Raw genomic sequence first — 57,671 nt, 5'->3', positions numbered from 1 at the left:
AAAACCGGCGTCGCTTTCGTGTCACTGACGTTCACAATACGCTCACCCTTGCCGGAGCCAGTCAAAGCGAGCCGTCTGGCCCCTTCAACTGGAAGCCGAACCGCGCGCAAGCCAAACTGGAAAAAGGCGCCAACACCGCACCGCTTGATCTGTCAGCCTGGCATGATGGCTATGAAAAACGCTTTGGCGTCATACATCATCGCGCCCTTGTTGAAACCACCACCGGTTTTGACATTATCGACCGGCTGACGGGAAAAACACCTGAGAGCGAAGTGGAAATTGCTTTCCTGCTGGCACCTGATCTTGAGGCCAGCATTGAACATGATGCTGTGCGTGTCACCCGCGCTGGCCAGCCGGAAATGATGATCATGGCCCCGAAAGGTGCGGCCATTAAAATCATCCAGGGCGATGCAGCATCCGGGCGCGGCTTTCATTCGCCGGGTTTTGGCATTTTGCAACAGGCCACGACCATAGTGTTTCAAACAAATGCCAACAGGGAAAACTGGAAAAGTTCAATTGTTCTTGGGCCGTAACCCGGCCTTTACCTGTCGGCATTAGACCCTTCTTCCAATATGGCGATACAAGACAAAGCGGCGAGATAAACATGAAAATATCCATCTTTGGCCTGGGATATGTCGGCACAGTTTGCGCCGCCTGCATGGCAGATCGCGGCCATGAGGTGATTGGCTGCGATGTCAGTGAGGCAAAGACCGCCCTCATCAATGCCGGGCAAAGCCCGATCATCGAAAAAGACATTGGTGAACTGGTTGCGGCAAAGGTTGCTGCGGGCAGTCTGCGCGCTACAACTTCAGCCAAAGAGGCTGTCATGGGCAGCGATCTGTCCCTGCTTTGTGTGGGCACACCATCACGCCCCAACGGGTCGCTTGATCTTGCCGCAGTCGAGGCCGTGGCCCGCCAGATCGGTGCTGTGCTAAAAACCAAGGACAGCTACCATTCAATTGTCATCCGCTCCACCGTCTTGCCCGGAACATTGGAAGAAATCGTCATTCCGGCACTGGAACAGGCTTCCGGCAAGAAACTGGGCACGGCCTTTGGCGTTGCCTCCAATCCTGAATTCATGCGTGAAGGGTCAGCCGTTGCCGATTTCAACAATCCGGCCAAAACGGTGATCGGCGCTGAAGACGACATCACCCGCAAGCGGCTGCTGGAGCTTTATGAAGGGCTTCCGGGCCAAACCATCGTGACGGAACCGCGGCTGGCGGAACTGGTCAAATATACCGACAACACATGGCATGCGCTGAAAGTGGCCTTCGGCAATGAGATCGGCAATATCTGCAAGGCAGCCGGTGTTGACAGCCATGATCTGATGAAGGTGTTTTTTGCCGACACCAAGCTTAATATTTCCAATGCCTATCTTTTGCCCGGTTTTGCCTTTGGCGGCTCCTGCCTGCCCAAGGATGTGCGCGCCATCAACGCCTATGCCATGCTTCATGATGTGGAAGTCCCGCTTCTGAAATCGCTGATACCTTCCAACAAGCAGCAGATCGAACGCGCCCTGCAATGGGTGCTGGGCTATGACAAGCGCCAGATCGGCTTTCTCGGCTTTTCCTTCAAGGCAGGCACCGATGATCTGCGCGAAAGCCCCTATCTGGAACTGATCGAGCGTCTGCTCGGCAAGGGCTGCGACATCCGCATCTTTGACCAGAATGTGTCGCTGGCCAAACTGGTCGGCGCCAATAAAACCTATCTGATGAATGCCATTCCCCATGTCACGCAACTGATGGTTCCATCGGTTGATGATCTGATTAAACACGCCGATATTGTGGTGGCGACAAGCCGTTCGCCCGAATATGAAGCGGTGGTCAAAAAGATGCGCTCTGACCAGATCTTGCTCGACATGGCGCGCCTGCCCGACACCGAACATGTTGCAGGGGTCTATGATGGCATCAACTGGTAGGCGCGTTCTCATCATCGTGGAAAACCTGCCAGTGCCCTTTGACCGGCGCGTCTGGTCGGAAGCCACCACGCTGGTCAAGGCCGGTTATCAAGTGTCGATCATCTGCCCCAAGGGCAAGGGCCATACCGCCTCTTATGAGGTGATCGACAACATCCACATCTACCGCCATTCCCTGCCGCTCGATGCCGATGGCGTACTGGGCTATGCGCTGGAATACAGTGCGGCTTTGTTCTGGGAATTTGTGCTGTCGCTCAAAATTGCCTGGCAGCGCGGCTTTGATGTCATCCATGCCTGCAACCCGCCTGACACGATTTTTCTGATCGGCGGCTTTTACCGGCTGTTTGGCAAGAAATTCCTGTTCGACCATCACGACATCAACCCCGAGCTTTATGAGGCCAAATTCGGACGCCGTGATTTTGGCTGGAAGCTGATGGTGTGGCTGGAGCGGCTGACCTTTCGCACCGCCAACCGTTCGCTGGCCACCAATGAAAGCTATCGCGATATTGCCATTTCACGCGGCGGCATGGACCCCGACAAGGTGCATATTGTGCGCTCCGGCCCCAATCTAGACCGTGTCCGCGAGGTCGAGCCCGACCCGAAATGGCGCAATGGCCGCCGCTTTGTGGTTGGCTATGTCGGCGTTATCGGCAAGCAGGAGGGGCTTGACCTGTTGCTGGAATCGATTGCCCATCTGGTCAAAGTTCGCAATCGCCACGACATCCAGTTTGTCATCTGCGGCGGCGGACCGGAACTTGACGCAATCAAGGCTGAAAGTGCGGCCATGGGGCTTGGCAACTATGTGACTTTCACCGGAAGATGCCCCGACGAGACGCTGTTTTCAGCGCTTTCCACTTCCGATGTCTGCGTCAATCCCGACCGGCCAACCGCCATGAACGACAAATCAACCATGAACAAGATCATGGAATATATGGCGCTGGGCAAACCGGTCGTGCAGTATGATCTGCGCGAAGGCCGCTTTTCAGCACAAGAGGCCTCGCTCTACGCCACCTGTACCGATCCTGCCGATTTTGGTGACAAGATTGCGGAGCTTCTGGATGATCCTGAGCGTCGTGCCGCCATGGGTGCGCTTGGCCGGGCACGGGTGCAAAATGAACTGGCCTGGGACTATGAGGCCCCCAAGTTGCTGGCAGCCTATGAGGCGCTGTTTTCCACCCGCAGCAAATAAGGCAACATCTCATGTGCGGCATATTCGGGTTCCACGCCAGATCGCGCCAATTGCTTGAAGCTGAACTCGAGGCCGCCACCGATTTGCTTGCCCATCGTGGGCCGGACGGGCACGGCACTTTTGCTGCCCAAAGCCGTGATGGCGACTGGCAGGTGGGTCTGGGCCACCGCCGTCTTTCAATCCTCGACCTTGAGGGCGGCGCACAGCCCATGCATTCGCATGACGGGCGCTATGTGATCAGCTTCAATGGCGAGATTTACAACTATATCGAATTGCGCAACGAACTGACCATGCTTGGCCACCGCTTTGTCACTCAAGGCGATACGGAAGTGCTGATCGAAGCCTGGCGGGCGTGGGGCGAAAATTGCCTCTCCCGATTCAATGGCATGTTTGCCTTTTTATTATGGGACAATCACACCAGCCGCCTGATCGCCGCCCGTGACCCGTTCGGCAAGAAGCCGCTTTTTGTCGCTCATGCGGGTGAAGCACATATATTTGCCTCCGAAATCGAGCCCTTGCGTCAATTTCCCGGCATTGATGACCGGCTCGACCCGGACTCTTTGCGCGAATATTTAAGCTATCGCTATGTGCCCGGGCCTGCCACCTTCTTTAAAGGCATTGCAAAAATTGCGCCCGGCACTTTCATGGTTCTGGAAGGTGAAAAACACACCACCACGCGCTATTTCACCACCCCGTTTTCTCACATTCATCCTGATATAACTGATTTTGATGAGGCGTTACGGCTGTTTTCCACTGAACTGGACAAGGCCGTGCAATTGCGGCTGCGCTCGGACGCGCCTTTTGGGGCCTTTTTATCCGGCGGGCTGGATTCTTCGATGATCGTGGCCCTGATGAGCCGCCATATGGACAAGCCGGTCTCAACCTTTTCGGTTGGCTTTGATGTGCCAGGCTCTTCCGAACTGCCCTATGCCGGGGAAGTGGCACGAGCCTTTGGCACTCACCATCACGAGCTTTCGGTGGATTTGAGCCAGTTTGCATCCGTGTGGGAAGAGGCGGTTTTGCGGCGCGGCGCACCAGTGGCGGAGCCTTCCGACCTGCCTGTCTTGCTGCTGGCAAAAAAAGCCCGGCGCGATGTCAAAATGGTGCTGACCGGTGAAGGGGCCGACGAGCTTTTGGGCGGTTATCCCAAGCACCGGGCCGAACCATGGGTGGCGCTTTACCAACACCTGATTCCGGGCTTTATCCATGATTTGCTCATTGCGCCTTGCACAAGCGCCCTGCCCTATGGGCTGCGGCGCATCAAGACGGTGGCCAATGTTGCCGGTATTCGCGACTATCAGGCGCGCATGGTCGCCTGGTTTGGCGGTGGTGACGCAAAATTGGCCCAAACGCTTTACAATGGCCCGCCTGCTTCACGCCTGCCCGACCTCTTACCCTTCACAACGGATGAAACCACCAGTGCACTCAAGCGGATGCTGCATTTCGATCAGACCTCATGGCTGCCCGATAATCTTTTAGAACGCGGCGACCGCATGATGATGGCTGGCTCCATTGAAGGCCGGATGCCCTTCATGGATGTCGAACTGGCCAAACTTGTCGCCCGCTTTTCCGATGCTTTTCTCACCGGCGCGCCCAAGGGCAAGCGCATCTTGCGGGTGTTAAGCCAAAAAATGCTGCCCGAAACAATCGTCAATCGCAAGAAAGTCGGCTTTCGGGTGCCGGTCGAGCAATGGTTCCGCACCGGCATGGCTGAACAGATGCGCGATCTGCTGCAATCTGATGATGCGACCATACGCCAGATCTGCAATGCAAATGAGATCGACCGGCTGATGAGCGAGCATCTGGAGGCGCGCCACAATCACGAAAAGATTTTATGGGCGCTGGCCAATCTGGAACAGTTTTTCCGGGTTTTCCGCCCGTCAATCAATTGACCGCTTCCTGTCAGCCAAAGCCTGGCGATAGATATCCAGCAAGGCGCCAACCATCGTTTCGAGATCGAAGCGATCTTCATAAATCTGGCGGGAGGCAGCACGAAACTGCTCGCGAAGCGGCTTGTCGCCAATCAATTGCTCCAAAGCCTGCGCAGTTCCTGCGGCATCATCCGGCTGGATCAGCAGTCCGTTTTTGCCTTCCTGCAAGACATCGGGCACAGAGCCAACCGGCGTGGCAATCAGGGCTGCACCCGCACAAGCCCCTTCCAGCAGGCACACCGGCAAAACCTCATTGCGCGATGGCAGGATGACCAGATCGGCTTGGCAATACAGCGGCAAAATGGCATCGCGCGCCACCCAGCCGGTAAACGTCACCCGCTCAGCCAGACCAAGCCTGTCTGCCTCCTGGCGAAATGCGGCAACATCGCCGGTTCCGGCAAAGACCATGCGCCATTCAGGCAAATGTTTTGGCAAAAGCGCCAGTGCCACCAAAAGAACACCGGCCCCTTTCGCATCGGTCAGATTTCCGGCAAAAAACAGCCGCACCGGCTCATTTTCTGCACGAGGCTGGGGCGCTTGCGGTGCAAAATCGGCAACACCATTGGCCACAATACAAAAGCGCTCTTCCGGCAAATGATAGAAACGGGCAACAAAGCCGCGCCAATATGGCCCCAGCACGATAATGGCGGCAGCACGCTCAAACACCTGCCGCAAAACCAGCACCCAGCCCGGTTGCTTTTGCCCCGAGCCGGGAAAGGCAGAGCCATGAAAATGCACCACAGTTGTCACGCCAAACAGGCGCGCAACAACCTGCATCAGCCATTTGCGCCAGGCCGAGGCATTGGTGGCCGCATTGAGATGAACAATATCATAGCGCCGTGTTGCCAACAGCCATATCAGCTTCAAAAAGGCGAAGGGAAAATGCAGAACCCAGCCTGCACCGGACGCATCGCCGCGTGAGGCCAGAAACTCCATTTCCAGCCCCATTTGCACATGAGCCTGCAAATACTCATCAACATGCGAAAACAGGGTTTCGATGCCCCCGCGCCCTTTCAGGCCACGCGGCACGATGCATAAAACCCGAAGGGAGCGCAAACGCGCCGTCACGTTCTGCACCACTTTAAGCGCCATGCCGGAGCGATCCGGTCAATTGCTTCCAGTTTCTCTGAACTGTTGAGGGTATGGACTTTCGGAAAAGGCAATTTTTCGGGCGAAAGCAGCGGCACCGGGATCGTCAGCCGCACGCTTTTTTCATCAAGCTCAACAAGGTCGGCAAGGCCCAGCCCCCCGCCATAGCCATTTGTGCCATCCTGCATCGGCACAACAAGACGCTCAGCGATGCGCACAAAACCTCCACCGGGCCGCGCCGCTGCACGGTCGATCATGACCGGATTGGCCGGATGCGGCACCCATGGCCCTTGCAGATCCAGTGCAGAGAAAACCACCAGTGTGTCAGACGCGCTGCCACAACCGTAACACTCGGTGGCAAACAGCCAGAGCCGGTTTTCATGTTCCAGAAGCGTTGCATCAAACAATTCCCGCTCAGGAATCAGCACGGCATAGCGCACCCAGCGATCGGGGAAATTTTCAGCCCGGTACAGAACCAGTTCCCTGCTCTCGCCACCTTCCGGCAGCATCCAGATTTCCCCATCACGGGCAAAAACCTGCGGATAGGAAAGATGATGCGGCTCTTCCAGCACACAACGCGGAACCGTGGCTGTTCCATCATCAAAAATCTCAGCCACCGAAATTACGGCCTTGCTGGAGCCATGGCGAAAATCTTCGACAAAGATGAAATGACGCCCCTGCCATTCAAATGGAAACGGATCGGCATAAAAGCGCTCGCCATCATCGGGCAGGGTTATCCATGGCTCGCCTGCCAGCAATCCGGTATCGGCCACCCGCACACCCTTGTGAAAGCGATAGTGAACCTCCCAGCGGTGGACATGAAACAGCAACCGGCGAAATGTGCCGATAATCTGACGCGGCAACATCGACAGTAAATAGGTTCCAGGCAACTGACGGCTGCTGAAATCCTTTTGCCTGTCAGGAAAAACCTCCTGAAGCATGGCGTCTTTACCTATTTCACCCCCATCTGTTTCAACATTGAGATGGCGCTGCGCGCTGCTGACGAGCAGCGTGATCATGCCTGCCAAAACATCATCCAGCCCGCGCATCAGCGACAGGCGGCTATCGACCATGGGGGCCGCACGGGCAATGCAATGCCTGCCATCAAGCGCAATTGTCACATCGGGCAACTGCCCGCGCAGCAACATGTCTGCGGCCGCCAACAGGCAAGGCGAACCGGAAAAAAGCGGCACAAGTGTCGGGTGCGTCCCTTGCAGTTCACCGCCACTTAAATCCAGCCGCAAAACAGCATCCGGGCGCGGTGATAATAATATCTCACCTGGCATCTTATCCAGAAGGCTGTTCATGCGAATCCGCAAAAACCTGCGTTCAAAGCCAAAAATCCTGTCCAGCCTGCTCATGGCCCCCGTGACAGGTTGTGCAGCTTGCGCCCCCACCAGCGCAACATCATATCCCCGTTGGCGCAGGCGCTCGACAATAGCGACATGAAAACGGCGTACCGTTTCTTGTGGCACCACGACATCAATCATGCCCACAGTAAACCCGTCATTTTTCATTTGCATATGGCTACAGTCATGGCCCCAAAATACTCTAAGCTCTTATTTTAACCGCATCATGATCCGGCTTCTCCGGCCCCGCCTGCTTTTTTACCCAGATGATCTTCATAAACCTGCTCCACCATATCGGCCAGATGCTGATAATCGCGATTGGCCTTGACCCAGTCCTGGCCCCTTGCCCCCATGGCTTCTGCTTTTTGCGGATCGGCAAACAGCCGCGCCACACCCTGGGCCATAGCCTTACCTGAATAGGCCGTGACAAAACCTGCCCCGCTGCCATGAATGACCTCGTTCTGGTCGTAATGCACAGTTCCCACTACGGGGCGGCCCATAGCCAGATATTCAACCAGTTTTGTCGGTGTCGCCACCTGCTGGGCGGCATCCATCATGAAGGGTGACAGGCACACATCAGCCCGCTTCACCCAGCCTAGCGCTTCGGCCAGCGGCAATTGCCCGGTAAAGATCACACGCTCGCTCAGCCCCATATTCTTGATGCGGGCATCAAGCCGCTGGCGCTCCTTTTCTGCCACCGCACCGATCAGGATCAGCATCGCATCGTGGCCCTCAGCCACCAGTTGCGCCAGCGCATCCACCGCCAGATTGCTCAAAAGGCTCAGGACATTGGCGCACAGATAGGCCATGGTTTTTCGGCCCTCAAGACGCGGGTCCTGCACAGGTTGAATGGAGACCGCATTATAGCGCCCGGTCGTTACACCCATCGGAACAGGCGTCATCTTCTGTGCCGGGACGCCACGAAATCCGAGCCGTTGGCGCATACGATTCGACTGCACGATAACATGATCGCAAAGCGGCAGGGCCAGCCGGTAGAACAAGACATTGCCGACAAGCGCATAAGCAATGCGTATCATGCGCCCCGGCCAGCTCATGGAGTTGAGATTTTGCACCGCATCGCGCAAGCGTGCATCCAGCACCGGATAGCTCATCCAGAACAGGCATGGCGTTCCTGAAATTTTTCCGGCAAGCGCATAGGTAATGGCCCATAGCGGCTGATCCCTGACCTGGATCAGATCATAATGACCACGCGCTGCACGCCATGCCAGCTTCAGCCGAAGAAAGCTTTCTGCAATCCGATAGCGCAGCACGCCAAACCTTTCCGACATCTGGCGGCGGGCCAGATAAAACCGTTCATTGCAAGTCTCCTCCACCCGCGCCGGTCCGTCTGCAACCGGACGCAGGCTCCAGTCGACTTTCAGCCCCCGACCCACAAGATGATTGGAAAACAACTCGACAAGATCGACCCGAAAGGCCGGATAATCATCCGGCGCCACAAATAACAGGCGTGTTTGGTCCAATGCGTTGCGAGCAAGAACCTGCGCCGGGCTTTTTATTGCAGCCGTCATAGTTATTTCCGTCTCAAACTATCTGCGACGATGCACGCCGCGAAATATAGGCTTTTGCCTGCTTCACCCCCCGCCACAGTGCCGGGTTGCGCCGCATCCTGCCTTTCAGTTTCTCGCAAAACCGGAGTGCTGCAACCATGGCCGCACCAAGCGGTGTGAAGGAGGCATAAAGATCATCCAGTTCCTGAATGATATCGCACCAGCTGTCCTTATATTTTTCATAGCCGATTCCAAGATCATAAACACTCAGGCCCCGTTCGCAGCACTGCTGGATATGTTTGTAAAGAAGGGTGCTTCCCGGGCCAAAAGCCGCAAGCTCATCATTGGCATAGGCAGAAAAAAGAATATTGGCACAACCATGGTGAATGGCCGTTCCCTTCACCGCGCGCAATTTGCCTCCCGCAAACAGCCCGGCCATCTGCAAAAGCGGTTCTTCCATACCGATGGATCGTTCTAAAAGTTCATGAAAAAATGCCCGGACCCCCGGCTCTGTAAAACCGTCTGTCTTGCCCTGCATGGCAAGGTTGCGGCACTTATGTTTAAAGAAAAAATCAAGAGCAAGCCGGGCGCGCTCACGATCGCACAGGATCTCACAAGCCAGTTCACCGGCAGCTTTACGCATCTTGCGTTCTTGCCTGCGTATATTTTTCCGGCGTCTGGAACCGCCGGTTCTGGCCAGAATGGTCGCAAAGTCATCTGCCAGATCAAAGCAATAGCCTTCCGTGGGTGAAGGACACGCCTGAAGTCCCGTCAAAGGCTGGGCCAGACCATTATGGGATTTTGGTGTCCTTTGCAGAAAGGCGCAATCCACATCTGTCAGCACCTGACCAAGCATTGCCTTGATCTGCGCCCCCTGAAGCTGCGCCATCGCTGCTGCACCCTGCCTGCTCCACAGGCCGAAATTATAACCGGCATGATCGCCACCGATCCATGTCGCCATGCGCACCGGACCGCGTTTTACAATTTGCAAAGGCAAGATGAACGCTGCATCCCCATTCAGCCGCCCCAGCACAATGGCCGGACACGCATTCACATGAGGCAGAACATGCGCGATATTGGCATCCACCCATTCATAGCGCTGAAAAACAGTTGTAATGCCGCTTGTTTCCAGTTCACGCCATTCCTGTTCAATATCTGCCGGTCGTTCAAACCGCTCAAGCGTGATGGCAGAAACTGCTGGATTGACCTTGCCTGCACCGGCCGTCACATATGAGGCTGTATCTGCCCGTGACGCCATATTTTCCAAAGCTCCAGATGTCATGAAAATCTGCCTGTCCGGCCATGCGAACAAGGATTATATGAACCAAAACATATTCCGGTTAAAAAACAACCAAGTTACCATAAATACGTCATTGCAAGACTATCTGCCAACCAGTTCTGTCTTATCAAGTTGTTGTGATGTCATGAAATGGTTCAGGAAAAGTGCGGTGCGGAAAAAGAACATATGCAACCCTTGAGAAAATTGCTGCACCGCTCCGCCGATCTGAAAACCTTTGGCTTTGGACTTCTCTGGTCGACACTGGGCAGCGTCGCAATCCGGCTGACGCCGCTGATCACCACCATTCTGATCTCGCACTGGTTCGGCATCGAATCCGTGGGCACATTTGCCGTCACCTATGGAACGCTGATGTCGGCCAGCATGCTGGCCGCCACCGGCGTCAGCCTGATGGCCACGCGCAACATTGCCGCCACGGTCAAAACCGACCCCGAAACAGCCGGACGCCTTGCCGGAATGGCTGTGCTTCTGGCAGGGGCTGCGGGCCTGATATTGGCATTGGCCGTCTATCAGTTTTCAGATGCCATCGCCCGGCATATCCTCAAGCAGCCGGAACTGGCCTATTATCTGCGCATCATTTCGCCTCTTATCGCCATCAGCGCGTTCAATAATGTGCAGGCCGCCATTCTAAAAGGTCTGCAACTCTTCAAGGCAACAGCCCGGATCGACACGATCATGGGCCTGCTGATGATCATAGCGGTTCCTTCGGGCCTTTATCTTTACGGGCTGACAGGCGGGTTTGTCGCCCTTGGCCTTGCCTATCTGGCCGGCTCCACGATTATTTCACCTGCAATGCTAGCGGGTCTGCGCGCACACAATGTCCGGTTTTCATTTCGCGGCTCGCTGTCGCAATGGCCGATGATCACCCGCTTTGCCATACCGGCCCTGCTGGCCAGCCTGTTGTTTGAGCCGGTCAACTGGATCTGTACGACCATCATCGTCAATCAGCCCAACGGGCTTGAGCAGGTTGGCCTTTACTTCATTGCCATACAGCTTGAAGCCCTGCTTTTATTTGCACCCCAGATTGTGGTTCAGGTGCTGATCCCGATGCTTTCGACAGGTTTTGCCGAGCATGACAGGCGCCGCATACGCACCATACTGGCAATGAGCATTGGCACCAATCTTGTCATTGCCGCAGGCTTTGTTGCCGTGATGATGCTGTTTGGCGACTGGTTCTTGCTGCTGTTCAAGCTCGACCCGGCCCGCGACTGGCCAATCTTCATGATCGTGGTTTTTGCTGCGGCCATCATTTCAGGCGCACTGCCGCTTGGACAGGTTCCCGTCTCTTCCGGCCATATGTGGACCGGACTTTTGATCACCGGTGGCTGGGCCGCAACCTTTATTATCGGCACTTGGCTGTTACAGGATCAGGGCGCAAAAGGCATCGTCATTGCGCGTGCTGTGGCATGGGGCCTGCAAACACTGGTCTATCTGGCTTTCACACGCTTCGTCATGTCCCGCATGAAACAGATATCGGTGGTTTAGAACAATATCTTTATCCCAAACTGGTTCTTAAGTTCGGGATACTGGCTTTAATAAGAAAAACAGCCACCACCCCGTCATTGGACAGGGCCTGCGCCATGCGCTGCTCCTGAGCATCGGCCTTCTCGGCGCGCATCACAAGGGCGGCCTTGCGTGTTGCTTCAGCGGCAATGCGGGCGGCAAGGCTGTGTTCAGCCTCCAGCTCACCGATATTGACGATCACATCATCATATTCTGCGGCAATCGCCTCCAGCACATTGCTCACAGCCTCACGCGACAGGCGCGCCTGTGCAGGCAGCCGCCCTGCATTGAGCCTGTGCAGGGAACCATCCTGATCAGCCTTGAGCGCACCAAAGGCCGTAATTTCCCCCAATGCGATTTCGGCAAGTCCGGGATCATCTTGCGGTGCGTCCGCCGCCAGATCCACAAAAATGGCGCTGCGCCCGCGCAACAATGCCCCTTGCGCTATTTCCAGCGCACCGGCGCGCACCATTTCAGGCGTTCCAAGCGTTGTCACCAGCATCAATCCATCAACAACCGTGTCTTTCCCCTTGCGTGCTGTTGTTGGCACCAGGCGCGGATCGCGCCCCAGCAATCCGGCAAACAGGTCCTGCAATATCGCAGCAAGAACCCCGACAAACAGGCCCATGACAATGGCGGCCAGCAACATCGGCACTTTCGGCGGGAAGGAAGGAGAAACCGGCACACCAGCCTCGGCAATGACACGCGCCGTGCGAGCCGCAATGTCTTCCTGCTGGGTAATTTCCTGTCCCCGGACAAGAAAAGATTCATACACCAGCCGGATGGATTGCGCCTCGCGCTCCAGTTCCCGCAATTTGATAAGGTTTTCATTGGTGGCGAAAGTTTCGTCACGCGCCCTTTGCATGGCTCCGTCAATGCTGTTGAGCGCATCAACCGCAATCCGGTTGTCGTCACGCGCAGCCGCCACCAGCCGCTCGCTTTCTTCACGGATGGCCGTTTCGGCCTGTGCCACCTCCTGCACGGCGGCTGTCACACGTGGATGGCGCGGACCCAGCACATTTTGCAAATCGGCAAGACGTTGACGCGCATCGGCAAGGCGTGTGCGCAGCGCCCCCATGGCGCTTCCAGCATCGGCAGCAGTTGCCCCGACATAGCCGCGTGTTTCCAGTCCCTCTTCCAGAACCTGCAAGCGCGCTGCCGTTTCATTGACGCGGGCCAGCGCTTCCGACTGGCGCGCACTCAAATCTGTCAGCCGCCGCTCGCCTAAAAGCTGCCCTTCCGTTTGCGATATGTTATGCTCGCGCTTGAAGGTCTCAACCCGTGCTTCGGCCTCATTGAGCTGAAGCTGCAATTCACTCAAGCGACCGCGAATGGCAAGGCTGACATCGCGTACGGAATTTGCGGCAAAAGCAATCTGATCGGCCACATAGGCTTGTGCAATCGCATTGGCTAGCCTTGCCGTCTTGACCGCATCGGGCTGGCTTACCGTAATATCGATGACATAGGTATTATCACGGCGCGACACCTCAAGCGCCTTGGCCAGATGCGCCAGCGCAGCACTAAAGGCACGCTCCTTGTCAGCAGCTTCGTCCACAAGTCCGGAGGCTGGTTCAGAACCGGATTCAGGGTCGAGTTCGGGGTTAAATTCCGGGTCAGACACCAGATCAAGATCGCGCACGACACGGCCCAGAACAGTCTCGGAGGCAATCACCTCGATCTGGCTGTCAACCAGCGCCATATCGGAGCCGACACCTTGCTGGATAATTTCATTTTGCACGACGCGCTGCTCACGCGGGTCGATGAGGATACGCGCAGTCGCGCTATAGCGCGGGGTCACAAAGGACAGCGCAAACCAGGCCAGAGCCGGAAAAGCGACAAGGCAAAAGAGGATCGTCCACCGGCGTCGCCACAACGTCCGGCCAAGGCCGTAAAGATCAATACTGCTATCGACCCGGTCAGCCTGCGGAGAACGGTCAGACCTGTCGCCTGAAAGAAATGCCATGCCTATGAGCTCCGAAAAGCAACCACGGCACTTTGCCTGATGGTAAACAAGTGATGCGCAAACAGGCTTAAAATCAGGTTAAGCCTGCTTGCCTACTACGTTTTAAATATCAATTGCAGGCAGAATTCATGGTCTGCAACCGCCGCTCCCACGCCAAAGCATCCGTGACAATCAGATCAAGGTCATCGCGTTGCGGGATCCAGCCAAATTCATGACGCGCCAGATCCGAATTGGCGACCACGGAAGCGGCATCACCTGCACGGCGCGGCCCTTTGCGCACGTCAAAATCTTGGCCAAAAACGCGGCGCACCGCGGCAATCACGTCCAGCACCGAATAGCCATGGCCATATCCGCAATTGGCGATGAGGCTTTTGCCACCCTCACGCAAGCGCTGCAAGGCCAGCCTGTGCGCCCGGGCCAGATCGCTGACATGGATATAATCACGCACACAAGTGCCGTCCGGCGTTTCATAATCATCGCCATAGACCTGCATGAACGGCCGCTTGCCCAGCGCCGTCTCGCAGGCCACCTTGATCAGATGGGTAGCGCCGGGGGTTGATTGTCCGGTGCGCCCTTTTGGATCGGCGCCCGCCACATTGAAATAACGTAGCGCCGTATAGCGCAAATCATGGGCGGCGGCTGCATCACGCAACATCCATTCGCTCATCAGCTTGGAGCGGCCATAAGGCGATTCCGGTTCCAGTGGCGCATTTTCCTGCACCGGTTCGGCGCCAGTGCCGCCATAAACGGCAGCCGTCGAGGAAAAGATGAAATGACCAACGCCGTGCCTGACCGCCGCCTCAATCAGGGTCCGTGTCTTGCAGGTGTTGTTTTGATAATAGGTCAGCGGATCAGCCACCGATTCAGGCACGACAATCGACCCGGCAAAATGGATGACCGCATCGACCCCATAGTCACGCATCAGGCTGCCAACCAGGTCGCTATTGGCTATATCGCCCTCGATCAGGGTCCCTTCGGGCGCCACCGCCCAGTCAAACCCTTTTGACAGATTATCGAGCACCACAACGCGCTCACCCGCATCAAGCAGTTCCCACACCATATGGCTGCCAATATAACCAGCCCCGCCAGTCACCAGAACCGTCATGTCAACTCCTGCCCTGATGTTGATTTCCCGCCTGTCGGGAGCGGCGACAGACCATGAACGTAAAGTTGTTCCAGAAAACGGGCAGCATCATCAAAACGCTCATCTCCATCGTGGCCATGGCCAAGCACAGTGCGCACCTGAACATCGAAATCTGCATAATGCTGGGTGGTTGCCCAGAGCGAGAAAATCAGATGGTAAGGATTGGTGCGCACCATATGCCCCGCCTCCATCCAGGCTTCAAGTACCCCCACCTTTTCATCGACCAATGGCTTGAGCATTTTTTGCAATATGTCGAGCGTGTGGGGTGCGCCTTGCAAAATCTCATTGGTAAACAAGCGCCCCTCACGCGGAAAATCGCGCGCCATATCGATCTTGCGTCTTATATAGGCACGCAATTCCGATAGGGGATCACCTTCAGGATCAAGATCGCGCAAGGGTTGCAACCAGTCATCCAGCAATCGCTGAATCAACTGGATATGGATCGTTTCCTTGTTTTTGAAATAATAAAGCAGGTTGGGCTTTGACATGTCCGCTGCAACGGCAATCTGATCAATGGTTGAGCCACGAAAGCCATGGGTTGAAAAAACCTCAAGGGCTGCTTCCAGAATTTTTTCACGCCTGCGGGCCTGAATGCGCGTTAGCGGATGAGAGGGCTTTGTCACACTCAACTCCCATTCTCCCCCGATTCAGTCTGATCATGCATGACAAGCTATATGCTATGGCAGCCTGTTGATACGAGCCCATATACACAATAATGCGTTAAAGGCAGATTTTTTCGACCCTTTTGCAGTTGGACAGGATTATCCGGCCAGCACCCGCACAGAGGGAAAAGCCACTTCAACAAGTGTGCCCTCACCCGGGGTCGAGGTGATGGTAAAATGCGCACGATTGGCTTCAACCATCGCCTTTGTCAGCGGCAGGCCAAGGCCGGTGCCATCACCCCGGCCTCGCTTGAGCGTATTGAGCTGCCTGAAAGGTTTGAGCGCCTGTTCAATTTCCGCCTGCGTCATGCCAATGCCCGTATCGCGAACCCGCATGACGACATCGCCGGAAGTTTCATAGGCCGTGGACACGATCACCTGTCCGCCCGCTTGCGTATAGCGAACCGCATTGGACAGGATATTGAGGGCAATCTGGCGTACACTGCGCAAATCAGCCACCACTTCAGGCAATTGCGAGGCAAAACTGGAGCGAATGATAACACGCTCACGATTGGCCTGTGGCTGCATCAATGTAACGGTTTCAGCCAGCGTGTCATTGAGCGACACCGCCTCATAATCCATCTCCTGCTGCCCGGCCTCGATCTTGGAAATGTCGAGCAAATCATTGACCAGATCCAGCACATGATTGCCCGACCGGTTGATATCGCGCAGATAATCGCGATAGCGGTCATTGGCGACAGGGCCGAATTTCTCGTCCATCATCAATTCGGAAAAGCCGATAATGGCATTAAGCGGCGTGCGAATTTCATGGCTGATGCGGGCCAGAAAATCACTTTTCTGAGACGATGTCCGCTCTGCCAGGGCGCGTGCCTGTGTCAGATCCTCCTCGGTGCGCTTCCATTGCGTAATATCGCGCACCACCGCACAAAATCCGCTGCCACCAGGCAGGCGGCCAATGGTCATGAAAAGGGGAATAAAACGCCCCTGCGCCTCACGACCAATCACTTCACGCCCATCATTCAAGACACTGGCCACGCCCGGCTCGCTTAAACCCGCCAGATATTCTTGCGCCACACGCTGGCTTTCAATGGCGAATAAAGAGGCAAAAGGCTTGCCTATGACCTCATCATTATCAAAGCCGAACAAGGCTTCTGCGGGCCTGCTCAATGAGTCGATACGACCATCGCAGCCGATCAGAACGACACCATCCGTGGCCGTGTCAATGATGGTGCGCATTTCGCTGATACGAGCCTTGAGTTCAGCAATATCAACCTGTGCGGCCAAATTGGCGGGAGGCAAAACAGCCTCAACCCCGCCGGGAGCGGCTTTTTCCTCGCATCGGCGCAACACCAGAAGCAGGGCTGTCCGATGCTGCCACTGGACGGAACGCAAAATTGCCTCAACCGGAAGTTCGCCGCCATCCTTGCGGTGCAAAAACAGTGCGTGGCGAGCCTCATCGGGGCCGGTTTTGCTTGCATCCAACGGGTCCTCATAAGGATCGGTAAACAGCGCGCCCAGCCCACCGGCCGCAATCAGTTCTGCAAGTGTGGCATAGCCGGTAAGTGCAAAAAACTCTTCATTGGCATAGTGCAGCACATCGCCAGAATGAACCAGCAATGGCACCGGCAACCGCTCCAGAATACTGGTATCGGGCGCACCGGCCTCAATCTTGCCAGCATCTGCAAGAGGGCTATCGGATGCAGCCGCTTCCGTCTTTTCCAATGCAGCATCAGGATAATGGTCCTCTGCCCGTGCATCCTGAAAATCTGCAAATGCAATGCTGTCATCGTCTTTAAGGATTTTTTCCTCTTCAGGCCATTTTGATCCCGTATCGGCAATATCTTCGGTTACATCTGCACTGGCAGCATTATCCTTTCGCAGCCGCCTGGCAATCTCGCGAAACGCATGACGCTCGGCAGAAGAAAGCCCGCCATTTTTTACCGGCTGTTCCGGGACGGATTTTTCGGGCTGTTCCGGGATGGGCGGCGCAAGCGGTGTTTTTTGGCGCGCAATGGCGGGCTCCTCAACCAGCCTTATGATCTTGTCACTGATCCGGCGCACAGGATGTGGGGATAAAGCCAATGCCGGGGCCTCGCCCTTGAACGGGTCAGCCCCTCCCCCTTCCAGAACAGGTTCAGCCGCAGAAGCCGATGACGCATTGGGCACCAGCGCCAGTCCGATCCGTTCCGGGTCCGGCCCGGCCTCCGCCATACGGATAACCCCAAATCCGCGAAACCCTTCAAACTCACGGGCACGGTTATAGACAGGCAAGGCCGCCAGATCGACAGGAACACGCAAGCTGGTGCCAGCCATCGGCCACAGGACCGAACGGCCCGACCATGTATCCTGACGCTCCAGCAGGTCACCAACCTCACCGGACGGATCAAAACCAAAGGCTTTGGCCACATCCCGGAAGCGTCGGCCAATCACATCGCCTGAAGGCCCCCCCAGCGCCGCTGCAAATTCATCAGAAAGAGACAGGAACCGCCCCTGTGCATCGGTGCGCCAGACAAAGCGTATGGAGGCAGCCTTTACCGGTGCTGCTGCCGGCGCCTGATCCTTCACTTTGGTGACGGGCTGTATGTCATCGGTAAGATACCAATGACCAGGGCGGGTATTCGTCTTTTCCGAGCGCTGGACGGGTGCAACAGGCGCCGCTGTGGTCCCGTCAGCAACGGCCTCTGTGGCCCCATCAGTGACCACATCTGTGGCGACATCTGTGGCGGCGTCACCTTCATCGACCACCACCAGAAGATGCCGCTCCGGATCATCGCTCAGACGCGCAATTCCGGCCGGGAATGTTTTTGCGCCAATCCGCAGCAGTCGCTTGACCAAACGGTTATCTTCACCGGCCACCTCTGCAACCAGTCCGGCCAGAACAGGCGCTGCAATGCCAAGACCGGCAAAACCGGCAGAAGCCGCCTCGACCTTGCCCTGCCCATCTATGAAGGCAAGAAACTGTGCATCTGTGTCAAAACCACCCAGCGCATGCGGGTCAGGCGTCATTGAGGTCTTGTCGTCATCCGCCATCACCGGCGCCACAAGCAAAATAGCCCTCTCGCCATCCGGCAGGCTGATGCTGCTGGCAAGCAGCGCTGCCGTTTCACCCGACAGGCCCGCAGTCAGGCGCACCAGAAGCGGGCGATTCTCCCCAATGTCAGGAAAGCCGCTGGTGGCCGCAATCTGGCGGCGGGCAATTGGCGGAAGGCCCGCTTCGGCGCCAATTGCTGCATCAATAGTTTGATGCCCAAACAACACCGCACCTGGACCATTTGCCCACAGGACATGTTCAAGATCGACCGACAGAATAACCATCGCATCCCCGGCGGCAAAGCGTGTCCGGACCATGTCCAGCACAATCAGGTCAAGGAAGGAATAGTTGGCAGGCGACATAAAGGTAACGGCTCCCCCCCAATGTGGGAAAACTGGAAATTAACACTTTATTAGTAAAAGGCTGGCAAGCCCGCGTCCAGAGTTTCAGACATCAGATGCCGGAATCCTGCCTGCGTGGTTAATAGGGTCAGCAATAAGGCCCCACGGCCCAAAGCCCTCTACAGCTTCTGAAATCAGGCTTTTTTACAAAAGATATTTCAGTTGATGCCGGGAAAAAGCATTTTATCCACCTCCAACGAGACAAAAAATGCTTTAGAGTATTTCTTGTTTTTATGAAAACATGGCGAAACACTCTAAGCTCTTGTTTTAGCCGCATTTGTGCGACGCCAGATGGTATCATCTGGCTGCAAAATGCTCTGGAGCTATCTTTTCCTTCTCATATGGCTTGAATTGGAATCCATTAAACCGTATTGACGGCATCGTTGGAAGCCTGCATTGCAAAACGGCCGGTTTCCAGACCGGCTTTGTGCCGTTGTAGCTCAGTTGGTTAGAGCGCCGGATTGTGGATCCGGAGGTCCCTGGTTCGAGCCCAGGCAACGGTACCACCACTTTTTCTCAACATATCAGCCCATATGCAGCTTCATGCGCGCAAGCACATTGCCTTACACGGCAATTGAATATGGACCTCACACAGTAACTGCATATGGTCTCATATCATTGAATATTCAGACAATAAGCCCTATATATACAATGTATTTTGTGGAGTTTATCTGAATGCTGGATTCAATACCTGAGAAAAAAGAGAGCAGAGCAGAGAGAACCGACCGGATTGCGCGTGAACTCATCAACGCAAAGCGATCTGAAATCGACAAAAAAACTGCCCGCCTTCGCAATATTAGACTTCAAATGGAACAGATAGACAAAATTTAGTCTTTTAATGACTGAGATCTTGTTGTTCTTTTGATTTCAACCCAATTATAGTTCGCAACATGCCCAGACCCGGACAAAACCATCTGAGTGCAACATGCAAAAAGGCTCTGCCCTGTGCAGAGCCTTTTGCATTTTAGCATCTTCCAAGCCGGGTTTTGCTTGCCGACCCTGTCAGGCTCGCTTATCTGATGAAGGCTTCAGATAAGTAAGCCCGAATTAAAGGAGAAGCCTTTGTCTGCTCTTACCCGCCTTCTTGGCGATACGCCTTTGCGTATTCTGGCAAAGCTGCTGATTCTTTCGTTTCTGGTCGGGCTGGTCATGAGCGCCTTTGGCTGGTCGCCTTATGACATTTTCCTGGCCATTAAAAATTTCTTCCTCGACATATGGAATCTCGGCTTTCGCGCCATCGACCGCATTCTGGGCTATATTCTGCTTGGAGCGGCAATCGTGATCCCTGTTTTCCTCCTCATCCGGCTTGCCAATTACCGCAAATAACGGATTACGGTTCAAATTGAACATTGCCTGCCTTGCGCTTCAACCTGCTGTTTCAGCGCACTTTGCAGACCACAAAGCCGTCGCGGTATCGAGGATTAAGACAGCGTGAACACCCAGACGCAACAATTGCCGCAACAGGCCTTTACTGTCTCGAACAAGACAGTGCTGGCCATTGCCGTGCCAATGACGCTTGCCTATTTGACGACGCCGCTCTTGGGACTGACCGACACGGCAATTATCGGTCAATATGGCGATGCAGCCCTGCTTGGCGGACTGGCGGCGGGCGCGCTGGTGTTCGACTTTGTTTTTTCAACATTCAATTTTCTGCGCGCGGGCACGACCGGGCTTGTGGCTCAGGCTTTTGGCGCGGGAAATATAGCCGAAGAACAGGCCATATTCTGGCGCGCTTTCTTCATTGCCCTGCTACTTGGCATTGTCATTGCCATATCCGCCCCATTGATCGCCATGGGCGGCATCCGTTTTCTAGGCGCAGAAGCGCAGGTCAACCAGGCACTTGACACCTATGTCCGCATCCGGATGTTGAGTGCTCCTTTTGCCCTCGTCAATTATGCAATACTGGGCTATCTGCTGGGTCGGGGCGATGGAAAGACAGCATTGGCGCTGCAAATCCTGCTCAATGGCACCAATATCGGCCTGTCATTGCTGTTTGGTCTCTATCTTGGCTGGAACGTGGCTGGTGTGGCCTGGGGCACGGTTGGCGGCGAACTGATCACGATGCTTGCCGGGCTTGCCATTGTGCTGGCGCGCTTTCGGCACAGCCCGCACATCAATCTTGCCCACATCGCCAATATAGCTGCCATCAGACGCATGATGGTGCTGAACCGCGACATCATGATCCGTTCCTTTGCGCTGCTGGCAGCCTTTGCCCTGTTTACCCGGCAAGGCGCGCAATTTGACACGGTCACGCTGGCGGCCAATGCGGTGCTGATCAATTTCTTTCTCACCGTCTCCTTCTTTCTTGACGGCTTTGCTGCCGCAGCAGAACAGCTTACCGGGCGCGCAGTCGGCGCCCAAAACCGCATGGCCTTTCGTCAGGCGGTCAAACTATGCGCGCTTTGGGGATTCATGCTTGCAGGCATTGCCACAGGAACCGTGCTCTTGTGGGGCAATGATCTGATCGCCTTCCTCACCACAGCCGAAGATGTGCGCGAACTGGCGGCAGACTTTCTGCCCTGGGCTGCCTTGACCGCACTGAGCGCCGTGCTTGCCTTTGAAATGGATGGCATCTTCATCGGCGGCACATGGTCTGTCGATATGCGCAACGCCATGCTTTTATCGCTGGCCACATTCATCATTGCCATGGTGGTGTTGACGCCACTATTTGGCAATCACGGCCTGTGGGCAGCACTTCACCTGTTTCTGCTGATGCGCGGGTTGAGCCTGCTTGTCCTGTTGCCGGGGCGTGTGCGCAGCACTTTCAGCCACCCTGCATAAGAAACACCTTGCCGTCCGATGACTGCCTTTGACACAAGCATAAATGAAGTTAAAGCAAGGATTTATCAGCCCAGGCATCAAGTTTGCTGTCACGCAATTCACGCACATTGCTGTGACCATCCCTTGCCAGAAATTTGACCATATCCGCAGCAATACGGGCAGGCAGCGAGGGGCCGGCAAAGATCATGCCGGTATAAAGCTGAACGAGATCTGCCCCGGCGCGGATCTTTTCCAGCGCCGTTTCTGCAGAATTGACGCCGCCCACGCCGATAATGGCAATTTCAGACCCAAGCAGCTTGCGCATTTTAGCCAGAACAATGGTGGAGCGCTCAAACAACACTTTTCCAGACAAGCCACCTGCCTCGCCAGCCACAGCACCACTTTTCAGTGGTGGCCTTGAAACGGTGGTGTTGGAGACAATGACCCCTTCAATGCCACTTTGCAAAATCGCTGCTGCAATATCTTCCAGTTCGGCCTCAACCAGATCGGGGGCGATCTTGAGAAAGACCGGGGGCTTTGCCAAAGCCGTTTCACGCGCGGCCATCAACCGCGACAAAAGCTCGGCAAGCTGTTTACCTGCCTGCATATTGCGCAGGCCCGGCGTGTTGGGTGAGGAGATATTGGCGGTCAGATATGAAGCAAAAGGCGCAAAATTCACCACGCCGCGCTCATAATCGGCGATGCGATCGCTGCTGTCCTTGTTTGCACCGATATTGACGCCGATAATGCCGCCTTTGCCCTGACGGGCGACAAGCCGCTGTTTTGCAACCTCATGACCTTCATTGTTGAAGCCAAGCCGGTTGATGACCGCCTCATCATCCACCAGCCGGAAAATGCGCGGGCGCGCATTGCCGGGCTGCGCCAGCGGCGTCACGGTTCCCACCTCGGCAAACCCAAAACCAAGCCCCAGCAGCGCATCAGGCACTTCGGCATTTTTGTCATAACCAGCGGCCATGCCAAGCGGATTGGGAAAGTCGAGCCCACACAGGCGCACCTGCAATCTTGGGTCACGCACAGGCCGCGCGCCAACGGGCAAACCACAGCGCAAAGCAGCAATTGACAGGCCATGGGCCGTTTCAGGATCAATGGAAAACAGTAATTTCCTGCTGATTGCATCCAGTACGCTCATGTTTAATCCAGCTCCGGAAATTGATGGCTGCCATCCGCAGCAAGCGGCAAGGGCTGCACCCACAGCACACTCTTGACCGGCAGGCTTGCATAAAGATGCGGAAACAATGCGCCCGCGCGGGACACTTCCCAGCGCAGCGCCTCTCCCAATGCCGCTCCATCCACTGCCACCAGCAAAAGATCATCTTGCCCGTAAAAATGCCTGGCGGCAGTCTCAGACACCTGTTGTGCGGTTGAAAAATGAATATAGCCATCGGCAAGATCGACCGGGGCGCCGATAAAATTGCCGCTGCGTTCGGCTTCAAGCCACAGCGTGCGCGGCACAATTTTGTAGATAAGTTTTTGCATGAAAGGCCTATAGAGCATTTTGCAGCCAGATGGAAAGTGCCGCGCGAGCCTGCCTTCCATGCACGATGAGCATAAAATATTCTGGCGGATACACGAATGAAGCTTTATCTATCGCTTGCGGCATATCTTGCACTGTCAGACAATCTTGCCTGACTGAAAATACGCTGGAGGCCTGTGCCGCATTTATCTGGAGAGGGAAATGCTGAAAGAATTTCAGGAATTTATTTCCAAAGGCAATGTGATGGACCTTGCCGTTGGTGTGATCATCGGCGGCGCCTTTGGCGGCATTGTCGATTCGCTGGTCAATGACATCATCATGCCGATTGTCGGCGCTATTTTTGGTGGTCTTGATTTCAACAACTACTTTCTGGCGCTGTCTTCAAATGTCACGGCAACGTCACTTGAGGCTGCCAAGCAGCAGGGCGCAGTGTTTGCCTATGGGTCATTCCTGACCGTGCTGTTGAACTTCTTAATCCTGGCCTGGATCATCTTTTTGATGGTGAAGGGCGTCAATAATATGCGCCGCCGCCTCGAAGCAGAGCCTGCCGCGGCAGAAGCAGCGCCACCGCCGCCCGATGTTGCATTGCTGACCGAAATCCGCGATCTGCTGGCTCGCAGCAAATAATTATCAACACGGGCTTTTAGAGCGTGTCGCAATCTTTCAGATTCACGCAACCCGCTTTAAGCCTTTGTTTTTACGCATGCCATTATCCTGAAACTGGTTCTCAAGTCTCGGGAGACAGGCTTTAGAGCATTTTGCAGCCAGACAAAGCGTCTGGCTGCAAAAGCTTTGTTTATACGCATGGTTTTATCCAAAAAAACCTGCAACTTTTCAGGATCATGCTTTAACCTGCCTTTGCCAATAATCCCTTCATCGCGTTATTGCCTTGCAAAACAAGGTTGCGGTCCGGGAAAAGCCCGGCGGCCATCATTTTACGGCCCAGCATGTGGTCGGCCGGACGGTTGACGGACTCAATCGCCACCAACCGCTCACCCGCAAAATGATAGGCGGAAAAGCTGTTTTCCTGACGCTCCCCGACAACAAGATGATTGTCAGCGCCCGTATTCAGTCCCACCATTTGCAACTTCATGTCACCAATATCCGACCAGAACCACGGCACAGCCTTATAGGTTTCTGACCCGCCAGCAATGATCTGTGCCGCCAGACGCGCCTGATCGGTGGCATTTTGCACCGATTCCAGCCGCACATCCTGACCGGTGAGCCAATGGCGGTAGGAGGCCACATCGCCCACGGCAAATATTTCCGCAACACGACTGCGCATTTGCCCATCAACACGAACGCCATTTGCAACAGCAATCCCTGCCTGTTCTGCCAGTTCGACATTGGGGACCACCCCAACTCCGACAATAACCAGTTGCGCTGGCAGGCGCTCACCAGCAGATGTAATAGCGGCTGTGACATAGCCATTTTCTCCCTCCAGCCGACTTACCGTCATACCGGTGAGAATCCGCACGCCCAGATCGGCAAAGCGCTGGCGCACATGCTCACCAATCGGTTGCGCCACCACACGCCCCAGCAGCCTGTCGGCAGCCTCAATCACAGTAACATTGCGGCCCGCAGCCTGTAATGTTGCAGCAATTTCCAGCCCGATAAAGCCGCCGCCCAACACCACCACATCAGCAGAAGCATCACTTTTCAGACGAATAAGACGCGCGTCCTCAATCTCACGCAAGGAAACCACCCCCGCCAGATCAGCCCCCTCAACAGACAATCTGCGTGGACGCGATCCCGTCGCCAGAACCAGTCGATCGAAGGCCAATGGTGCGGCTTGCGCAAATTCAAGGCGACGGCTGGCAAGGTCGATACGGGTCACATGCAGCCCGGGGCGAAAGTCGATATGGTTGCTTGCATAAAAATTCTCGCCACGCAGCAATTGCGGACCGGCCTGCGCATCCTTGATGAAGGTTTTGGACAAGGGCGGCTTGTGATAGGGCAACTCATTTTCCTTGCCGATCAGCACCACCGGCTCATCATAGCCTGCCTCGCGCAAGCTGGCGGCGGTCTGGACCCCGGCATGACCTGCGCCAATAATAAGCGTACCCTTCTTCATCGCGACACCAGCTTTCAGCACTCTTGTTTTAACCGCATTTATGCGACCCCACCACCTGTCACGCGGCCCGCGCCATATGCTGGCTGTCCATACGATAGGAAATGGCTTCTGCCAAATGGATGCGCAACACGGTTGCACTTCCGTCAAGATCAGCCAATGTGCGCGCCACTTTTAAAATACGATGATAGGCCCGACCGGAAAAACCAAGTTTTTCACTGGCACTTTGCAAGAGCGCAACCCCCGCAGGATCAGGTACAGCCACCTCCTCAATCAGCGAAGGCGGGCATTGCGCATTGGTCAGCACACCAGCAGCCCCCGCATTTTCAAACCTCTGGCGCTGAATACTGCGCGCCTGCGCCACGCGCATGGCGACAGAAGCGCTGGTTTCAGACTTTCCCGGCCGGATCAGATCCGCTGCTGAAACAGCAGGCACTTCAACTCTCAGGTCAATACGATCAAGCAGCGGGCCGGAAATGCGGGCCTGATATTCGGTGCGGCAACGTTCTCCGCGCGCGCAGCGAAATCCGGGTTCACCCGCCATACCGCAGCGGCATGGGTTCATGGCTGCAACAAGCTGTATATTTGCCGGATAGCTGACACGGTGATTGGCTCGCGCAATCATGCAGGACCCGGTTTCCAAAGGCTGGCGCAAGGCATCAAGCGTCTGCGGTGAAAATTCGGGAAATTCATCAAGAAACAAGACGCCATGATGAGCCAGCGAAATCTCGCCGGGCCGGGCGCGCAACCCGCCGCCCACCAATGCAGCCATCGAGGCTGAATGATGCGGCGCGCGAAATGGCCGCCGATCTGTCAATTGCCCGCCCGGCAGTTCACCGGCAACGGAGGCAATCATCGACACTTCCAGCAATTCGCGTGGCGACAATGGCGGCAGAATGGAGGGCAGGCGCTGAGCCAGCATGGATTTTCCAGAGCCCGGCGGCCCGACCATCAGCAGATTATGTCCCCCTGCCGCGGCCAATTCCAATGCACGCCGGGCGCTTTCCTGTCCCTTGATGTCGGCAAGATCCGGCAGATCCGCTCCGCTGGCGCGCACACCCGGTTCAGGGCGCGACAACAATTGCGTGCCTCGAAAATGATTGGCCAGTGCAATCAGGCTGCGCGGCGCTAAAATATCAATTTTACTGCCAGCCCAGGCGGCCTCCGGTCCGCATTCATGGGGGCAGATCAAGCCTTTTTCATCCCCATTGGCAGCCATTGCCGCTGGCAAGGCTCCCGACACGCCGGCAATGGTGCCATCAAGCGATAATTCACCAAGCACCACATAGGTTGAAAGACACTCGGCAGGAATAACACCCATTGCCGCCATCAATCCAAGCGCAATGGGCAGATCATAATGGCTGCCTTCCTTGGGCAGATCGGCGGGAGCCAGATTGACTGTCACCCGCTTGGCGGGCATGGACAGGCCCGAAGCATGCAAGGCAGCCTGCACCCGCTCGCGGCTTTCAGCAACCGCCTTATCCGGCAGGCCGACAATGGACATGCCAACCTTGCCGGGCGCAACCATGACCTGAACATCAACAGCTACGGCTTGAATTCCCTGAAATGCAACCGTGCGCACGCGTGAAACCATGTCCCGCCCTACCGTAGATGAAAGCGTGCCGCTTTTCTTTGAAGATTCACACGACCCACTTTAAGCCTTTGTTTTTATGCATGTCTTTATCTCGATAACCGGTTCTCGATCTCAAGAGACAAGCTTTAGAGTATTTCTGGTATCCACAAAACAAATGAAAAGCCCCTGCCTTGACAGTGAAGCATAAAACACCTCACCCCACAAGAACATTTCAGGAACAAATTCACCTTTCGGGTGAAAAACAGTTGTATCAGGTTGAAAAAAGAGAACCTTTGTTCTTTTTACGCATAAAGAAATAAAGAAAAGGCCGACAGTTTTTGACTGTCGGCCTCCTGAAACAGTCAGGCGAGATACAGCCCGGTTTTACTGGGCGGCAGCCTTGGCGGCATCAATCCAGCCGTCAAATTTTTCCTGATTGGCCTTGATCCACTCATCCGCCTGTCTCTCAAGATCAGCCGGCTTGTCGGCACCTTCATACATCTGGGCGTTTTGCGCAAAGATGTCTTCAATCGGGATGCTCATTTCTTCAAGCAGCTTTTTAGCGGCCGGGTTTTTCTCCAGAAACTCATTATTGGCGACAACCTGAATATCATTGGCGGGCCAGCCCATCTGGCATGGATTGCTGGCACAGCCCGTCACGTCAGGAATGGCGGTCTGTGATTCCATTTCCTTCTGGTCTTCCGGCAGCGACGGCGTTTCAACCTCCAGCCAGACCACATCCTCACCCGGTTTCAACATGCCAACCGTCCAGTTCGGGGTCCAGGTATAGAAGAAGATCGGCTTGCCCTCCTCATAGCGGCTGACAGCATCGGCCATCGAGGCTGAATAAGAGGCTGTGATCGGCGCCACCGTATCGCCCAGCCCATAGGCTTCCATCTGGTGGGTGATGGTCAGTTCACAGCCCCAGCCGGGCGGGCAGGCAACCAGATCGGCCTTGCCATCGCCATTGCTGTCAAACAGCTTGGCAATCTCAGGATTTTTGAAATCCTCGATCTTGCCGATATTGTGCTCTTCAGCCGTTTTCTTGTCGATCAGATAGCCCTGCAAGGCGCCGCCCTTGGCAACATAGCCGACCGTGCTGCCCTTGCCTTCAATCTCTTCCAGATAGGTGTTGTGCAGCGGGAACCAGCCGCTTGCCCAAAAATCCATGTCGCCTTGCGCCAGCGCCTGATAGAAGGGCGGGTTGTCAAGCGCTGTCGGCTCATTGACCGTATAGCCAAGCGCTTCCATAGCCTTTTTATAGATCTGCGCCTGAAACCATTCCGTGTCCCAGGTGGGCTGGCCCATGCGTACAGTTGTTCCCTCACCCGGCAGTGACTGCGCAACCAGTGGCGAAACGCTCAGCGACAAGGCTGCCATGGCAGCTGCAACGCTATAAAAAATCTTGTTTCCAGTCATATCCAGTTTCTCCCTGTTTTCCGATGTGGGATCACGCAAGTTCAAGAATGATCCCGGTATGTTTTCTCCTTTGCACCGGCGCGGCTTTCTCAAGTGCGCCGCTGCAAACTTATCAGCCGCTTGCCCTCTTCCGGTCAGGACTGTTGTCACCAAGCGCCTGAGTGACGCGGTCAAGAATGATCGCCATCAGCACAATGCCCAGCCCGCCAACACTGGCATAGCCGACATCAAGCCGACCAAGGCCGGTATTGACGATAAGCCCGAGGCCACCTGCACCGATCAGCGCGCCGATCACGGCCATGGAAAGCGCCAGCATCAAGGTCTGGTTTACCCCGGTCATGATGGTGCGCAAGGCCAGCGGCAATTGAATTTCCCACAAGATCTGGCGCGAGGTGGACCCGAACGCACGCCCTGCCTCCACCAGTTCGCCCTGCACCTGCCTGATACCCAGATTGGTAAGACGCACCAATGGCGGCAAGGCAAAAATGATGGTGGCGATCACAGCCGGAACCATGCCGACCCCGAACAGCATGACGATCGGCACCAGATAGACAAAAGAGGGAATGGTCTGCATCACATCCAGTATGGGGCGGATGATGGCCGCAGCCCGGTCGCTGCGCGCAGCCAGAATGCCAGCCGGGATTCCGACAATGATGCAGAAAACAACCGCTGTAATGATCATTGCCAGCGTAATCATGGTCTCGCGCCAGATGCCGATCCAGTCAAGCAGCAACAAGGATACCAGCGCGAATATGGCCACTCCGCGCCCGGCTGCGCGCCAGGCACCCAGCACGACCAGAACCAGAATGACGGCAAAGGGAATGGCCAGCAACATGCCTTGCAGATTGTCCAGAAGCATCTGGATCGGCATTTGCATAACCCGAAAAACAGGCCGCAGGACCGGCACCAGCCACCCCTTGACGAAGTCTTGAATCCAGCTGTCGAGCGGCAATGCACCATAATGTGAAGGCCGGGCCAGATCGGTAATCGCGCGCAATGTGCTTATGCTATCGGTCATGGCGACACCCCTTCCTGCGACATCCTTTCCTGCCCGGCAAGAACTGCCGTCATGTCCATTGCATCAAAACACCCTTCCAGACTGCCATCGCCACCCCGAACGACAACCGGCTTGCCATCTGCAACAAGGCTGAAGGCTTCATGCAAGGGACGGTGGCCTTCAATGGTTGCAGCCCCTCCCTCAACCAACGCCTCAAGTGCGGCTTGATCAACTGTTTTCCGGATGGCGGTTCGCACCGGCAGCACCCGACCCCGATCAATGTCGTGGGTAAAGGCTGCCACATAATCATCGGCCGGGTTAAGCACGATCTGCGCCGGTTTTCCGACCTGCGACAGCCGCCCGTCTTTCATCACCGCAACATGATCACCCAGCGTCAGCGCCTCGTTAAGATCATGGGTGATGAAAATGATGGTGGTTTTATAGCGGCGCTGCAATTCAATCAGTTCACCTTGCATATCCCGCCGGATCAGCGGATCAAGTGCACTGAACGGCTCATCCATAAGCAGGATTTCAGGATCGAGCGCCAATGCACGGGCCAGGCCCACACGTTGCTGCATGCCGCCGCTCAGATTATGCGGATAGCGATCCCCCCAACCGGCAAGGCCAACATTTTCCAATGTTTTCAGTGCTTTTTCGCGCCGCTCCGCTTTGCCCATGCCCCGCATCTTAAGGCCATATTCGACATTTTCAGCAACAGTGCGATGTGGCAGCAAGGCAAAATGCTGGAACACCATGGTGATCTTGCCAAGCCGCAATTCACGCAGACGCGCTTCCGAAGCCTGAAGAATATCCTCGCCGTCAATTTCGATCGTGCCGACCGTCGGATCATGCAGGCGGTTCAGGCAGCGCACCAGCGTGGATTTTCCTGAACCCGACAGGCCCATGACAACAAAAATCTCGCCCACCTCAACAGAGAAGGACACGTTATCAATGGCCAGCACGGCACCGGTTTCTTTAAGAATTTCGGTCTTGGAAACATTTTGCTGCGCCAGTTCCAGCGCCTCTTTGGCCCTATCGCCAAATGCCTTGCTGACCCCACGAACCTCAATGCGGCAGGGGGCTTTTGATGTTTCAGAAGAGTTTGAAGGTTGCTTTGCGTGCATCAATCATACGCCCTCTTGAGCCATGGAAGGAACGGCAAACACGCTCATAAGGGTACAGACAAATGCCTGAACAGCCCGTTTGAAAATTTTAGTGCTCATTGCACCTGAGAAGATGCGCCAAGCACCAGACAACGTCCGGTTTTCGGCTTTCCTTCGAGAGAAAAAGCCTGATTTTGATACAAGGATAGTGCGTCTCCTCACCATTTCATGCCCCAATGCTCATCCCGGGTTCCCGTCCGGTCAGATTGATTTTGGGGGTATGATTTCAATCTTGTCTTTAGCTTGTAAACCCCAAGACCCCTAATGATAAACATTACAAAAAGTAATGCAACCCGCAATGAAAGTAACCTTTATTCCTCAAGTACAGATGCCGTCTGGGACCCGGTCAGGCCCGGTTGCTCGCGTTCCTTACGGATCCAGCGCAAAAAAGCCTCAACCTGAGGTTTCAGAGGCTGGCCATTGCGCAGCACCACATAATAGGCCTCGCGGGTGCGTAGCGACTCGGCTGTAACCCGCACCAGCCGGTCTTGCTGCAAAAGGTCATGAACCAGCCGGTTCCAGCCGAGCGCAATGCCTTCACCGCGCATCGCAGCATGAATTGCATCCGTATAAAAGCTGCAACTGAGCGTCACATTGAGCGGTGCAGCCCCATGCCCGAAGGCGTTGAGCCAACGGCTCCAGCCCACCCAGCTCGGATCTGCCGAGCCGCTGGCAATCAGGCTGTGATTGACCAGATCCGCCACACAGTCGGGCAAGCCATGCGCTTCCAGATAAGCAGGGCTGCATACAGGAAAAATATCGTCAGAAAACAACAGGGTCGAGCGGCCATCGGGCCAATTGCCGACACCATAGCGAATCGCAATATCGGCATCCTCGCGGATCAGATTGACATTGGTATCCTGACTGATGACTTTAAGGCGGATTTCAGGGTGAAGACGGCGAAAATCTGAAATTTTGGGCAGCAGCCAGAAATGCGAAAATGCCACCGAGGCCGAGATCACCAGTTCACCGGAACCGGTTTCAGACGTCAGTGACTGCACGGTGCGCGTAATGGTGCCCAGCGCCTCCGACATGGATTTCGACAATATCTGGCCGCGTTCCGTCAATTCTATGGCGCGATGCAGGCGCTTGAAAAGCTGAAAGCCAAGATTTTGCTCCAGCGCCTGCACCTGCCGGCTGACGGCGGCTTGCGTGATGCCAAGCTCAACCGCAGCGCGCGTAAAGCTGAGCTGGCGGGCAGCGGCTTCAAACACCACCAGCGACGTCATGGGCGGAAGCTGACGGCGAAAACCGGACATGAAGCTGCCTTATGCCTGAAAAGACCCATGATGGGACGGAAGCAAATTTCTGGCAAGCCCGTCATGAGCATCATGTTCCCCTTGGCCTATGTTCCCCTTGGTTTGGCGCGGCTGGTGGCCTGCGCCAGCAATGGATTTTCCGGCCAGTTATGTTTGGGATAGCGGCCGCGCATCTGCGCACGCACATCCGCCCATGAGCCTTGCCAGAAGCCCGGCAAATCGCGCGTTGTCTGGATTGGCCGATGTGCAGGCGATAAAAGCTCCAATGTCAGCTTCACGACCCCATCAGCAATGGCAGGATGAGTGCCAAGGCCAAATAATTCCTGTACACGGATCGCCAATACCGGCTCCTCGCCATCATAGCGGATCGGCACATGGCTGCCGGAAGGGGCTGCAAAATGAGTGGGCGCCAGCGCATTGATGCGCCGCTGCAAATCATATGGCACCAGCAAGCTCAAACCCGCCTTCAGATCACCCCCCGAGACGGAGGAAAGTGCTGCAGAACCGGTCAAGAACGGCAACAGCCACTCTTCCAGCCGGGAAAGCAGGGCGGCATCCGCCATATCCGGCCATGGTTCACCCAAACCTTGGCGCAACCATGCAAGCCGCTGGCGCAGCGCCATGGCCGGCCTGTCTTGCGGCTTGTCCCATGGCAAAATGCCCAGTCCATGCACCTTGACCGCCTCAAGCATGGCTATATTGGCCGCATCTCCTGAAGGGGCAGGCAGCATTTTTTCAGATAAAGCAATTGCCCCCAACCGGCTTTGCTCGCGCACCCGCACAGCTTTGCGCTCCAGATCAAACAGCGTCTTGTGACGGGTTTTGATGTTTTGGCTCAACAGAGTGCGAATATCATCTTCATGGACACTGGCTGCCGCCATAATGCGCGCATTTTGCGCCCTGCCCTGCACATCGGCAATCACTAGAAAACGCTCTCCCGCCAGCGCATCAGCCATATCAAGCATGGCGCCAGACCCATTGGCCAGCACAAAGCGCCCGCGCTCGCCTCGCGCCTTGGCGACACGATCAGGCCATGCGTATAACAGCAGGGCGCCGGGCGAAATGGAGGCTTTGCTGATTACCCCCTTGCCAGCACTTTGCGCCAGTCCCAGCGCCAATTGTCGTGCTGCATTGGCACGCGGTGTGCGCTCATCGGCAAAGCGCATCAAGCGCCGCTCCAGATCAATGCTGTCACCGCCCAATCCGCGCTCGGTTAAAAGCACAGCCAAAAGTGCTGCATCGCGCTCATGCCCGTTGCAAGCCGCTTGCGCCACCATATGGGCAAGCCGCACCGGTAAAGCGAGACGGCGCATGGCCTGCCCGGTATCGGTCTGGCGGCCATCGGCATCAATGGCCCCCAACACACGCAAAAGATTGCGGGCCTCGTTCAGCGCCGGACCCGGTGGAGTGTCCAGAAAGGTAAGGCTTGTCGGGTCAGCAATACCAAAGGCGGCACAATCCAACACAAGCCCGGACAAATCAGCAGCAAGAATTTCCGGGGGTGTGAAGGCAGGCAAAGCCGCCGTCTGTTCAGCCCGCCACAGACGAATTGCAACACCGGGCTGTGTGCGCCCCGCACGGCCTGCACGCTGGTCAGCCGAGGCACGCGACACGCGCACCGTTTCAAGTCGGGTCAGCCCGCTTGCCGGTTCATAGGCAGGCAAGCGCGCAAGCCCGCTGTCAATGACCACGCAAACCCCGTCAATGGTGATGGATGTTTCGGCAATGGCTGTTGCCAGCACAATTTTTCGCCTGCCCGGCGGCGAGGCCCGAATTGCGGCATCCTGAGCTTTTGCCTCCATCAGCCCATAAAGCGGCACAATATCCACGGCAGTTCCCACCCGGCCTTCCAGCCGCTCCATAACGCGCATAATTTCACGCTGACCGGGCAGGAAGGCCAGCACACTGCCTGTTTCTTGCGCCAAGGCATCACGAATGGCGGCGGCCATGGCATCCTCGACCGACACGCCAGAAGGACGCTCCCGATAATGGATCGTAACCGGAAAAGACCGGCCTTCACTTTCAAGAACAGGTGCATCACCTAAAAGTTTTGCCACCCCCGCCCCATCCAGCGTTGCCGACATGACCAGCAGGCGCAGATCAGGGCGCAGCCCCTCTTGCACATCAAGCGCCAGCGCCAACCCGAAATCCCCGTCCAGCGAGCGTTCGTGAAACTCGTCAAAGATCACCGCACTGATGCCCGGCAATTCAGGATCATCAAGGATCATGCGCGCCAGCACGCCTTCAGTGACAACAAGGATGCGGGTGTGTTGCGACACCTGCTTTTCCATGCGCATGGCATAGCCGACCGTACCGCCCAGCTTTTCATCCAGCAAAGAAGCCATGCGCCGCGCCGCGGCACGCGCCGCCAGCCGACGCGGCTCCAGAAGCAGGATCGTGCCATCTTTTCGCCAGCCGGCTTCCAAAAGCGCCAGCGGCACAAGCGTTGTCTTGCCAGCACCCGGCGGAGCAACCAGAACAGCCTTGTTGCCCTGTTCAAGCACCTGGCCAAGATCGCCCAAAATGGCGGTGACAGGAAGATGCGGCAGCAATGCTGTGCTCATCGGCCCCGTCGCCTTTCCCTGGCCTCCCGCAAAGACAGATCAGCCGCGCAACACACCGCCCGTCTGCTTCTTCACATTTTCGGTGATGCGGCTGGCCAATCCTTCAAAATCCTCATCGGTCAGCGTTTTTTCAATTGGCTGGATGGTGACTTCAATGGCGATGGATTTCTTGCCTTCGCCAAGGGCAGCCCCTTCAAACACATCAAAGACGCCGACATCGGCAAGCAGCTTTTTATCCGCGCCAAGGGCGGCTCTCACCAGCGCACCTGCCGCCACCGTCTTGTCGACCACAAAAGCAAAGTCACGCTTGACCGCCTGAAAAGCCGAAAGCTCCAGCTTCGGCTTGGTGCGGGTTGGCTTTGCCTTGGCTTCAGGAATAGCATCCACAAACACCTCAAAACCGGCCAATGGCCCACTGGCATCAAGAGCTTCCAGCGTCTTTGGATGAAACTCGCCAAAATGACCAAGCACCACTTTGGGGCCAAGCTTGATGACGCCCGAGCGACCCGGATGATACCAGTCAGGCGCCGCCGCCTCGATCTGCAAACGATCCACCGGCGCACCACAGGCTTCCAGAACGGCAATGGCATCCGCCTTGGCGTCATAGACGCTGACACTGGCCGCGTTGCCGCTCCAGTGGCGGCCCGACCCCGCAAGCGTTGCCGTGCCACGGCGGACGCCACCGGCCACACGGCGCTGCCTGTCAGGCGTATCCCCCTCATAGGTGCCCGAAACCTCAAACAGGGCGACATCACCCATGCCACGATCTGCATTGCGCTGGGCAGCGGCAATCAGGCCGGGCAACAGCGAGGGGCGCATATCCGACATGTCGGCAGCAATCGGATTGGACAGTTTCAATGCGTCTTGCCCGCCGCCAAACAGTTCAGCGTGTTTTGCCGGAATGAATGACCATGTAACCGCTTCCAGCATACCGCGCACCGCCAGCGCCCGGCGGGCAAATCGGCTGCGGATCTGCAAGGTTGTCAAAATCTTGCCATTGACGGCATCATGGCTGGACAGCGGCTTAGAAGTGATCTCGTCAACGCCATGAATGCGCATCACCTCTTCAACCAGATCGGCCTTGCCGTCAATATCGGGCCGCCATGAGGGCACCTCGACATCCACCACATCGCCACTGCCCTGCGGCTTGAAACCAAGGCGGGCAAGAATCGACAGGCTCTCTTGCCCAGCCACATCAAGGCCGGTCAGGCGTTTGACTTCCGAAAGCGGGAAGGAGACCACTTTGGGTGCATGGCCAGCATAGCCGACCACCTGCGCCTCGCCTGGCTCGCCCCCGCACAGTTCCATCACCATGCGGGTGGCCAGTTCCAGCCCCGGCACCATGAATTCAGGATCGACACCGCGCTCAAAACGATAGCGCGCATCGGTGATGATGCCCAGTGTGCGGCCGGTGCGGGCAATGTTGAGCGCATCCCACAGCGCCGATTCAATCAGCACATCTCGGGTATTTTCATCACAGCCGGACAGTTCACCGCCCATGACACCGGCAATCGATTCCACGCCCTTGTCATCGGCAATGACACACATATCGCTGGTCAGTTCATAGTCGCGCCCGTCCAGCGCCAGCACCGTCTCGCCCGCTTTGGCCCGACGCACCACAAGATTGCCGGAAACCTTTGCCGCATCAAACACATGCAATGGCCGCCCCTGATCGAAAGTGACATAGTTGGTAATATCGACCAGCGCATTGATGGGGCGCAGACCAATGGCAATCAGCCGCTGCTGCATCCATTTCGGCGAAGGGCCGTTTTTAACCCCGCGCACAAGGCGCAGCGCAAAACCGGGGCAAAGCTCAGGCGCTTCGATCGTCAGCCTGATCGAAGCATCCCCCTCGCCCACAACCGGTTCAATCGGCTCGATCGGGGCGGTTTTCAGCGTCCCAAGGCCGGAAGCGGCAAGATCACGGGCAATGCCGTATACACCCGTGGCATCGGGACGATTGGGGGTCAGGCCGATTTCGATGACCGGATCATCCAGCCCGGCCCAACTGGCAAAAGAAGTGCCAACCGGTGCGTCAGATGGCAGATCGATAATGCCGTCATGCTCGTCAGAAAGCTGCAATTCGCGCTCCGAGCACATCATGCCATGGCTTTCAACGCCTCTGATCTTGCCGACCGAAAGCGTCACATCAATGCCGGGCACATAGGCGCCGGGGGCAGCAAATGCCCCAACCAGACCAGCCCGCGCATTGGGCGCGCCACACACCACCTGAATGGGGGCAGAACCCGATCCAGTATCGACGGACAAGACACGCAGCCGGTCAGCATCCGGATGCTGTTCAGCGCTCAGCACCTTGGCAATGACAAAGGGTTTGAGTGAAGACTTGTCATCGACAGATTCGACTTCAAGCCCGATGGCGGTCAGGCGTTCGACGATTTCGTCCAGCGAAGCCTCGGTCTCAAGATGCTCTTTCAGCCAGGAGAGGGTGAATTTCATATGTCTGTTCCTTCCTGCCTGCTCAGTTGCTCAATCCGCCGAACAGGGTCGGCATGTCGAGCGGGCGGAAACCATAATGTTGCAGCCAGCGCACATCCGCATCGAAAAAGGCGCGCAGGTCCGGCATTCCGTATTTCAGCATGGCGATGCGGTCGATGCCCATGCCCCAGGCAAAGCCCTGATATTCATCAGGATCAAGCCCCCCCGCGCGCATGACATTGGGGTGAACCATGCCGCAGCCAAGGATTTCCAACCAGTCATTGCCTTGGCCAAAACGCACTTCACCGGGACGTGAGCGGTCGCACTGAATGTCCACTTCCAATGACGGTTCAGTGAAAGGAAAGAAGCTGGGACGAAAGCGCATCTTGACTGAAGGCACCTCAAAGAAAGCCTTGCAGAACTCTTCCAGCACCCATTTCATATTGGCCACATTAGCTGTCTTGTCGATCACCAGCCCCTCGACCTGATGGAACATCGGCGAATGGGTGGCGTCCGAATCCTGCCGGTAGGTCTTGCCCGGAATAACGATGCGGATTGGCGGCTTTTGCTGCTCCATGGTGCGAATCTGCACCGGAGAGGTGTGGGTGCGCAAAACCTTGCGCTCGCCCTTCTCATCCGGCGAAAAGAAGAATGTGTCATGCATTTCACGTGCCGGGTGCCCTTCAGGGAAATTCAGCGCGGTGAAATTATAATAGTCAGTCTCGATATCCGGCCCTTCGGCAATGGCAAAGCCGAGATCACCAAAGATTGCGGCAATCTCGTCAATCACCTGACTGATGGGGTGGATGCGGCCACGCTCGGCCGGTGAACTGCGTACGGGCAAGGTCACATCGACCTTTTCAGCCGCAAGCCGCGCAGAAACAGCCACATCACGCAAGTCAGCGCGGCGGCTAGCAAGCGCTTCGGTGATACGGGTTTTCAGCCCGTTAATAACCGGTCCCTTCACCTGCCGCTCATCAGGGGTCATGCCCCCCAGCGTTTTTAAAAGTTCAGAAATCGAACCTTTCTTGCCCAGCGCCGAAACACGGACCGCTTCCAGTGCCGCTTCATCATCGGCACCGGCAATTGTTTCCAATAGCGCTCGTTCGAGTTGGTCAATATCCGTCATGATTATCCTCTTGGCCGCTCATGGCCGGTGGCATGAAGCGAAGACGCAGATGCGGGGATAGCATCAAGCGCTGTTTTTAAAAAAGAAGTGGCCTGCACCGCATAAAGCCCATCCTTGCCCAGCATTTTTTGCGGCAGCAAGCGCAAGGGCAACAATGCGTGGTGAAAAAACCTGACCAGACGCGCCAGATGCGCCATCACACAGGCAGGAGCAATGGCACGATAGGCGGCAAAAGCCTGAACAGGCGTCTCAGGCGAGATGGCGCGGGTGCAAATTTGCAAGAACAACAACCACAGATCACGCGCCTGCGCCATGGCAAGCGGCATCACCGCTTCCGGCTCTTCCTCAAAATCCAGAAACCCGACATGGCTGTCTTGCACAAACATATCGCGTGGATGCGGCCTGCCATGGCAAAGCCCGGCATGATGAGCCTGTCCCAACCCTTGCGCAAGCCTGACCAGCAATTTGTCATGTTCAGCCGGACTGATGCTGCGCAAGGCGTCAAGGCGCTTTTGCGCCACCTCACCGGCATCGGAAAAAATTAAAACCGCACCCTCGCCAAACAAGACCTGCACCACCGGCAGACCAGCAGCAGCAAACAGATTTATTTTGCGCTTTTCGCGCTCAGCGCCAAGCACACCAGGAGCAGGATGCGAAGACTTCAGAAAAACCGGCAAGAGTGGTGAAAACACACTGTGCAGCACTTTGCCCAAAGGCCGACGCTCCACATCATAGCGCTTGATCCAGACAGGTTTTTTCTCAAGATACTCTTGCGAAATACGCAGACGCGCATTCATCGCCAGCAGACGCAATTGTGCATCCACCCCTTCGGCAGCGCGCATGTCCCTGCTGCTATCTGTTACATCCTTGCTCATATTGTTCCATAAGAAAACCCGCGCCAGCCTGCCAGCGCGGGTTTCCCAAATTGTCAGTATAAAAAACTTCGGGAAAACGCTGGCTTAAACGACAGCGCTTTCAAAAGCGTTGGGCGTGGTATCCTTCAGATATTCCAGCGCCGCCTTCGACTTTGCCACCAATACAGCAAAAGCCTGCGGCTCATGAATGGCCATGTCGGACAAAACCTTGCGGTCAATCTCGATGCCAGCCTTGTTGAGGCCGTCAATGAAACGGCCATAGGTCAGGCCGTGCTCGCGCGTGGCGGCGTTGATGCGCTGGATCCACAGAGCGCGGAAATTGCGCTTGCGGGCCTTGCGGTCGCGATAAGCATATTGCAGCGACTTCTCAACCGCCTGTTTGGCGATGCGAATGGTGTTCTTGCGACGGCCATAAAAGCCCTTGGCGGCTTTCAGAACCTTCTTGTGCCTGGCATGGCCAGCAGGGCCTCTTTTCACACGCATGTCATGATCTCCTTAAATCGTTCCAACCGGCTCAGATGCCGCCGCCATTTGGCAGAAAATTCTTGATGACAACCCTGGCATCAGGCTCTGCAAGAACCATGGTGCCGCGAGCATCGCGAATGAACTTGTTGGAACGCTTGATCATGCCATGGCGCTTGCCGGCAGCAGCGGCCATGACCTTGCCAGTGCCGGTGATCTTGAACCGCTTCTTGGCGGAGGATTTGGTCTTCATCTTGGGCATTTTGCTTGATCTCCTTCATCGGGCGCATACGCCCTTTATTTTGTTCCAGACCGACCAAAGTCTGGAAAGCAATTAAAACCGCCACGGCATGCCCTGCCGGGCGGTTTTTTTATCAACGGCGGGTCTATACGGCAAAGCAGGCCAAAGCGCAACAGTTAAAGCCTGTCTCCCGAGACTTAAGAACCAGTTTCGGGATAAAGACATGCGTAAAAATAAAGGCTTAAAGCGGGTCGCGTGAATCTGAAAGATTGCGACACGCTTTAGAGGACACACCTCAAGCCTTCTTATGGTACGGTGACCAGAACCGGCAAAATGCTGACCGCCGGGCTGTTGTTTTGACACATGACCTTGTCCGAAAAACCTGCAACTTTTCTAAGATCATGAGCCAGGCTCTTGCTTTGACGCATGACCTTGTCCGAAAAACCTGCAACTTTTTGGGATCATGAGCCAGGCTCTTGCTTTGACGCATGATCTTGTCCGAAAAACCTGCAACTTTTTGGGATCATGAGCCAGGCTCTTGCTTTGACGCATGATCTTATCCAAAAAGTCTGCAACTTTTTGGGATCATGCGTTAACGCGGGGCCAGCACCATCATCATCTGGCGACCTTCCAGCTTGGGCTCGGCCTCCACCTTGGCAATTTCCGCGGTTTCCTCGCGCACCCGGTTGAGAAGCTGCATGCCAAGCTCCATATGGGCCATTTCACGACCGCGAAAACGCAGCGTGACCTTGACCTTGTCACCATCTTCAAAAAAGCGGCGAGCGGCGCGCATCTTGACCTCATAATCATGGTCATCGATGTTGGGGCGCATCTTGACTTCCTTGATCTCGACGACCTTCTGGTTCTTGCGCGCTTCGGCTGCCTTTTTCTGGGTGGCGTATTTCAGCTTGCCCAGATCGAGAATCTTGGCGACTGGCGGATTGGCGTTGGGAGAAATTTCAACAAGGTCCAGCCCCGCCTCTTCTGCAATCTGAAGGGCTTCTTCCGTATCAATCTCGCCATGATTATTGCCATCAGCGTCGATAAGCTGGACGCGGGGAACCTTGATGTCCCGATTTGCGCGCGGCCCTTCCTTGGTGGGCGCTGCTGCTCTGAAAGGTCTGCGAATGGTCGTATTCTCCTCAAATAATTGATATAGCGAAACCACAGGCGCTCATGTGGGAAGCGCCCGTGCGATGTCAATAACACAGCGATCAAAGAAAATCACCACAATCCATTGACGCAGCCTGCCACAATTCGACAAATTGCAGCAAAGCCTCCCGGCAGCCAGGCACACCTCGGCCAAGCATACCCCGGCACATTATTTGAACAGGAGCATATCATGATCGCATCGCAAGTCGAATATCTGGATGTCGACGGCATACAGATTGCGGTCCGCCGTCAGGAAGGCGATGCGCCCGGCGTGATGTGGCTGGGTGGTTACAAATCCGACATGCTGGGCAGCAAGGCCGAAGCGCTGGCCCAGTGGTCAGCCAGTCAGGGCCGCGCCTTTGTGCGCCATGACTATTCCGGCCATGGGGAATCAGGCGGAAAATTTGAAGACGGCACAATTTCAAAATGGCTGCGTGAAAGTCTGGCCGTCTTTGCCCGCCATACACGCGGGAACCAAATTCTGGTCGGCTCTTCCATGGGCGGGTGGGTGGCGCTGCGCATGGTGCAGGAATTGCTCAAGGCCGGTGAAAGCCGGGTCAAGGGGGTCGTGCTGATTGCGCCTGCCCCCGACTTTACCGCTGAACTGGTAGAGCCTGCACTCACGCAGCAACAACATGAGGAACTGGCCGCTCAAGGGTATTTTCAAATCCCTTCCGACTATGTGAATGAGCCTTATATCTATACGCGCGCCCTGATTGAGGACGGGCGCGACAATCTGGTCATGACCGGCCTCCTCGACACCCATTGCCCTGTTCATATTCTGCAGGGAATGCAGGATGAATCCGTGCCCCACACCCATGCCCTCAAGCTGGTCAGCCTGCTGCCTGCCGATGATGTCACCTTGTCCATGATCCCGGATGGTGACCACCGCCTGTCACGCCAGCAAGATCTTGACCTGCTGATTGCAACATTGAGCGGCATGACCGCACAAGCCAGCCAGTAAAGTCTGCGGCAAATGCGTCTTTCCATTCCTGTATCGGCTTTTGTCGCCGCCATTGTCGGCTTTGGCGGAACGCTAGCCATCGTCATTGCAGCCGCCACCGCAGTGGGTGCAACCCAGTTGCAAACGGCAAGCTGGGTGACAGCCCTGTGCCTGGCTATCGCCATTGAGAGCGCCTGGCTTTCATGGCGCACCAGAATGCCGGTCATTGCCGCCTGGTCAACACCGGGTGTGGCGCTGATTGCCGCCTCCAGCGGTTTTTCCATGGGCGAGGCCGTCGGCGCTTTTCTCATCACTGGCTTCTTGCTGACACTGACCGCCCTGTTTCGTCCCCTGACCGTGCTGATCTCGCGCATTCCTGCCTCCATCGCCTCGGGAATGCTGGCTGGCATTGTTGTCATTTTCGCCATGGAGGCCGCCAGAACAATTCCGCTCGACCCATGGCTGATCGTGCCCCTGATTGCTGCCTTCTTCGTGCTGCGGCTGATCAATCCGGCCATCTCGGTGCTTGCAGTGCTGATCGGCGGCGGCGCTGCCGCCATGCTGACCGGGCGTGTGGGCGCGCTTCCTGCTCCCGAACTGTCAACGCTGAGCCTGATCTGGCCTGAATTTTCAATCGGGGCCGCCATTGGCCTTGCGCTGCCGCTTTATCTGGTCACCATGGCCTCGCAAAACCTGTCGGGACTGGCGGTGCTGCGCGCTTCGGGCTATGAGCCGGACCCTGCGCCACTGATTGGCGTTACCGGATTTTTCTCGCTGCTAAGTGCCCCATTGGGCGCTTCAACCACCAATCTTGCAGCCATTTCAGCGGCCATCTGCACCGGGCCTGACGTTCATCCAGACCCTTCCGAACGCTGGAAAACCGGCCCTTTTTATGCGCTGGCCTATCTTGTCCTTGCCAGTTTTGGCGCCTCACTTGTGGCGATCTTTGCCGTATTGCCGCAAAGCCTGATTGTGCTGGCTGCCGGACTGGCGCTGCTTGGACCGCTGACCAATGCGCTTTCCATCGCCTTGCAAAAGGATGAAGACCGCATGGCAGCCACCGTCACCTTTGCCGTCACCGCCTCGGGCCTTGTCTTGCTTGGCATTGGCTCTGCCTTCTGGGGGCTGGTGGCGGGAATGATTGTGCTTGGCCTCGACAGGCTGGCGAATCGTCTATGATGGCAGCCATGTCCATCAGTTTTTTTCGTAATCTCGGCAAAACAGCAAAGCCTGCACCGCAAGCCACCCAATTGCGTGAACATGAGGTTGCAGGACGCACCCTGCCGCTGCGCATTGTCGAAAACAAGCGCGCACGCCGCTTGACCTTGCGCATCGACACAGGCGGGCAAGGCTTGCGCATCACCATACCGCCGGGTCTTCGCAGCGGTGAAATCGACCGATTTCTGACCCGTCACCAAGGCTGGCTGGAAGAAAAAATTGCAAAACTGCCAGACCAGCCAAAGCTGCGCCCCGGTATCAAACTGCCGTTGCGCGGCCTGCCACACACGATCATTCATGAGCCGGGAAAACGCGGCACCGTCACGATCGGCAAGGACGAGCATGGTCCCGTCATCATTGTTTATGGCGAGCTTGCCCATCTGCCCCGGCGGGTTGCCGATTTCCTCAAGCGTGAAGCCCGCAAAGAAATCGGCCCGCTGGTTGAAAAACACACAAAAACCATTGGCCGCAAGGCAAAGGCAATCCGCTTCAAGGATACATCAAGCCGCTGGGGGTCGTGCACATCTGAGGGCACACTTTCTTTTTCCTGGCGCATCATGATGGCCCCGCGCCCGGTCATCGACTATCTTGTGGCCCATGAGGTGGCACATCTGCGCGAAATGAACCATGGTCCGAAATTCTGGGAATTATGCGGGCAATTATGCCCCGACACCGAGCGCTGCAAGGCATGGCTGAAGCGCAATGGATCAGCGCTTCAGGCCATTTCCTTCGAGTAAAGCCCTCAGGATCAGGCGCGTTTTGCCTCGACGCTGTCCCAGAACAGGGCGGCAATATCAGCCCCGCCAAAGCGCTGCACCTCCCGAATGCCGGTTGGCGAGGTGACATTGATCTCGGTCATATAATCACCGATCACATCAATGCCGACCAGAATAAAGCCGCGCTCACGCAGCGAAGGGCCGATTGCTTCACAGATTTCATGCTCACGCGCTGTTAATTCGGTCTTTTCGGCCCGACCACCGACATGCATGTTGGAGCGCGATTCATTTTCAGCCGGCACCCGGTTGATGGCCCCCACCGGCTTGCCATCAATCAAAATGATGCGCTTGTCGCCCTTGCGCACATCTTTCAGATAGCGCTGGACGATAAAAGGCTCACGAAACATCTGCAAAAACATTTCCAGCAGCGATGACAAGTTCTGGTCATCATCGCGCAGATGAAAAATGCCCGCACCGCCATTGCCATAAAGCGGCTTGATGATGACATCGCCATGGGCGCGGCGGAAAGCCGCCACTTCCTGCGGATCTCTGGTAATCAGCGTTTCAGGCATCAAACCGGCAAATTCCATGACAAAAATTTTTTCGGGGCTGTTGCGCACCCAGGCCGGGTCATTGACCACCAGGGTTTTGGGGTGAATACGCTCCAGCATATGGGTGGTGGTGATATAATTCATGTCAAAGGGCGGGTCCTGGCGCAGCAGGATGACATCCATTTCCGACAGATCGGTGCGCACCTCCTCGCCCAGATCATAATGATTGCCCTTTTCGTCACGCACCGTCATATCTTCAAGGCGGGCAAACACTTTTCCATCCAGCATGGAAAGCCGGTCGGGCGTATAATGATAAAGCCGGTGGCCGCGCCTTTGTGCTTCCAGCGACAGCGCAAAACTGGTGTCACCGGCAATCGACACGGTGGAGATATGGTCCATCTGGACGGCGATCTTGAGCGACATGAGGCAGGTCTCCAAAACAGGAGGCCGAGATATAGGCAAATTGCCCCTTCCTGCCAATGCGTGCTGCCACAAGAAATGCCGCCCAAAATACCGCCTGCGCATTTCTTGTCGTGCTGGAACCGCACGTAACGCTCCAATTGTTCATTTTAGCCGCATTTGCGCCGCGTCAGATATTTCCATCTGGCTGCAAAATGCTCTAGAGGTATTTTTTCCTGTCTGACTGCATTTGTGGGAGACTTCAAACACATGCTCTCGCATGACCGTATATGGGCAGCCATAGACGCGCTGGCTGCGCGCCATTGCCTTTCCGCCTCCGGCCTTGCCCGGCGCGCCGGTCTTGATTCAACCGCCTTCAACAAATCCAAGCGCCTGTCTTCTGATGGGCGGCCGCGCTGGCCCTCGACCGAATCACTAGCCAAGATCATTGAAGCAACCGGATCATCGCTTGATGAATTTATGGCGCTGATTGGCGGCGAAACCAACCCTCCCCGTACAAAACCAGAAAACCGCACTGCCGTGCCGCTGGTCGGCTTTGCACAAGCCGGCGCCGGTGGTTTTTTTGATGATGCCGGCTTTCCTGCCGGCCATGGCTGGGAGTTGATTGAACTGCCCGGCCCGGCTGGGACTCATGCCTATGCGCTGAAGGTGCAAGGCGATTCCATGCTGCCGCTTTATCGCGATGGCGATGTGCTGGTCGTGGAACCGGGCGCTACAATCCGCAAGGGCGACCGGGTGGTGGTCAAAACCACCTCCGGCGAGGTCATGGCCAAGATACTCGAGCGCCAGACAGCCGAAATGATCACACTGCTCTCACTCAATCCTGAACATGAGGATCACGAAATTCCGGTTCAGGACATGGAGTGGATGGCGCGCATTATCTGGGCCAGCCAATAGAGCATTTCTTGTTTTTACGAAAAACGGATGAAATGCTCTAAGCTCATGTTTTAGCTGCATTTATGCGACGCCAGATGATTCCATCTGGCTGCAAAATGCTTTAGAAGCTACTGTGTCAGTTCGCCTTCAAGCGCTTTTTTAATCAGCGCGCGCGTTTCAGCAATGCCGTAAAGGGCGGCAAAAGAGCCAAAGCGCGGCCCCCGCTCCTGCCCAAGCAAGACCTGATAGAGCATCTGGAAAAAGGCAACCGAAACACCGGGACCACCTTCCGGGCTTTTTTTCGTATGATCCTGATAGCGCTCGATCGCGCGCGCCACATTAAGTGCCGCATTCTGAATAACACCGCCATCGGCAGTTTCGGGCAATTCGGCCAGACCTTGCGCCAGTTGCGCCAGCGCCTCGCGCTCCACGTCGTCTGCTGCGCGATAGACTTTTGAAGGCTTTACGAAATCGTCGAAATAGCGGATCGCATAGCCCGTCAACCGGTCAAGCTCGGGATGGGTTTCAGGTGTTACACCCGACGCATAGCGCGAGATGAACCCCCATAAAACATCCTTGTTCTGGGCGTTGGACACACTGACCAGATTAAGCAGCAGCGCAAAGGGCACCGGCAGGTCAATAGCAGGCGGATTGCCATCATGAATATGCCAGACCGGATTGCCAAGACGGTTTTTCCAGTCCTGCTTCGGATAGGCAGACAGGAACTGGTAATATTCATCGACAGCGCGTGGAATAACGTCGAAATAGAGTTTTTTGGCCACACGCGGCTTCTGGAACATATAAAGCGCCAGGCTTTCGGTCGGTGCATAGGTCAGCCATTCATCAATGGTCAGGCCATTGCCCTTCGACTTGGAAATTTTCTGGCCGGTCTCATCGAGGAACAGTTCATAGACAAAATGTTCCGGCGCCCGGCCACCCAGAATTTCGCAGATGCGGTCATAGATCGGCGCATTGGTCTGGTGATCCTTGCCAAACATCTCAAAATCGACATTGAGCGCTGCCCAGCGCATGCCAAAATCCGGCTTCCATTGCAGCTTTACCGCCCCGCCAGTTACCGGCAGCGTGGTCTCTTCGCCATCTTCATCATCAAAGGTGATGGTGCCTGCTTTGGCATCGACATGCTTCATCGGCACATAAAGCACCCGGCCAGACTTTGGTGAAATCGGCAGGAAGGGGCTGTAGGTCGCCTGCCGCTCCTCACCCAATGTGGGCAGCATCACTTTCATGATGTCATCAAAACATTCGGCGGCGCGCAAAAGTGTCGCGTCAAAACGGCCCTGCCGGTAATAATCGGTGGCGCTGGCAAATTCATAGTCAAAGCCGAACGTGTCGAGGAAGCGGCGCAGCATTGCATTGTTGTGATCACCAAAACTGGCATAATCGCCGCCGAACGGATTGGGCACCGATGTCAGCGGCTTGTGCAGATGCGGCTCAAGAAAAGCGCGATCAGGCACATTGTCGGGGATCTTGCGCATCCCGTCCATATCGTCGGAAAACACCAGAAGCCGCGTCTTGACCTTATCCTGCGTCAAAATGCGAAAGGCATGGCGCACCATGGTGGTGCGGGCCACTTCCCCGAAAGTGCCGATATGGGGCAGACCCGAAGGGCCATAGCCGGTCTCGAACAAAACAGTTTGCGGCAGCCCGGTTTTTGCATAGCGGGCAACGATTTTTTTCGCTTCCTCAAACGGCCAGGCTGTGTTTTCGCCTGCAGCAGCGAGAAGTTCCGGGTTGAGGTCGAGACTATCGTTTGCGGCCATGTTGCTGGTCCTGTTGGTAAAGTCGGCATCAAAGCCGACCCTTGATCTTGTTGGCAAGTCGGCATCAAAGCCAACCTGCCCTGCTCTATGCGGGCGTGACGCACAGGTCAAATTTTTCCGTAAAAACAGCCGTTTTTATGCAAGTTTGCGCCACACCCACAAAGACTTTCGCCCTTGCGCATCGCAACGCTTGCACCATGTGAAGCCTGTTCTTATATACGCCGCAGATCCGGACGGGCAGTTCATCACTGACTGTGCGGTCGGAAATTCTTGTGTACAGGGGCTTTCACCGGAACGCCTGACAGGGTCCTTGAAAGCCTGCTTGAAGGAGAGACGAAACAAATGGCTAAAGTAATCGGCATCGACCTTGGAACCACCAATTCCTGCGTCGCCGTCATGGACGGCAAGGATGCAAAGGTAATTGAAAACGCAGAAGGCGCGCGCACCACGCCTTCCATCGTCGCCTTTGCGGCGGACGATGAACGTCTGGTCGGCCAGCCCGCCAAGCGCCAGGCCGTCACCAATCCTGAAAACACTGTTTTTGCAGTCAAGCGCCTGATCGGCCGCCGCTATGACGATCCGGTCACCGAAAAAGACAAGAAGCTCGTCCCTTACAAGATCGTCAAGGGCGACAATGGCGATGCCTGGGTTGAAGCTGATGGCAAGAAGCAGTCGCCGTCGCAGATTTCGGCCATGATCCTGCAAAAGATGAAGGAAACGGCTGAAGCCTATCTGGGCGAGAGTGTCGAACAGGCTGTGATTACCGTTCCGGCCTATTTCAACGACGCCCAGCGTCAGGCCACCAAGGATGCCGGCCGGATTGCCGGTCTGGAAGTGCTGCGCATCATCAATGAGCCGACCGCGGCTGCCCTTGCCTATGGCCTCGACAAGCGCGACGGCAAGACCATTGCCGTTTATGACCTTGGCGGTGGCACCTTCGATATTTCCGTTCTGGAAATCGGCGATGGTGTGTTTGAGGTCAAATCCACCAATGGCGACACCTTCCTTGGCGGTGAAGATTTTGACATGCGGCTGGTCGAATATTTGGCCGACGAGTTCAAGAAGGAACAGGGCATTGACCTGCGCAATGACAAGCTGGCCCTTCAGCGCCTGAAGGAAGCGGCTGAAAAGGCCAAGATCGAGCTGTCGTCCACCACGCAGACCGAGATCAACCTGCCCTTCATCACCGCTGATGCAAGCGGCCCCAAGCACCTGACCCTGAAGCTGACCCGCGCCAAGTTCGAGCAACTGGTCGACGATTTCGTCCAGCGCACCATCGAGCCCTGCAAGGCGGCGCTCAAGGATGCGGGCTTGAAGGCTGCCGAGATCGACGAGGTGGTTCTGGTCGGCGGCATGACCCGCATGCCCAAGATTCAGGAAGTGGTGAAGCAGTTCTTCGGCAAGGAACCGCATAAGGGTGTCAACCCTGATGAGGTTGTCGCCATGGGTGCGGCCATTCAGGCCGGTGTGCTTCAGGGCGATGTCAAGGACGTGCTGCTGCTTGATGTGACCCCGCTGTCGCTGGGCATTGAAACGCTGGGGGGTGTGTTTACCCGCCTCATCGAGCGCAACACCACCATTCCCACCAAGAAGAGCCAGACCTTTTCGACCGCTGAAGACAACCAGAACGCCGTGACCATCCGGGTATCTCAAGGTGAGCGCGAAATGGCGGCCGACAACAAGATGCTGGGCCAGTTCGATCTGGTCGGCATTCCGCCAGCTCCACGCGGTGTACCGCAGATCGAGGTTACCTTCGACATCGACGCCAACGGCATTGTCAATGTCTCGGCCAAGGACAAGGGCACCGGCAAGGAGCACCAGATCCGCATTCAGGCCTCTGGCGGCCTGTCTGATGCTGACATCGAAAAGATGGTCAAGGACGCGGAAGCCAATGCCGAAGCCGACAAGCAGCGCAAGGCGCTGGTTGAAGCCCGCAATCAGGCCGAATCGCTTGCCCACTCCAGCGAAAAATCGCTGAAGGAGTATGGCGACAAGGTATCTGAGGCTGACCGCACCGCTATTTCCGAGGCCATTGCCGCCCTTAAAACAGCGGCCGAAGGCGAGGATGTGGCTGACATCGAGGCCAAGACCCAGACCCTGACCGAAGTGGCCATGAAGCTTGGTCAGGCCATGTATGAGGCCTCGCAGCAGGAAGCGGCTGAGGCGGATGCGCAGGCAGACGCCGCCAGAGATGGCGATGTCGTTGACGCCGATTTTGAAGAAATCGACGAGGACGACGACAAGAAGTCGGCCTGATATTTGGCAAAAACAGGAAAAGCCCGGTCCTGACCGGGCTTTTCTGCAATTTTAAGCCCCCAAATGCGCCCTGCCCTTTAGCGATTTTGGCATGAGGCTCTGGCATGGGACTTGAACAATACCTAAATCAAAGACCACTGTTCGGACAGACCAGCGAAATGGCCGTGCGGGCCGATTTGGAGCCATCGGGCACAGAGGCAGGGCAGACTTTCCATGAAGGTTGATTTCTACGAAACACTGGGCGTAAGCCGCAGTGCGGATGAAAAGGAACTCAAGAGCGCATTTCGCAAGCTCGCCATGCAGTTCCACCCCGACCGCAATCCGGGCGACGATGCCTGCGAAAGCCGGTTCAAGGAAATCAACGAGGCTTATGAATGCCTCAAGGACCCGCAAAAGCGGGCCGCCTATGACCGTTTTGGCCATGCAGCCTTTGAAAATGGCGGCATGAATAATGGGGCAGGCCACGGTTTTTCCGCCGGTGGCTTTTCCGATATTTTTGAAGATATTTTTGGCGACATGATGGGCGGCGGACGTCGCCGCTCTTCAGGCGGGCGCGAACGCGGCGCAGATTTGCGCTACAATATGGAAATTTCGCTGGAAGAGGCTTTTGCCGGGAAAACCGCGCAAATTCATGTCCCGGCCTCAATATCCTGTGACGAATGTTCCGGTTCGGGCGCCAGGCCCGGCACCCAGCCTGTCACCTGCACCATGTGCGCCGGTCACGGCAAGGTGCGGGCCTCGCAAGGGTTTTTTTCCATCGAGCGCGCCTGTCCGCAATGTCAGGGACGCGGCCAGACGATCAACGACCCTTGCGGCAAATGTGCAGGCCAGGGCCGGGTCACTGAAGAGCGCGCACTTTCGGTCAATATCCCCGCTGGTATTGATGACGGCACCCGCATCAGGCTGACAGGCGAAGGCGAGGCTGGCCTGCGTGGTGGCCCTTCCGGCGATCTTTATATCTTCCTTTCGGTCAAGCCGCATGAATTTTTCCAGCGCGACGGGGCCGACCTTTATTGCAAGGTGCCTATCTCCATGACCACGGCAGCGCTTGGCGGCTCCTTCGAGGTCACCACGCTGGATGGCACCCAAAGCCGTGTGAAAGTGCCGGAAGGCACGCAAAATGGCCGCCAGTTCCGCCTCAAGGGCAAGGGCATGCCAGTGCTGCGCCAACCGCAAACGGGCGATCTTTATATTCAGACAGCCGTGGAAACCCCGCAAAGCCTGACCAAGCGCCAGCGCGAATTGCTGGAGGAATTCGAGCAGATTTCCTCACAGGAAAACTCACCGCAATCAAACGGGTTTTTCAGCCGCATGAAGGTTTTTTTCGATTCCTTTGCCGAAAAATAAGGGCTTTCCTGTTCCCAACTGGATGCACAAAAGTCACTCGCCCGTAAACATATCCCCGTCCGTGAACCCGCCATTGCCAGCTTCGTGCTTCATCGGGCTTTGGAAAGTACAGCGGCGGCTGATCGACCATCTGAACCGGACAAGCCTCCAGTTTAACGGGCAAGCGCATATTGAAACCGGTTCGATTATCGAAACCGGCAATCTCTGCGGCAAGCAGGGTTTACTGGAGGCAAAGCGGGTTTATCTGCTGGCCATGGATGACACAGGCGTTGATATACGCTTTTTTGATGGCCGCGATTTTATACGACTTGGGCTTCTGGCCGACCAGCGGGTGATCCATCAGTGCAGCGATGATCTTTATGATGGCCGTTTCATGTTTCGCAATCCTGATTTCTGGGCGGAAATCTGGCGGGTGTCGGGTCCACGCAAGCGCTATGTCAGCCTCACCCGCTATGAGCGAATTTTGGCTTAAAGCCTGTCTCCCGCGACAAGTTGCTGCTTGTCTGTAGCTGCCCATCATGGTTCGCTGGTTCCGCACTCAAAACTTCAGAACAGGCGGGCAATGTATAAGCATATTCTGGTGCCCAGCGACGGTTCAGCAGCGGCAATGGCCGGTGTGGACCATGCTCTGGAACTGGCGAAAAAACATGCCAGCAAGGTGACCGCAATCACGGTGACCCAGCCAATGGGTGGCCAATTTGCCTTCGCCTCTGATTTATGGTCACCAGACGAGGCCGAGATCAAAGCCTTCGATGAGGAACAGGCCCAAAACGCCCGGCAGATTCTGGACCCGATCCGCAGCAAGGCTCAAGCGCTCGGCATCCCGATTGAAACCATTCATATTCCATGGCGGCTGGCCGCTGCGGCACTGTGCGAGGCTGCTACTGAACAGGAGTGCAGCCTCATCGTCATGTCTTCACATGGCCGCACCGGCATGAACCGGGTTTTGCTGGGCAGCCAGACGGCGGAAGTGGTTTCGAGAGCAAAAATTCCGGTGCTGGTGGTGCGCTGATGTCATTGCGGTTACACTGCCGACAGTTTGACAGGGAAAACGCATGATTATCACGGAAATGACGCGGCCTGAATGTCTGGAACTGCTTGGCTCACAAAGGGTTGGGTCCCTCGCCTGCTGCCGGGAGGGGCAGCCCTATGTGGTGCCGATCACCTTTGTGCTTGATGGCGACTATCTCTACAGTTTTTCGCTCACCGGTCAGAAAATTGACTGGATGCGGGCCAACCCGCTTATATGCCTGCAAGCTGACGTGGCCGGTGAAAACGGCCTGTGGCGCAGCGTTGTAGTGAATGGCCGTTTTGAGGAACTGCCTGATCGTATCGGCTGGAAGCGGGCGCGTGACCGGGCCTGGTCACTCTTGAGCCAACACGCCAACTGGTGGGAACCCGGCGGGTTGAAACCGGCAGCAGAAGGGCGTACCCCTCATGTTTTTTATCGCATCATCATTGAAGAAATGACCGGTCGGCGTAATGTAAACGATTGATCCACCCCACGTTTTTCAATGCAGACTGCATATGGTTCCGTCCAGGGCGGCCATCAACCATGAACAGGATCCTATAATGCGGATGGGCGGTAGGCTGGCCGCAGCCATGGAAGTGCTGGCAGATATTGAAACGCGGCAAAGACCGGCTGCCGAAGCGCTGCGCGACTGGGGTCGCACCCACCGCTTTGCCGGTGGCAGCGACCGGGCCGCCATAGGCAACATCGTCTATGACGCCTTGCGCCACAAACGCTCATCTGGCTGGCTGTTTGCCTCAGATACGCCCAGAGCGCTTGCCTTTGGCGCATTGTTGCTGGAATGGGGCAAGACGCCTGAAACCATCAATGCCCTGCTTGATGGTGATAAATTCGCCCCCCCGCTGCTTTCTGAAAGTGAATTGCAAACCCTGCATGAGCGCCTTGCGGCCAACATGCCAAACGAAGCACGCGCCAACTGCCCTGACTGGTGTATCCCGCTTTTGCAATCGAGCTATGGCAAGGACTGGGCAGAAGAAGGCGCTGCCCTTGCCAGCCGCCCACCACTTGATTTGCGCACCAATCTGCTGAAAGGCAAGCGTGACACCCTGCTGACAGAGCTTTTGGCCACACAAGCTGCCAAAACTGAAATTGCGCCGCATGGTATTCGCATACCGCCGATTGAAGGCAGTGGCCGCCATCCCAATGTGCAGACAGGCAAGGCTTTTGCCACAGGCCGTTTTGAAGTTCAGGATGAAGGCTCACAGATTGTCGCCGAGCTTACCGTGGTTCGTCCCGGCATGCAGGTTCTGGACTATTGTGCCGGTGCTGGCGGCAAGTCGCTGACCTTGTCAGCCATGATGGATAATCAGGGTCAGATTTTTGCCCATGATGCCCTGCCGGCCCGCCTTGCTCCAATAGCCGAGCGCATAAAACGTGCCGGGAGCCGCAATATACAAATCGCAGCCGGAGCCAGCGGCCTTGGCCCGCTGGAAAATCGCATGGACCTTGTGCTGGTTGATGCGCCCTGTACCGGGTCAGGCACCTGGCGGCGACGCCCCGACACCAAATGGCGTCTCACCCGCCAGCAACTTGATGCCCGCCTTGCCGATCAGGCTGGCATTCTCGATATTGCCGCCAATTACGTAAAATCCGGTGGACTGCTTGCCTATGTCACCTGCTCTATTTTCCCGGATGAAAATGAAAACCAGATAAAAGCCTTTCTTGCTCGTACGCCCGATTTCCACCCAGAAGATCATGCAGCATTATGGAGCCAGCATTTTCCCGGCCATGAAAATCGTGTACGCATCGGCACAGGTATTTCACTTTCCCCGGCGCGCAGCGGAACCGACGGGTTTTATTTTTGCGCGCTACGCCGCAATTAAGGTCAGCCACCGAAATCAGCGCATGCTTTGGCGGAGCATGTTTTATAGTTACAGCAAATTGATGATTCCAGGACAGGCATGAACACCGACATCAAGCATATTGCAGCGATTATTTCCGCCGAGATCAACGCACGGCCAGATCAGGCTGCCGCCGCAATCACCCTGCTGGACGGGGGAGCCACCGTGCCCTTCATCGCCCGCTACCGCAAGGAAGCCACCGGCGGGCTGGATGACACGCAACTGCGCACGCTGTCTGAGCGGCTTTCCTATTTGCGTGACATGGATGCGCGCCGCAACACCATCACATCCTCCATCCGTGAACAGGGCAAGCTGACACCGGAACTGGAAGAAAAAATCATTGCTGCCGCCACCAAGGCAGAACTGGAAGATATTTACCTGCCCTATAAGCCCAAACGGCGCACCAAGGCGGAAATTGCCCGTGAGCGTGGCCTTGGGGGCCTGGCTGAAGCCATCCTTGCCAACCGCTCTCTTGTGCCTGCCGATCTGGCTTTGGCCTACATCAATGATGAGGTGGCGGATGTCAAAGCCGCCCTTGAGGGGGCGCGCGACATTATTGCCGAGAATTTTTCAGAAAACGCCGATCTTGTTGGCCGCTTGCGCAACCATATGCATGAACACGCTGTGCTGCGTGCACGCGTGGTGGATGGCAAGCAGGAAGAAGGGGCAAAATTTTCCGACTATTTTGACCATTTCGAGCGCTGGTCAGCTGTGCCCAGCCACCGGGCGCTGGCCATGCTGCGCGGGCGCAATGAAGAGGTGCTTGCCCTCGACATTGAGGTTGATGCCGACGATCCTTCTCCCATGCCCCCTGCGGTGCGTATGATTTGTAACGCCTATGCAATCGCTCACACCCTGCCCGGCAATTTATGGCTGGCGGAAGTCGCTCACTGGACATGGCGGGTGAAATTGTCGCTGCATCTTTCGCTCGACCTCATGCGTGATCTGCGTGAGCGCGCCGAAGACGCCGCCATCCATGTCTTTGGCCGCAATTTGAAAGACCTTTTGCTGGCCGCTCCCGCCGGTTCGCGCCCCACCATGGGGCTTGACCCGGGTATCCGCACCGGCGTCAAGGTTGCCGTGATTGACGGCACCGGAAAACTTCTGGCCACCAGCACGGTCTATCCGTTCCAGCCACGCAATGATCTGCGCGGTGCACAAGCTGAATTATCAGCGCTGATCCGCCAGCATCGGGTAGAGCTGATTGCCATCGGCAATGGCACAGCCAGCCGCGAAACGGAACGGATGGTGGCGGACCTGCTTGCCGACATATCAGTTTCAGGGCCCTCTTCAGGCTCTGCCCCCAAACCTACCAAGGTGATTGTCTCTGAAGCTGGCGCTTCCGTCTATTCGGCCTCTCCAGCCGCCGCCGCTGAATTTCCTGATCTGGATGTATCGCTGCGCGGGGCTGTCTCCATTGCCCGCCGCCTGCAAGATCCACTGGCGGAACTGGTCAAGATCGAGCCTAAATCCATTGGTGTCGGCCAATATCAGCATGATGTGGACCAGTTCCGGCTGGCCAGAGCGCTCGATGCCGTGGTTGAAGATGCAGTGAACGCCGTTGGTGTTGATCTCAACACCGCATCCGCCCCGCTTCTGGCGCGGGTATCGGGCCTTGGCGCCTCACTGGCGCAAGCCATTGTGCTGCACCGCGATCTCAACGGACCTTTTTCTACGCGCAAGGAGCTGCTCAAGGTCGCACGCCTTGGCCCCCGCGCTTTTGAGCAATGCGCCGGTTTTTTGCGCATTGCCGACGGGGCAGAACCGCTCGACGCCTCTGCCGTTCACCCTGAAGCCTATTCAGTCGCCAAAAAAATCGTTGCCGCCTGTGGCCGTGATGTACGCGCCTTGATGAATGACAGCGCCGCATTGAAGGCGCTTGACGCACGCCTGTTCACCGATGAACGCTTTGGCCTGCCCACCGTGCGTGATATTATTGCCGAACTTGAAAAGCCGGGCCGCGACCCGCGCCCGAGCTTTCGCACGGCAAGTTTTGCTGACGGCGTTGACGACATCAAGGACCTTAAGCCCGGCATGATACTGGAAGGCACTGTGACCAATGTCGCCGCCTTTGGCGCCTTTGTCGATATTGGCGTGCATCAGGATGGGCTGGTGCATGTCTCGCAACTGGCCGACCGTTTTATAAAAGACCCCCACGAGGTGGTGAAGGCCGGTGATGTGGTCAAGGTGCGCGTGGTCGAGATTGACGTGAAGCGCAAGCGCATCGGCCTTTCCATGAGCAAGGATGGGGGCACCACGCAGCCGGAACGGCGTCAGCCTGAAAATACTGGCCAGCGCGCTGCACGTAACTTCAAAAAGCCAGCGCCAAACAAACCCGTGCAAGAGGCTTCCTCGCAAGGTGCGCTGGGTGCAGCCCTTACTGAAGCACTGCGGCGAAAATAGGCAAGAACCTGAATCTGTCCGGCACGACTTTGCCGGCAGCATCACGAAAGGACAGTGACCATGCAAATCGCAATGATGGGCCTTGGCCGGATGGGTGGCAATATGGTGCGCAGGCTGATGCGCGCCGGTCATGAATGTGTCGTCTACGATATTGACCCCAAAAATATTGCTGCGCTTGTAAGCGAAGGCGCAACCGGCGCTTCCTCCATGCAAGAACTGGTCGAAAAACTGAACAAGCCCCGTCACATCTGGCTGATGCTGCCTGCCGCCATAACCGGAGGAGTGGTCAAACAACTTGCCGCGCTGATGGAGCCTGGCGACACCATCATTGATGGCGGTAACTCCAACTATCGCGATGCGGTCGATCTGGGCGCAGAGCTTTCAGCCAAAGGCATCAATTTTGTTGATGTTGGCACCAGCGGCGGCGTGCATGGACTGGAGCGCGGCTATTGCCTGATGATCGGCGGACCGGATCAATCTGTCCGTGAGCTGGACCCGGTTTTTGCAGCTCTTGCCCCCGGTGGCGATGAAAATGCTTCCGGCACTGTCCAGCGCGGTTATCTGCATTGCGGCCCAAGCGGAGCTGGCCATTACGTCAAAATGGTCCATAACGGCATCGAATACGGCATGATGGCGGCCTATGCGGAAGGTTTCAACATTTTGAAAGCCGCCAATTCCGGCAAGCAGGAGCGCGAAGCGGACGCTGAAACCACCCCGCTTGCCGAACCGCACTATTACCAGTTTGATATGGATGTCGCACAGGTCGCACAAGTATGGCGGCACGGCTCGGTCATCACCTCCTGGCTGCTTGACCTGACCGCTGACGCCCTTGCCGATGATCCATCGCTGTCGCAATTCGGTGGCCGTGTCTCGGATTCGGGCGAAGGCCGCTGGACAGTGAAAGCAGCCATCGACACCGGTGTGCCGGCGCCCGTTCTGTCTTCGGCACTTTACAGTCGCTTTTCCTCGCAAGGCCACTCCACCTATGGCGACAAGCTGCTTTCAGCCATGCGACTGGCTTTTGGCGGCCATTTTGAGAAAAAGGATTGAAATTTTTATTCTGAAACAGGTTCTTGCGTTTGGCGAAACAGACTTTGACATAAAAGCGTAGAGAATTCGTTCAAGGCGGCTGGACAGCGGAAAATCCCGTGCTATAACCCAGCCGTTCTCAGGGTGTTTCAAGCACCTGCCGGGGTCGGGGAAACCGGCTTCTTCGAGACAGGCCCAGGTAGCTCAGTTGGTAGAGCATGCGACTGAAAATCGCAGTGTCGGCGGTTCAATTCCGTCCCTGGGCACCATCAATGTTTTCATTAATTAATAATTTCAATTGCTTAGCAGGACTAATGCACTAGGGTCGAGACTCAATCATGACCACCATATGCAGATAGCGGCCAAGTAGCATGTTGCTGCGAAGTTGACTGCAAGCTTGTCATATCTTGTGGCAATGCGTCTCCAGTCCTTGAGGCGGCAGAATGTGCGCTCGATGATGTTTCTGCGCTTGTATGCCTGGGCATCGAAGGGCTGGATATTCTTTCGGGTTGGATTGTTGGGGATCACCGGCTCGGTGCCTCGCGCGATAAGGAAGGAGCGCAGGGCATTGCTGTCATAAGCGGTATCTGCAGCGCATAGGCGACTGGGTGGCAGGGATGAGAGCAAGGGCATGGCAACAGGCGCGTCCCCCGGTAATCCCCCCTGAAATTAAGGGTCTTCATTAGTAGAATTTTCTCGGCAAGATGTCTGAGGAGAATTT

At 56.2% G+C, this 57,671-nt stretch carries 46 protein-coding genes, 2 tRNA genes and 1 pseudogene (1 of these 49 running past the window's edge); 23 read left to right on the top strand and 26 right to left on the bottom strand.

Translation table 11 applies throughout. The features are described from left to right. The 4 genes from ACFPLB_RS07870 to asnB form a co-directional block, all read left to right on the top strand. On the top strand, nucleotides 1-533 hold the final stretch of the coding sequence (locus ACFPLB_RS07870) for a heparinase II/III family protein (RefSeq protein ID WP_378228812.1). Its footprint begins 1,402 nt before the window's first position; only the last 533 of its 1,935 coding nucleotides appear in the window; the start codon falls outside the window, past its left edge; its stop codon occupies nucleotides 531-533. A gap of 71 nt (nucleotides 534-604) precedes the next feature. Then, nucleotides 605-1,918 carry a nucleotide sugar dehydrogenase gene (locus ACFPLB_RS07865; RefSeq protein WP_378228811.1) on the top strand — a complete coding sequence of 438 codons (1,314 nt, stop codon included), beginning with the start codon at nucleotides 605-607 and terminating at the stop codon, nucleotides 1,916-1,918. Next, the gene (locus ACFPLB_RS07860) at nucleotides 1,899-3,104 is read left to right on the top strand and encodes a glycosyltransferase family 4 protein (protein WP_378228810.1); all 1,206 of its coding nucleotides are present in this window, start codon (nucleotides 1,899-1,901) and stop codon (nucleotides 3,102-3,104) included. The genes ACFPLB_RS07865 and ACFPLB_RS07860 overlap by 20 nt, the downstream gene beginning before the upstream one ends. Nucleotides 3,105-3,115: 11 nt before the next feature. Then, nucleotides 3,116-4,996: an asparagine synthase (glutamine-hydrolyzing) gene (asnB, locus tag ACFPLB_RS07855; RefSeq protein WP_378228809.1), complete on the top strand. Its 1,881-nt coding sequence runs from the start codon at nucleotides 3,116-3,118 to the stop codon at nucleotides 4,994-4,996. Here the strand turns inward: asnB and ACFPLB_RS07850 are convergent. The 4 genes from ACFPLB_RS07850 to ACFPLB_RS07835 are packed head-to-tail and all read right to left on the bottom strand — an operon-like array spanning nucleotide 4,985 to nucleotide 10,263. Then, nucleotides 4,985-6,127 carry a glycosyltransferase family 4 protein gene (locus ACFPLB_RS07850; RefSeq protein ID WP_378228808.1) on the bottom strand — a complete coding sequence of 381 codons (1,143 nt, stop codon included), beginning with the start codon at nucleotides 6,125-6,127 and terminating at the stop codon, nucleotides 4,985-4,987. The two genes, asnB and ACFPLB_RS07850, sit on opposite strands and share 12 nt — an antisense overlap. Beyond that, on the bottom strand, nucleotides 6,100-7,647 hold the full coding sequence (locus tag ACFPLB_RS07845; protein ID WP_378228807.1) for a glucosamine inositolphosphorylceramide transferase family protein: 1,548 nt from the start codon (nucleotides 7,645-7,647) through the stop codon (nucleotides 6,100-6,102). The genes ACFPLB_RS07850 and ACFPLB_RS07845 overlap by 28 nt, the downstream gene beginning before the upstream one ends. A gap of 50 nt (nucleotides 7,648-7,697) precedes the next feature. Continuing rightward, on the bottom strand, nucleotides 7,698-9,002 hold the full coding sequence (locus ACFPLB_RS07840; RefSeq protein ID WP_378228806.1) for a glycosyltransferase: 1,305 nt from the start codon (nucleotides 9,000-9,002) through the stop codon (nucleotides 7,698-7,700). 13 nt (nucleotides 9,003-9,015) lie between these two features. Beyond that, nucleotides 9,016-10,263, bottom strand: coding sequence for a GNAT family N-acetyltransferase (locus tag ACFPLB_RS07835; protein ID WP_378228805.1), 1,248 nt, complete (start codon nucleotides 10,261-10,263; stop codon nucleotides 9,016-9,018). A 183-nt stretch (nucleotides 10,264-10,446) separates the two neighbouring features. Between ACFPLB_RS07835 and ACFPLB_RS07830 the strand changes: the two genes are divergently transcribed. After that, nucleotides 10,447-11,763 carry an oligosaccharide flippase family protein gene (locus ACFPLB_RS07830; RefSeq protein WP_378228804.1) on the top strand — a complete coding sequence of 439 codons (1,317 nt, stop codon included), beginning with the start codon at nucleotides 10,447-10,449 and terminating at the stop codon, nucleotides 11,761-11,763. 10 nt (nucleotides 11,764-11,773) lie between these two features. On the opposite strand, the gene ACFPLB_RS07825 is transcribed toward ACFPLB_RS07830, so the two are convergent. The 4 genes from ACFPLB_RS07825 to ACFPLB_RS07810 form a co-directional block, all read right to left on the bottom strand. Continuing rightward, the gene (locus tag ACFPLB_RS07825) at nucleotides 11,774-13,744 is read right to left on the bottom strand and encodes a GumC family protein (RefSeq protein ID WP_378228803.1); all 1,971 of its coding nucleotides are present in this window, start codon (nucleotides 13,742-13,744) and stop codon (nucleotides 11,774-11,776) included. 109 nt (nucleotides 13,745-13,853) lie between these two features. Continuing rightward, nucleotides 13,854-14,849, bottom strand: coding sequence for a UDP-glucose 4-epimerase GalE (gene galE / locus ACFPLB_RS07820; protein WP_378228802.1), 996 nt, complete (start codon nucleotides 14,847-14,849; stop codon nucleotides 13,854-13,856). Next, a complete protein-coding gene (locus ACFPLB_RS07815; RefSeq protein ID WP_378228801.1) occupies nucleotides 14,846-15,511 on the bottom strand; it encodes a TetR/AcrR family transcriptional regulator in 666 nt (221 codons plus the stop codon). The genes galE and ACFPLB_RS07815 overlap by 4 nt, the downstream gene beginning before the upstream one ends. 138 nt (nucleotides 15,512-15,649) lie before the next feature. Further along, nucleotides 15,650-18,904, bottom strand: a complete 3,255-nt coding sequence (locus ACFPLB_RS07810) for a PAS domain S-box protein (RefSeq protein WP_378228800.1) — start codon at nucleotides 18,902-18,904, stop codon at nucleotides 15,650-15,652. A 468-nt stretch (nucleotides 18,905-19,372) separates the two neighbouring features. Here ACFPLB_RS07810 and ACFPLB_RS07805 point away from each other — a divergent pair. From ACFPLB_RS07805 to ACFPLB_RS07790, 4 genes are all read left to right on the top strand, one after another. Next, a tRNA-His gene (locus ACFPLB_RS07805) sits at nucleotides 19,373-19,449 on the top strand. 169 nt (nucleotides 19,450-19,618) lie between these two features. Continuing rightward, nucleotides 19,619-19,774, top strand: coding sequence for a hypothetical protein (locus ACFPLB_RS07800; RefSeq protein ID WP_378228799.1), 156 nt, complete (start codon nucleotides 19,619-19,621; stop codon nucleotides 19,772-19,774). A 231-nt stretch (nucleotides 19,775-20,005) separates the two neighbouring features. Continuing rightward, nucleotides 20,006-20,269, top strand: coding sequence for a DUF6460 domain-containing protein (locus ACFPLB_RS07795; RefSeq protein ID WP_378228798.1), 264 nt, complete (start codon nucleotides 20,006-20,008; stop codon nucleotides 20,267-20,269). A gap of 183 nt (nucleotides 20,270-20,452) precedes the next feature. Then, nucleotides 20,453-21,724 (top strand): MATE family efflux transporter, encoded by a 1,272-nt coding sequence (locus ACFPLB_RS07790; RefSeq protein WP_378228870.1) that lies wholly within the window; start codon nucleotides 20,453-20,455, stop codon nucleotides 21,722-21,724. A 49-nt stretch (nucleotides 21,725-21,773) separates the two neighbouring features. Here ACFPLB_RS07790 and ACFPLB_RS07785 read toward each other — a convergent pair whose 3' ends face one another. Together ACFPLB_RS07785 and ACFPLB_RS07780 are read right to left on the bottom strand one after the other, a co-directional pair. Further along, the gene (locus ACFPLB_RS07785; RefSeq protein ID WP_378228797.1) at nucleotides 21,774-22,853 is read right to left on the bottom strand and encodes a quinone-dependent dihydroorotate dehydrogenase; all 1,080 of its coding nucleotides are present in this window, start codon (nucleotides 22,851-22,853) and stop codon (nucleotides 21,774-21,776) included. A gap of 2 nt (nucleotides 22,854-22,855) precedes the next feature. Beyond that, the gene (locus ACFPLB_RS07780) at nucleotides 22,856-23,200 is read right to left on the bottom strand and encodes a DUF952 domain-containing protein (RefSeq protein WP_378228796.1); all 345 of its coding nucleotides are present in this window, start codon (nucleotides 23,198-23,200) and stop codon (nucleotides 22,856-22,858) included. A 199-nt stretch (nucleotides 23,201-23,399) separates the two neighbouring features. On the opposite strand from ACFPLB_RS07780, the gene mscL reads away from it, so the two are divergent. Then, complete coding sequence (mscL, locus tag ACFPLB_RS07775) at nucleotides 23,400-23,825, top strand: large conductance mechanosensitive channel protein MscL (RefSeq protein ID WP_378228795.1); 426 nt, start codon at nucleotides 23,400-23,402, stop codon at nucleotides 23,823-23,825. Nucleotides 23,826-24,045: 220 nt separating this feature from the next. Here mscL and ACFPLB_RS07770 read toward each other — a convergent pair whose 3' ends face one another. The 13 genes from ACFPLB_RS07770 to infC form a co-directional block, all read right to left on the bottom strand. Continuing rightward, the gene (locus ACFPLB_RS07770) at nucleotides 24,046-25,272 is read right to left on the bottom strand and encodes an NAD(P)/FAD-dependent oxidoreductase (protein WP_378228794.1); all 1,227 of its coding nucleotides are present in this window, start codon (nucleotides 25,270-25,272) and stop codon (nucleotides 24,046-24,048) included. Between the two features lie 58 nt (nucleotides 25,273-25,330). Next, nucleotides 25,331-26,863, bottom strand: coding sequence for a YifB family Mg chelatase-like AAA ATPase (locus tag ACFPLB_RS07765; protein ID WP_378228793.1), 1,533 nt, complete (start codon nucleotides 26,861-26,863; stop codon nucleotides 25,331-25,333). Between the two features lie 363 nt (nucleotides 26,864-27,226). Further along, on the bottom strand, nucleotides 27,227-28,261 hold the full coding sequence (proX, locus tag ACFPLB_RS07760) for a glycine betaine/L-proline ABC transporter substrate-binding protein ProX (RefSeq protein WP_378228792.1): 1,035 nt from the start codon (nucleotides 28,259-28,261) through the stop codon (nucleotides 27,227-27,229). A gap of 112 nt (nucleotides 28,262-28,373) precedes the next feature. Beyond that, on the bottom strand, nucleotides 28,374-29,279 hold the full coding sequence (locus ACFPLB_RS07755) for an ABC transporter permease (RefSeq protein ID WP_378228791.1): 906 nt from the start codon (nucleotides 29,277-29,279) through the stop codon (nucleotides 28,374-28,376). Further along, entirely contained in the window at nucleotides 29,276-30,382 is a 1,107-nt protein-coding gene (locus ACFPLB_RS07750; RefSeq protein ID WP_378228790.1) for a quaternary amine ABC transporter ATP-binding protein, read from the bottom strand. The genes ACFPLB_RS07755 and ACFPLB_RS07750 overlap by 4 nt, the downstream gene beginning before the upstream one ends. Before the next feature lie 350 nt (nucleotides 30,383-30,732). After that, complete coding sequence (locus tag ACFPLB_RS07745) at nucleotides 30,733-31,680, bottom strand: LysR substrate-binding domain-containing protein (protein ID WP_378228789.1); 948 nt, start codon at nucleotides 31,678-31,680, stop codon at nucleotides 30,733-30,735. A gap of 86 nt (nucleotides 31,681-31,766) precedes the next feature. Then, nucleotides 31,767-34,244 (bottom strand): ATP-dependent helicase HrpB, encoded by a 2,478-nt coding sequence (hrpB, locus tag ACFPLB_RS07740; RefSeq protein WP_378228788.1) that lies wholly within the window; start codon nucleotides 34,242-34,244, stop codon nucleotides 31,767-31,769. A gap of 39 nt (nucleotides 34,245-34,283) precedes the next feature. Then, a complete protein-coding gene (gene pheT, locus ACFPLB_RS07735) occupies nucleotides 34,284-36,701 on the bottom strand; it encodes a phenylalanine--tRNA ligase subunit beta (protein ID WP_378228787.1) in 2,418 nt (805 codons plus the stop codon). A gap of 22 nt (nucleotides 36,702-36,723) precedes the next feature. Further along, on the bottom strand, nucleotides 36,724-37,809 hold the full coding sequence (pheS, locus tag ACFPLB_RS07730; protein WP_378228786.1) for a phenylalanine--tRNA ligase subunit alpha: 1,086 nt from the start codon (nucleotides 37,807-37,809) through the stop codon (nucleotides 36,724-36,726). A 2-nt stretch (nucleotides 37,810-37,811) separates the two neighbouring features. After that, the gene (locus tag ACFPLB_RS07725) at nucleotides 37,812-38,684 is read right to left on the bottom strand and encodes a BUD32 family EKC/KEOPS complex subunit (protein ID WP_378228785.1); all 873 of its coding nucleotides are present in this window, start codon (nucleotides 38,682-38,684) and stop codon (nucleotides 37,812-37,814) included. A gap of 84 nt (nucleotides 38,685-38,768) precedes the next feature. Then, the gene (gene rplT / locus ACFPLB_RS07720; protein WP_378228784.1) at nucleotides 38,769-39,167 is read right to left on the bottom strand and encodes a 50S ribosomal protein L20; all 399 of its coding nucleotides are present in this window, start codon (nucleotides 39,165-39,167) and stop codon (nucleotides 38,769-38,771) included. Between the two features lie 31 nt (nucleotides 39,168-39,198). Then, nucleotides 39,199-39,408, bottom strand: a complete 210-nt coding sequence (gene rpmI / locus ACFPLB_RS07715) for a 50S ribosomal protein L35 (RefSeq protein ID WP_378228783.1) — start codon at nucleotides 39,406-39,408, stop codon at nucleotides 39,199-39,201. Nucleotides 39,409-39,979: 571 nt separating this feature from the next. Further along, complete coding sequence (gene infC, locus ACFPLB_RS07710; protein WP_378228869.1) at nucleotides 39,980-40,516, bottom strand: translation initiation factor IF-3; 537 nt, start codon at nucleotides 40,514-40,516, stop codon at nucleotides 39,980-39,982. Between the two features lie 213 nt (nucleotides 40,517-40,729). On the opposite strand from infC, the gene ACFPLB_RS07705 reads away from it, so the two are divergent. Genes ACFPLB_RS07705 through ACFPLB_RS07695 form a run of 3 tightly spaced genes read left to right on the top strand, consistent with a single transcriptional unit; the run spans nucleotide 40,730 to nucleotide 43,437 of the window. After that, complete coding sequence (locus tag ACFPLB_RS07705; RefSeq protein ID WP_378228782.1) at nucleotides 40,730-41,503, top strand: alpha/beta hydrolase; 774 nt, start codon at nucleotides 40,730-40,732, stop codon at nucleotides 41,501-41,503. A gap of 12 nt (nucleotides 41,504-41,515) precedes the next feature. Continuing rightward, nucleotides 41,516-42,661: a benzoate/H(+) symporter BenE family transporter gene (locus ACFPLB_RS07700; protein WP_378228781.1), complete on the top strand. Its 1,146-nt coding sequence runs from the start codon at nucleotides 41,516-41,518 to the stop codon at nucleotides 42,659-42,661. A gap of 8 nt (nucleotides 42,662-42,669) precedes the next feature. After that, on the top strand, nucleotides 42,670-43,437 hold the full coding sequence (locus ACFPLB_RS07695; protein WP_378228780.1) for a M48 family metallopeptidase: 768 nt from the start codon (nucleotides 42,670-42,672) through the stop codon (nucleotides 43,435-43,437). Nucleotides 43,438-43,448: 11 nt separating this feature from the next. On the opposite strand, the gene gshB is transcribed toward ACFPLB_RS07695, so the two are convergent. Next, entirely contained in the window at nucleotides 43,449-44,390 is a 942-nt protein-coding gene (gene gshB, locus ACFPLB_RS07690) for a glutathione synthase (RefSeq protein ID WP_378228779.1), read from the bottom strand. 246 nt (nucleotides 44,391-44,636) lie between these two features. Between gshB and ACFPLB_RS07685 the strand changes: the two genes are divergently transcribed. Further along, nucleotides 44,637-45,284, top strand: a complete 648-nt coding sequence (locus tag ACFPLB_RS07685) for a S24 family peptidase (protein ID WP_378228778.1) — start codon at nucleotides 44,637-44,639, stop codon at nucleotides 45,282-45,284. Between the two features lie 107 nt (nucleotides 45,285-45,391). Here the strand turns inward: ACFPLB_RS07685 and ACFPLB_RS07680 are convergent, their stop codons facing one another. Beyond that, complete coding sequence (locus tag ACFPLB_RS07680; protein ID WP_378228777.1) at nucleotides 45,392-47,044, bottom strand: lysine--tRNA ligase; 1,653 nt, start codon at nucleotides 47,042-47,044, stop codon at nucleotides 45,392-45,394. A gap of 342 nt (nucleotides 47,045-47,386) precedes the next feature. Between ACFPLB_RS07680 and dnaK the strand changes: the two genes are divergently transcribed. The 9 genes from dnaK to ACFPLB_RS07635 all read left to right on the top strand — a co-directional run bounded on the left by dnaK (nucleotide 47,387) and on the right by ACFPLB_RS07635 (nucleotide 57,219). Next, nucleotides 47,387-49,300 (top strand): molecular chaperone DnaK, encoded by a 1,914-nt coding sequence (gene dnaK / locus ACFPLB_RS07675; protein ID WP_378228776.1) that lies wholly within the window; start codon nucleotides 47,387-47,389, stop codon nucleotides 49,298-49,300. 213 nt (nucleotides 49,301-49,513) lie between these two features. Next, complete coding sequence (gene dnaJ / locus ACFPLB_RS07670) at nucleotides 49,514-50,647, top strand: molecular chaperone DnaJ (protein WP_378228775.1); 1,134 nt, start codon at nucleotides 49,514-49,516, stop codon at nucleotides 50,645-50,647. A 61-nt stretch (nucleotides 50,648-50,708) separates the two neighbouring features. After that, on the top strand, nucleotides 50,709-51,119 hold the full coding sequence (locus tag ACFPLB_RS07665) for a DUF6314 family protein (RefSeq protein ID WP_378228774.1): 411 nt from the start codon (nucleotides 50,709-50,711) through the stop codon (nucleotides 51,117-51,119). Nucleotides 51,120-51,209: 90 nt separating this feature from the next. Further along, complete coding sequence (locus ACFPLB_RS07660; RefSeq protein WP_378228773.1) at nucleotides 51,210-51,659, top strand: universal stress protein; 450 nt, start codon at nucleotides 51,210-51,212, stop codon at nucleotides 51,657-51,659. Between the two features lie 43 nt (nucleotides 51,660-51,702). Continuing rightward, the gene (locus ACFPLB_RS07655) at nucleotides 51,703-52,143 is read left to right on the top strand and encodes a pyridoxamine 5'-phosphate oxidase family protein (RefSeq protein ID WP_378228772.1); all 441 of its coding nucleotides are present in this window, start codon (nucleotides 51,703-51,705) and stop codon (nucleotides 52,141-52,143) included. A 76-nt stretch (nucleotides 52,144-52,219) separates the two neighbouring features. Next, a complete protein-coding gene (locus ACFPLB_RS07650) occupies nucleotides 52,220-53,500 on the top strand; it encodes an RsmB/NOP family class I SAM-dependent RNA methyltransferase (RefSeq protein WP_378228771.1) in 1,281 nt (426 codons plus the stop codon). 78 nt (nucleotides 53,501-53,578) lie between these two features. Then, nucleotides 53,579-55,921 (top strand): Tex family protein, encoded by a 2,343-nt coding sequence (locus ACFPLB_RS07645; RefSeq protein WP_378228770.1) that lies wholly within the window; start codon nucleotides 53,579-53,581, stop codon nucleotides 55,919-55,921. A 60-nt stretch (nucleotides 55,922-55,981) separates the two neighbouring features. Continuing rightward, nucleotides 55,982-56,971 (top strand): phosphogluconate dehydrogenase (NAD(+)-dependent, decarboxylating), encoded by a 990-nt coding sequence (gene gnd / locus ACFPLB_RS07640; RefSeq protein WP_378228769.1) that lies wholly within the window; start codon nucleotides 55,982-55,984, stop codon nucleotides 56,969-56,971. Between the two features lie 172 nt (nucleotides 56,972-57,143). Continuing rightward, nucleotides 57,144-57,219, top strand: a tRNA-Phe gene (locus tag ACFPLB_RS07635). Nucleotides 57,220-57,286: 67 nt separating this feature from the next. Here the strand turns inward: ACFPLB_RS07635 and ACFPLB_RS07630 are convergent. Further along, nucleotides 57,287-57,589: pseudogene (locus ACFPLB_RS07630) on the bottom strand (transposase); the annotation flags it as partial. Nucleotides 57,590-57,671 lie beyond the last annotated feature (82 nt).

The sequence above is a fragment of the Aquamicrobium segne genome (genome assembly GCF_042656785.1).
Lineage (GTDB): Bacteria > Pseudomonadota > Alphaproteobacteria > Rhizobiales > Rhizobiaceae > Mesorhizobium > Mesorhizobium segne.
The sequence above is the reverse complement of the archived record's forward strand: the minus strand, read 5'-3'. Positions and strand labels throughout refer to the sequence as shown.

Coding starts and splice junctions, on each gene's coding strand:
- pheT (WP_378228787.1), bottom strand. CDS start 36,701: ATGAAATTCACCCTCTCCTGGCTGAAAGAGCATCTTGAGACCGAGGCT.
- ACFPLB_RS07745 (WP_378228789.1), bottom strand. CDS start 31,680: ATGTCCGGTTTTCGCCGTCAGCTTCCGCCCATGACGTCGCTGGTGGTG.
- ACFPLB_RS07865 (WP_378228811.1), top strand. CDS start 605: ATGAAAATATCCATCTTTGGCCTGGGATATGTCGGCACAGTTTGCGCC.
- ACFPLB_RS07695 (WP_378228780.1), top strand. CDS start 42,670: ATGTCCATCAGTTTTTTTCGTAATCTCGGCAAAACAGCAAAGCCTGCA.
- ACFPLB_RS07755 (WP_378228791.1), bottom strand. CDS start 29,279: ATGACCGATAGCATAAGCACATTGCGCGCGATTACCGATCTGGCCCGG.
- ACFPLB_RS07840 (WP_378228806.1), bottom strand. CDS start 9,002: ATGACGGCTGCAATAAAAAGCCCGGCGCAGGTTCTTGCTCGCAACGCA.
- ACFPLB_RS07765 (WP_378228793.1), bottom strand. CDS start 26,863: ATGGTTTCACGCGTGCGCACGGTTGCATTTCAGGGAATTCAAGCCGTA.
- ACFPLB_RS07850 (WP_378228808.1), bottom strand. CDS start 6,127: ATGGCGCTTAAAGTGGTGCAGAACGTGACGGCGCGTTTGCGCTCCCTT.
- dnaK (WP_378228776.1), top strand. CDS start 47,387: ATGGCTAAAGTAATCGGCATCGACCTTGGAACCACCAATTCCTGCGTC.
- ACFPLB_RS07770 (WP_378228794.1), bottom strand. CDS start 25,272: ATGAAGAAGGGTACGCTTATTATTGGCGCAGGTCATGCCGGGGTCCAG.
- ACFPLB_RS07830 (WP_378228804.1), top strand. CDS start 10,447: ATGCAACCCTTGAGAAAATTGCTGCACCGCTCCGCCGATCTGAAAACC.
- ACFPLB_RS07685 (WP_378228778.1), top strand. CDS start 44,637: ATGCTCTCGCATGACCGTATATGGGCAGCCATAGACGCGCTGGCTGCG.
- mscL (WP_378228795.1), top strand. CDS start 23,400: ATGCTGAAAGAATTTCAGGAATTTATTTCCAAAGGCAATGTGATGGAC.
- ACFPLB_RS07680 (WP_378228777.1), bottom strand. CDS start 47,044: ATGGCCGCAAACGATAGTCTCGACCTCAACCCGGAACTTCTCGCTGCT.
- gnd (WP_378228769.1), top strand. CDS start 55,982: ATGCAAATCGCAATGATGGGCCTTGGCCGGATGGGTGGCAATATGGTG.
- pheS (WP_378228786.1), bottom strand. CDS start 37,809: ATGACGGATATTGACCAACTCGAACGAGCGCTATTGGAAACAATTGCC.
- ACFPLB_RS07750 (WP_378228790.1), bottom strand. CDS start 30,382: ATGCACGCAAAGCAACCTTCAAACTCTTCTGAAACATCAAAAGCCCCC.
- ACFPLB_RS07705 (WP_378228782.1), top strand. CDS start 40,730: ATGATCGCATCGCAAGTCGAATATCTGGATGTCGACGGCATACAGATT.
- hrpB (WP_378228788.1), bottom strand. CDS start 34,244: ATGAGCACAGCATTGCTGCCGCATCTTCCTGTCACCGCCATTTTGGGC.
- rplT (WP_378228784.1), bottom strand. CDS start 39,167: ATGCGTGTGAAAAGAGGCCCTGCTGGCCATGCCAGGCACAAGAAGGTT.
- ACFPLB_RS07800 (WP_378228799.1), top strand. CDS start 19,619: ATGCTGGATTCAATACCTGAGAAAAAAGAGAGCAGAGCAGAGAGAACC.
- rpmI (WP_378228783.1), bottom strand. CDS start 39,408: ATGCCCAAGATGAAGACCAAATCCTCCGCCAAGAAGCGGTTCAAGATC.
- ACFPLB_RS07780 (WP_378228796.1), bottom strand. CDS start 23,200: ATGCAAAAACTTATCTACAAAATTGTGCCGCGCACGCTGTGGCTTGAA.
- ACFPLB_RS07790 (WP_378228870.1), top strand. CDS start 20,453: ATGACGCTTGCCTATTTGACGACGCCGCTCTTGGGACTGACCGACACG.
- ACFPLB_RS07860 (WP_378228810.1), top strand. CDS start 1,899: ATGATGGCATCAACTGGTAGGCGCGTTCTCATCATCGTGGAAAACCTG.
- gshB (WP_378228779.1), bottom strand. CDS start 44,390: ATGTCGCTCAAGATCGCCGTCCAGATGGACCATATCTCCACCGTGTCG.
- ACFPLB_RS07725 (WP_378228785.1), bottom strand. CDS start 38,684: ATGAGCAAGGATGTAACAGATAGCAGCAGGGACATGCGCGCTGCCGAA.
- ACFPLB_RS07700 (WP_378228781.1), top strand. CDS start 41,516: ATGCGTCTTTCCATTCCTGTATCGGCTTTTGTCGCCGCCATTGTCGGC.
- ACFPLB_RS07810 (WP_378228800.1), bottom strand. CDS start 18,904: ATGTCGCCTGCCAACTATTCCTTCCTTGACCTGATTGTGCTGGACATG.
- ACFPLB_RS07845 (WP_378228807.1), bottom strand. CDS start 7,647: ATGCAAATGAAAAATGACGGGTTTACTGTGGGCATGATTGATGTCGTG.
- asnB (WP_378228809.1), top strand. CDS start 3,116: ATGTGCGGCATATTCGGGTTCCACGCCAGATCGCGCCAATTGCTTGAA.
- dnaJ (WP_378228775.1), top strand. CDS start 49,514: ATGAAGGTTGATTTCTACGAAACACTGGGCGTAAGCCGCAGTGCGGAT.
- ACFPLB_RS07835 (WP_378228805.1), bottom strand. CDS start 10,263: ATGACATCTGGAGCTTTGGAAAATATGGCGTCACGGGCAGATACAGCC.
- ACFPLB_RS07655 (WP_378228772.1), top strand. CDS start 51,703: ATGATTATCACGGAAATGACGCGGCCTGAATGTCTGGAACTGCTTGGC.
- ACFPLB_RS07785 (WP_378228797.1), bottom strand. CDS start 22,853: ATGAGCGTACTGGATGCAATCAGCAGGAAATTACTGTTTTCCATTGAT.
- ACFPLB_RS07645 (WP_378228770.1), top strand. CDS start 53,579: ATGAACACCGACATCAAGCATATTGCAGCGATTATTTCCGCCGAGATC.
- proX (WP_378228792.1), bottom strand. CDS start 28,261: ATGACTGGAAACAAGATTTTTTATAGCGTTGCAGCTGCCATGGCAGCC.
- ACFPLB_RS07825 (WP_378228803.1), bottom strand. CDS start 13,744: ATGGCATTTCTTTCAGGCGACAGGTCTGACCGTTCTCCGCAGGCTGAC.
- galE (WP_378228802.1), bottom strand. CDS start 14,849: ATGACGGTTCTGGTGACTGGCGGGGCTGGTTATATTGGCAGCCATATG.
- ACFPLB_RS07650 (WP_378228771.1), top strand. CDS start 52,220: ATGCGGATGGGCGGTAGGCTGGCCGCAGCCATGGAAGTGCTGGCAGAT.
- ACFPLB_RS07660 (WP_378228773.1), top strand. CDS start 51,210: ATGTATAAGCATATTCTGGTGCCCAGCGACGGTTCAGCAGCGGCAATG.